Source organism: Frankia sp. CeD (genome assembly GCF_000732115.1).
In the GTDB taxonomy this organism is placed as follows: domain Bacteria; phylum Actinomycetota; class Actinomycetes; order Frankiales; family Frankiaceae; genus Frankia; species Frankia casuarinae.
Genome location: NZ_JPGU01000030.1, coordinates 1 through 57,671, shown reverse-complemented (window position 1 = coordinate 57,671; position 57,671 = coordinate 1). Strand labels below are relative to the sequence as shown.

Annotated in this window: 38 protein-coding genes, 3 pseudogenes and 1 riboswitch; of the genes and pseudogenes, 25 read left to right on the top strand and 16 right to left on the bottom strand. The window is 69.0% G+C overall.

The annotated features are described in order from the left end of the window. Nucleotides 1-4,527: 4,527 nt before the first annotated feature. Entirely contained in the window at nt 4,528-4,944 is a 417-nt protein-coding gene (locus CED_RS15435; protein WP_011438625.1) for a hypothetical protein, read from the bottom strand. 199 nt (nt 4,945-5,143) lie between these two features. Between CED_RS15435 and CED_RS22820 the strand changes: the two genes are divergently transcribed. Beyond that, nucleotides 5,144-5,917 (top strand): GntR family transcriptional regulator, encoded by a 774-nt coding sequence (locus CED_RS22820; RefSeq protein ID WP_160172400.1) that lies wholly within the window; start codon nt 5,144-5,146, stop codon nt 5,915-5,917. A gap of 651 nt (nt 5,918-6,568) precedes the next feature. On the opposite strand, the gene CED_RS15430 is transcribed toward CED_RS22820, so the two are convergent. Continuing rightward, nucleotides 6,569-7,885 carry an ABC transporter substrate-binding protein gene (locus CED_RS15430; protein ID WP_011438623.1) on the bottom strand — a complete coding sequence of 439 codons (1,317 nt, stop codon included), beginning with the start codon at nt 7,883-7,885 and terminating at the stop codon, nt 6,569-6,571. A gap of 425 nt (nt 7,886-8,310) precedes the next feature. Here CED_RS15430 and pyrH point away from each other — a divergent pair, with 425 nt between their 5' ends. After that, complete coding sequence (gene pyrH, locus CED_RS15425; protein WP_035911742.1) at nt 8,311-9,114, top strand: UMP kinase; 804 nt, start codon at nt 8,311-8,313, stop codon at nt 9,112-9,114. A gap of 321 nt (nt 9,115-9,435) precedes the next feature. Here pyrH and proS read toward each other — a convergent pair. Both proS and CED_RS15415 read right to left on the bottom strand, forming a co-directional pair. Then, nucleotides 9,436-10,839 (bottom strand): annotated as a pseudogene (proS, locus tag CED_RS15420) (proline--tRNA ligase); the annotation flags it as partial. A 165-nt stretch (nt 10,840-11,004) separates the two neighbouring features. Further along, a complete protein-coding gene (locus CED_RS15415; RefSeq protein WP_023840709.1) occupies nt 11,005-11,313 on the bottom strand; it encodes a hypothetical protein in 309 nt (102 codons plus the stop codon). Between the two features lie 1,032 nt (nt 11,314-12,345). Here CED_RS15415 and pstS point away from each other — a divergent pair. The 5 genes from pstS (at nt 12,346) to CED_RS15385 (ending at nt 17,614) form a co-directional block, all read left to right on the top strand. Next, nucleotides 12,346-13,455, top strand: coding sequence for a phosphate ABC transporter substrate-binding protein PstS (gene pstS, locus CED_RS15405; protein ID WP_011438619.1), 1,110 nt, complete (start codon nt 12,346-12,348; stop codon nt 13,453-13,455). A gap of 218 nt (nt 13,456-13,673) precedes the next feature. Next, nucleotides 13,674-14,717, top strand: a complete 1,044-nt coding sequence (pstC, locus tag CED_RS15400) for a phosphate ABC transporter permease subunit PstC (RefSeq protein ID WP_035911735.1) — start codon at nt 13,674-13,676, stop codon at nt 14,715-14,717. Beyond that, nucleotides 14,714-15,778: a phosphate ABC transporter permease PstA gene (gene pstA / locus CED_RS15395; RefSeq protein ID WP_035911733.1), complete on the top strand. Its 1,065-nt coding sequence runs from the start codon at nt 14,714-14,716 to the stop codon at nt 15,776-15,778. The genes pstC and pstA overlap by 4 nt, the downstream gene beginning before the upstream one ends. Nucleotides 15,779-15,917: 139 nt before the next feature. Next, nucleotides 15,918-16,694 carry a phosphate ABC transporter ATP-binding protein PstB gene (gene pstB / locus CED_RS15390; protein WP_011438616.1) on the top strand — a complete coding sequence of 259 codons (777 nt, stop codon included), beginning with the start codon at nt 15,918-15,920 and terminating at the stop codon, nt 16,692-16,694. 227 nt (nt 16,695-16,921) lie between these two features. Then, entirely contained in the window at nt 16,922-17,614 is a 693-nt protein-coding gene (locus tag CED_RS15385; protein ID WP_308726834.1) for a response regulator transcription factor, read from the top strand. A 17-nt stretch (nt 17,615-17,631) separates the two neighbouring features. On the opposite strand, the gene CED_RS15380 is transcribed toward CED_RS15385, so the two are convergent. From CED_RS15380 to CED_RS15365, 4 genes are all read right to left on the bottom strand, one after another. After that, the gene (locus CED_RS15380; RefSeq protein ID WP_035911730.1) at nt 17,632-18,576 is read right to left on the bottom strand and encodes an A/G-specific adenine glycosylase; all 945 of its coding nucleotides are present in this window, start codon (nt 18,574-18,576) and stop codon (nt 17,632-17,634) included. 88 nt (nt 18,577-18,664) lie between these two features. After that, the gene (gene disA / locus CED_RS15375; protein ID WP_035911728.1) at nt 18,665-19,744 is read right to left on the bottom strand and encodes a DNA integrity scanning diadenylate cyclase DisA; all 1,080 of its coding nucleotides are present in this window, start codon (nt 19,742-19,744) and stop codon (nt 18,665-18,667) included. Nucleotides 19,745-19,875: 131 nt separating this feature from the next. After that, the gene (gene radA, locus CED_RS15370; RefSeq protein ID WP_011438612.1) at nt 19,876-21,333 is read right to left on the bottom strand and encodes a DNA repair protein RadA; all 1,458 of its coding nucleotides are present in this window, start codon (nt 21,331-21,333) and stop codon (nt 19,876-19,878) included. 101 nt (nt 21,334-21,434) lie between these two features. Continuing rightward, nucleotides 21,435-22,184 carry a hypothetical protein gene (locus CED_RS15365; protein ID WP_011438611.1) on the bottom strand — a complete coding sequence of 250 codons (750 nt, stop codon included), beginning with the start codon at nt 22,182-22,184 and terminating at the stop codon, nt 21,435-21,437. Nucleotides 22,185-23,006: 822 nt separating this feature from the next. On the opposite strand from CED_RS15365, the gene CED_RS15360 reads away from it, so the two are divergent. The 5 genes from CED_RS15360 to CED_RS15340 all read left to right on the top strand — a co-directional run bounded on the left by CED_RS15360 (nt 23,007) and on the right by CED_RS15340 (nt 27,256). Beyond that, nucleotides 23,007-23,489: a CarD family transcriptional regulator gene (locus CED_RS15360; RefSeq protein ID WP_006545253.1), complete on the top strand. Its 483-nt coding sequence runs from the start codon at nt 23,007-23,009 to the stop codon at nt 23,487-23,489. 243 nt (nt 23,490-23,732) lie between these two features. Beyond that, the gene (ispD, locus tag CED_RS15355; protein WP_051868849.1) at nt 23,733-24,578 is read left to right on the top strand and encodes a 2-C-methyl-D-erythritol 4-phosphate cytidylyltransferase; all 846 of its coding nucleotides are present in this window, start codon (nt 23,733-23,735) and stop codon (nt 24,576-24,578) included. After that, complete coding sequence (ispF, locus tag CED_RS15350) at nt 24,575-25,135, top strand: 2-C-methyl-D-erythritol 2,4-cyclodiphosphate synthase (RefSeq protein ID WP_011438608.1); 561 nt, start codon at nt 24,575-24,577, stop codon at nt 25,133-25,135. The genes ispD and ispF overlap by 4 nt, the downstream gene beginning before the upstream one ends. A 105-nt stretch (nt 25,136-25,240) precedes the next feature. Further along, nucleotides 25,241-25,633, top strand: a complete 393-nt coding sequence (locus CED_RS15345) for a PPOX class F420-dependent oxidoreductase (protein WP_035911723.1) — start codon at nt 25,241-25,243, stop codon at nt 25,631-25,633. 48 nt (nt 25,634-25,681) lie between these two features. Further along, entirely contained in the window at nt 25,682-27,256 is a 1,575-nt protein-coding gene (locus CED_RS15340) for a cysteine--tRNA ligase (protein WP_035911721.1), read from the top strand. 52 nt (nt 27,257-27,308) lie between these two features. Here CED_RS15340 and CED_RS15335 read toward each other — a convergent pair whose 3' ends face one another. The 3 genes and pseudogenes from CED_RS15335 to CED_RS15325 all read right to left on the bottom strand — a co-directional run bounded on the left by CED_RS15335 (nt 27,309) and on the right by CED_RS15325 (nt 30,638). Then, nucleotides 27,309-28,874: an FHA domain-containing protein gene (locus tag CED_RS15335; protein ID WP_235187100.1), complete on the bottom strand. Its 1,566-nt coding sequence runs from the start codon at nt 28,872-28,874 to the stop codon at nt 27,309-27,311. Between the two features lie 75 nt (nt 28,875-28,949). Continuing rightward, nucleotides 28,950-29,429, bottom strand: a pseudogene (locus tag CED_RS15330) (hypothetical protein); the annotation flags it as partial. A gap of 45 nt (nt 29,430-29,474) precedes the next feature. After that, a pseudogene (locus CED_RS15325) lies at nt 29,475-30,638 on the bottom strand (PP2C family serine/threonine-protein phosphatase). 942 nt (nt 30,639-31,580) lie between these two features. On the opposite strand from CED_RS15325, the gene rlmB reads away from it, so the two are divergent. After that, complete coding sequence (gene rlmB / locus CED_RS15315) at nt 31,581-32,672, top strand: 23S rRNA (guanosine(2251)-2'-O)-methyltransferase RlmB (protein ID WP_035911753.1); 1,092 nt, start codon at nt 31,581-31,583, stop codon at nt 32,670-32,672. A 205-nt stretch (nt 32,673-32,877) separates the two neighbouring features. Here the strand turns inward: rlmB and CED_RS15310 are convergent, their stop codons facing one another. The 3 genes from CED_RS15310 to CED_RS15300 form a co-directional block, all read right to left on the bottom strand. Then, on the bottom strand, nt 32,878-33,258 hold the full coding sequence (locus CED_RS15310) for a transglycosylase family protein (RefSeq protein WP_011438600.1): 381 nt from the start codon (nt 33,256-33,258) through the stop codon (nt 32,878-32,880). A 2-nt stretch (nt 33,259-33,260) separates the two neighbouring features. Next, a riboswitch (cyclic di-AMP (ydaO/yuaA leader) is annotated at nt 33,261-33,436 on the bottom strand. Between the two features lie 497 nt (nt 33,437-33,933). Next, a complete protein-coding gene (locus CED_RS15305; protein ID WP_035911710.1) occupies nt 33,934-35,583 on the bottom strand; it encodes a peptide deformylase in 1,650 nt (549 codons plus the stop codon). A gap of 887 nt (nt 35,584-36,470) precedes the next feature. Then, nucleotides 36,471-37,901: a lipase gene (locus CED_RS15300; protein ID WP_235187099.1), complete on the bottom strand. Its 1,431-nt coding sequence runs from the start codon at nt 37,899-37,901 to the stop codon at nt 36,471-36,473. Between the two features lie 200 nt (nt 37,902-38,101). Here CED_RS15300 and CED_RS15295 point away from each other — a divergent pair, with 200 nt between their 5' ends. The 11 genes from CED_RS15295 to CED_RS15250 all read left to right on the top strand — a co-directional run bounded on the left by CED_RS15295 (nt 38,102) and on the right by CED_RS15250 (nt 51,102). Continuing rightward, a complete protein-coding gene (locus tag CED_RS15295) occupies nt 38,102-40,036 on the top strand; it encodes an ABC transporter ATP-binding protein (RefSeq protein ID WP_035911751.1) in 1,935 nt (644 codons plus the stop codon). Nucleotides 40,037-40,234: 198 nt separating this feature from the next. Continuing rightward, nucleotides 40,235-41,380 carry an iron ABC transporter permease gene (locus tag CED_RS15290; protein ID WP_084588327.1) on the top strand — a complete coding sequence of 382 codons (1,146 nt, stop codon included), beginning with the start codon at nt 40,235-40,237 and terminating at the stop codon, nt 41,378-41,380. Continuing rightward, complete coding sequence (locus tag CED_RS15285; protein ID WP_035911705.1) at nt 41,377-42,234, top strand: ABC transporter ATP-binding protein; 858 nt, start codon at nt 41,377-41,379, stop codon at nt 42,232-42,234. The genes CED_RS15290 and CED_RS15285 overlap by 4 nt, the downstream gene beginning before the upstream one ends. Nucleotides 42,235-42,266: 32 nt before the next feature. Further along, nucleotides 42,267-43,268: an ABC transporter substrate-binding protein gene (locus tag CED_RS15280; RefSeq protein ID WP_035911702.1), complete on the top strand. Its 1,002-nt coding sequence runs from the start codon at nt 42,267-42,269 to the stop codon at nt 43,266-43,268. A 56-nt stretch (nt 43,269-43,324) separates the two neighbouring features. Continuing rightward, nucleotides 43,325-44,653, top strand: a complete 1,329-nt coding sequence (locus CED_RS15275; protein WP_083282201.1) for an MFS transporter — start codon at nt 43,325-43,327, stop codon at nt 44,651-44,653. 111 nt (nt 44,654-44,764) lie between these two features. Further along, nucleotides 44,765-44,878 carry a streptamidine-related RiPP repeat protein gene (locus tag CED_RS25790; protein ID WP_023840694.1) on the top strand — a complete coding sequence of 38 codons (114 nt, stop codon included), beginning with the start codon at nt 44,765-44,767 and terminating at the stop codon, nt 44,876-44,878. Between the two features lie 53 nt (nt 44,879-44,931). Then, nucleotides 44,932-45,951: a TOMM precursor leader peptide-binding protein gene (locus CED_RS15270; RefSeq protein ID WP_235187098.1), complete on the top strand. Its 1,020-nt coding sequence runs from the start codon at nt 44,932-44,934 to the stop codon at nt 45,949-45,951. Nucleotides 45,952-45,961: 10 nt separating this feature from the next. Next, the gene (locus tag CED_RS15265; protein ID WP_035911700.1) at nt 45,962-47,575 is read left to right on the top strand and encodes a CocE/NonD family hydrolase; all 1,614 of its coding nucleotides are present in this window, start codon (nt 45,962-45,964) and stop codon (nt 47,573-47,575) included. Continuing rightward, a complete protein-coding gene (locus CED_RS15260) occupies nt 47,572-48,972 on the top strand; it encodes a YcaO-like family protein (RefSeq protein WP_011438589.1) in 1,401 nt (466 codons plus the stop codon). Before CED_RS15265 ends, CED_RS15260 begins: the two co-directional genes overlap by 4 nt. Before the next feature lie 9 nt (nt 48,973-48,981). Continuing rightward, the gene (locus CED_RS15255) at nt 48,982-50,319 is read left to right on the top strand and encodes a YcaO-like family protein (RefSeq protein ID WP_035911697.1); all 1,338 of its coding nucleotides are present in this window, start codon (nt 48,982-48,984) and stop codon (nt 50,317-50,319) included. Between the two features lie 30 nt (nt 50,320-50,349). Then, nucleotides 50,350-51,102, top strand: a complete 753-nt coding sequence (locus CED_RS15250; RefSeq protein ID WP_035911695.1) for a SagB family peptide dehydrogenase — start codon at nt 50,350-50,352, stop codon at nt 51,100-51,102. On the opposite strand, the gene CED_RS15245 is transcribed toward CED_RS15250, so the two are convergent. Together CED_RS15245 and CED_RS15240 are read right to left on the bottom strand one after the other, a co-directional pair. Continuing rightward, nucleotides 51,103-53,367 (bottom strand): family 2 encapsulin nanocompartment cargo protein terpene cyclase, encoded by a 2,265-nt coding sequence (locus CED_RS15245; protein WP_035911693.1) that lies wholly within the window; start codon nt 53,365-53,367, stop codon nt 51,103-51,105. A gap of 319 nt (nt 53,368-53,686) precedes the next feature. Beyond that, on the bottom strand, nt 53,687-55,090 hold the full coding sequence (locus tag CED_RS15240; RefSeq protein WP_035911690.1) for a family 2B encapsulin nanocompartment shell protein: 1,404 nt from the start codon (nt 55,088-55,090) through the stop codon (nt 53,687-53,689). A gap of 1,726 nt (nt 55,091-56,816) precedes the next feature. Here CED_RS15240 and CED_RS15235 point away from each other — a divergent pair. Continuing rightward, the gene (locus CED_RS15235; RefSeq protein ID WP_011438583.1) at nt 56,817-57,407 is read left to right on the top strand and encodes a hemerythrin domain-containing protein; all 591 of its coding nucleotides are present in this window, start codon (nt 56,817-56,819) and stop codon (nt 57,405-57,407) included. Nucleotides 57,408-57,671 lie beyond the last annotated feature (264 nt).

The following is a 57,671-nucleotide window of genomic DNA, read 5'->3' as shown; positions in this document are numbered from 1 at the left end:
AGATAGAGCGTCAGCCGCCGCGCATGAGGGGCGCCGCACCAGGTACGGACGTGAGGAGTTGCCGAGCCTCACCCACCGCAACGGGCAGGGCACCCCGAGCGTTCCAGGATGCACACAACAGGCGAACAACCGTTCGGCGTGGTCCCCGGGGTGGCGCGGTCAGGTCGGAGGGGGAGCCCCGCCCGACCGCATACCCACACGGAGCGTCGCGCGCCGCTCAGTCGCCGTAAAAAACGATCTCTGGCATGTCCGTGGCGTACCGTCCGCCGTCCGCCGTGTGTTCCAGTGGCAACGACGTCGAGTCCACCCCGGGATCGTGTCATCTCTCGCCCAGCGCCACGGCCAGCGCGCAATGGAGGGGGTTGGAGGCCACCGGCGTATCGCTTTGAGCGCGGCCGAGGGTCCTCTCATCGGGTCCGGTGGCGCCGGACAGCCAGGGTGGTGCCGAGACCATGGCAGGACGAGCAGTTCCGTGGACGCTCACCCATGCAGGCACGGCACTGCCGGTAGGTGTTCCCGGAGTTGATGTTACGGCGAGGCATGGTGGTTCCCTTCCTAATCGAGCCCCATTGGGATACCCGAGGTTCCGTTGGTGGCATGGCGACGCTGATAGTCAGCGGAAAACACCGCCCATTCCGGGGATAGCTCCCCGTCGCCCAGACGGGCGGGGGTGGGAATGTCGGCTGCAATGTCAAGGCCGGATTCGGTGTGTTGACCGAGTAGCGGGACCGGCATGCTAGCCGGAGCCGGGTAGTCACGGGCAAGCCCGTCGATCACATCATCGTCGATGTATTCCGCGCGGACCCGAAACGGNTCTCGAGTGCCTTCCAGTTTGACGTAGCCGACCCCGGGAAGGCTTTCCGGGATCAGGTCACAGTAGGCGCCCCGGGTACGCATCTTGTCCCCGAGGACCATATCGACCTGCTGCGGTTCATCGAGCCGCATCGCGATGCGGCTCGGGAACAGATTCCGGTAAGGAACCACCTCCTTGGATGGATCTTGCAACGCGACCATCAGACCCACACCCGGAGCCCGTCCCTGAGAAGCGAGGATCTGCACCGCGTTATCCGCCCGTCCCTGGAGTTTCTTGTCTGTCACATACGCTGTGATGAACGCGAATTCGTCGACGAGGACCAGCACAAACGGCATGTCCACCGTCGGAGTCAACCGGCGGGTCACGCCTTTCAACCGGGCAGCACGATCCCGGGTGAACTCCGCCGCATCCTCCAGAAGCTGAACCATCGCGCCCAGGTGACTGTCCTCGTAGCGGGTGAACAGCGCACGCCCCGGGAACAGTTCCATCCCGCCCTTCGGGTCGATCGCCCACACCTGCACCAGACCGGCAGCGATAGCCGGACCCAGCCGGAGCAGGGTCGACCAGATGACCGACCCCTTCCCCGCACCGGTCGCACCCGCGACGAACACGTGCGTGCCGAGCAGACGCAGCAGCCACAGCGCGCCGTCCTCCCGCCGGCCAATCGGCAACGCGGTCAGGTCCACCGCGCCAGCCGAGGCAGGAACCGGCAACCTCGACATCGGCCGGGTGAACGGATCCCGGCGGGTCACGTCCAACCACACGTAACCCGGCCTGTGGGTCCGTACCCGCACGGCCTGACTTCCCAGCGCGTGCGCCAGCGACTCGGAGGCATCCGCCAGATGATCCGGTTTCTGGCCAGCGCGCAGCTTGACCAGCAGCGCATCACGGTAGTCGCTTGATCGGACTTTCCGCAGACCAGGCCAGACCAGCACATCCCCATCCACCACGGCCAGGTCGTGACGGGTCATGAGCCCCCGCCAGCGCGGAGCGTAGCGAACCCAACGCGCCCACCACGAGCGCAGCGGACGCCCCAACCATCGGGCGTAGCTAGACGGGCAGGCCAGCCGCCAGACCAGCGCGGCCACGGTCAGCACCGCCAGCGCCAGCGCGGGCAGCACCCAGCCCACCCGATCGACCAGCAGCAGCGCGGCAAACAGACTGAACGACGTACGAGGGAAACGGGCGATCACCCGGGCGACCGTGACCCCCACCCGGCCCACCAGACGCAGACCAACCCGCCCGGCCGTATCNCCCGGACGCACCAGCGGATGCCTACGCGTGTCCCGGTTCACCGGAACGGACCGCGANAAGTCCCCGAGCCGTACCCTCATGATCCACCTCCCTCCCAGCACACCTTGTGAACAGCGACACCATCCGGAGAACGGCACAGAGCCGGACGCCGGCACAGCACACACGGCTCCGGATCCCCCACATCACCGCGAGGGAAATACCTACCCGTTCCCCAATCCAAAAGCGGCATCAGCCCCGACGTCGACGCCGACGCGGCTCAAGCGGGATAGGGTCAGCCGCTTCCCGGGCACGCACCAGCGGAATCGAGAACGGCCCAGGAACCGGCGGAACCGGCGGAACCTCCCCACCGAACGGTAACGGCATCTGATCAGACGACTGCCGACGAGACCGCCGGGCCATCAGCTACCACCCCGCTCACGGCGCGCGGCACGCACGCTTCCATTCCGGGTGACATGGCCATGCGCCACCCGATCATGCGTTTCCTTCTGCCCGCGCATGTCCGCCCGAGAACGAGTCGGCCGCGAGCTCAGCCCGCACACCTCACACGTGTAGGAATACAACTCGGTCATCACCGGGAACCCTTCCGATAGACAGGACGCTGCACCCGACGAGCCGGCACCGCGCACGACGGGCAACGAGAATGCCGACACGCCATCATCGGCCCACACGGGCAGATGAACATACGGTGGCAAGAAGAACAGGTACGAGAAGCCATCGGACATGCACCCTTCCGAAAGCAACCAGCGCACCGGCCGGTTGCAACAGCCGGATAGTCGGCTAGGAATCAGCGTTAAGAGCGGACCGGCAGGCATCGTAAGCCGCCTCATAGTCCGCGTACCGGGCGTGCGCGGCAGCAGCCAGACGCTGATACTCATCGAACGCCTCAGCCGCACGATCACGGGCAGCCGCGTACACGAGCCACGCCCGATCCTCCGCCCGGCANAAGTCGTCCACGGACAGGGTTCCACGAAGCGATCGTGTGGTAGACATGAGAGTGTCCCATTCCTGTCGCAGGGAGATGGACAACAGACATACCCGGGGTGCGGGAGGAGCGGGCAAACTCAGACCCGCACCCCGGGTACGTCGACCCGTACCAGCTAGGAAAGACGCCGGTACTCAGACCACGCCGCATGCTCCACATCCCGAGCGACACGGNCCCCCGCCTCAGCGCAGCCCTTCCGACGACGCGCGTCCGCGTCCGCGCGAGCCCGATTCGACCGGGCCAACGCCGCCGCCCGCTGAATATCCCTATTCGAATGCATGCGAAATACACCTTCCTATCGCAGGAGTTACAGAAAACCCGGCCTAAAGTAGGCCATCGAAATGAAGAATAAAACGAGCCTGCCGACGCCACTCCAGTTCCGCCGGGACGCCGGAAATACGAATGATCAGTTGGATCTACCTACGAGAGTTCAGATAAGGAGCGACGCATTCCGCGTGCAGCCACACGCCGTCGGCGTGTGCGGTGGTGTGCTCNCCGCAGTGGGCGCAGTTCCCGCCGTTGGAGACGACAGGGATATTCCCGGATCCGACCCGGTTGTTGCCACCGGACTTCTTCTTAGCCATGGGGCTACTCCTTTCGTTGCAGGTCACCGCCGAGGCATGCGGCGCCGTTGCATTAACGGGCCGCCCACAGGCCCGTTAACAGGCTCACCGCAAGCCGCATCCCAGGTGAACTCCGCCGCAATCCAGCGAAGAAGCCAGCCCATCAGTCGCATCCGCCGATGCACACGGCTTTGCCGCGTTTGACCGTGAGAGGCCGTTCCCGTCCGCACCTTTCGCATTTCGGCATCGATGCGCGGGCAGTGGTGCCACCCGGGGTGAGAGTCCGTGCCGCACGATCCTCAGCACGGCGAGCAGCACGGCGATCGCGGTTCTGCCGNTTTCTCTCACGTNCCTTCTGCTGATCTCTCAGCGCGACCGCCATATCATGGGGAGAGGTTTGCACGAGCCGGGCCAAGAGACCGACACAACTACGGCACCACCGGCCGTCCGGCTGAGTCCGAGTTCCGTTGCACTGCCCGCATGTGGCCATGTCAGCCTCTCACCGGACAGCCACCGGAAGGGAAACTCTTATTCGGACGCATGCGAAATACACCTTTCTGTCGCGAGAAATGCAGAACAGCTCAGGCGCGCGTAGGAACGGGCAGATCAGAGCACGCGCCCAGAACGAGAACGTCAGAGACCGCGACGCCGCCGCTCAGCCCTGACATCAGTGGCAATATCGTCGTACCACTCCTCAAGAGCGTAATCCCCACAATCCCCCGCACGGTCGCCACGCCGCCGCGCTACCCGCTCAACCGCANCCAGATCATCGGCGCTCATGTCCCGCAGAACAGCCGGAGCATCATCCGAGCTCCAATCAGCGATCGCGTCACGGCGCATCTCCGACCGGGATGTATTCTGTCCACCCGGATTCATAACCTCGGAATTAACCCTCCAAGAATTGAACGGCATGGCTACGCCGCCGCCTTCCCGGACCGCGCGCTCGCCACCATCGGGGCGCGCATCCCCCGAGCACGCAGGCTGTAACCCACCCGGGGCGTCTTCCGCGACTGGTCTACATACGCGGTGACCGTCAGCCCGTCGAACTCCACCGGACGAAACGGCGTACCCGCGAGCGTGTCCGGTGGGACCGGCTGCACCTCAGCCGCAAGCTTCACCTTCACCTCAGCCTGACCGGCCCGCAGATCCGGCGCCGCGTCCAGCACCCGCACCAGCCACACCTTCAGTCCTGTCTCCTTGTCCCGCACCTGTGGATCGGACAGACCCGCCTTCACCGCATCGAAGTCACGGTCAGCCTCCACGCCCAGCACAAACGCCCCGTGCGGGAACACATCCCCGAAGCTCACGGGAATCCTCATCGGCACAGCCATGATCGAGAACCCTCCTGTCGATTGGAGGCTCATCCCTCCTGACAGAGATAACTGTACTAGAACAGCTAGGACAGTGCAAGCCCCCCGAGTCTAGGCGCCCGAAAGTGCTGGTGAGGACCCCTATAGCTGAGCTGGGTATGCCACTAGACTGGAGATGTCATCTACTCGGCGTCTACCAGTGAGGAGGTGGACACTTACCGTGAGTATCAATCCTGGGAGTCCAATCCCCGTCTACCAGCAAATTGCCGCAGATTTGAGGGATGCGATCAACGGAGGAGTGTTGGCTGACGGTGACCGTCTGCCCTCCCTGCGGGAGCTCCGAGAGCGCTATTCCAGCGCGGCGGGAACGATCAAAAGCGCGCTTGACGAGCTTGAGAATGAAGGACTTGTCATCGTCCTTCAGGGGCGCGGAACATTCGTTCGATCGCCGAAGCGCCTACGTCGCTATGGATCCCGCAGGCACATCCTCGCTGACCGCCCAGGAGAAAAAGGACCACTCGAAGTAGAGGCAGAGCGCCAGGGTTCCACGCGAGAGCAGAACGTCACAGACGTTTCCACTAGCGCCGCTAGCGCCGAAATCGCTAAGCGCCTCCACCTTGACCCCGGACATAGTATCGTTACCCGCGAGACGCTGATCAGTGTTGATAGATTCCCAAGTCAAATCGCAACGAGCTTTTTCCCTTTGGAGATTGCGTCCGGCTCGATACTCGAGCGAAACGAGAAGGTGCCGGGAGGTGTACACCGATTTCTCGTGGAAGAGCTGGGAATTCAACTCAACCCCTTCGCGGTCGAAGAGCTTCTAGCGCGCATGCCGACACCGACTGAAAGGCNCACGCTGGCCCTGTCTGCGGGTGCCCCGATCATAGAGCTATGGCGGACCTTCTTTGATCGGAACGAAAGGCCAGTCGAGGTCACACAGTTTCTGCTTGCTGCCGATCGGAACATTCTCGTCTATGAAGTGCCCCTGGAGTAGCTCCGTGCCAACTTTCTTTACTTCTTCAAGGCGGGGGGCTTCGCCCCCCGCAGAGCCTCGCGCCGCGCACGCCACGCCGAACAGGGCCCCCGGCGATCCCGCCGCGCGGCATGGGGCCCCGCCTCCCTCCGGTCGGCACCCCATGGCGCGTCGGCCGCCGCCCCATTCGGCGTGTCGGAGCGTCGCAGGCCGCCCAGGAACGAGACCACCGGAGTACAGCACGGAAGTACAGCAACCCGACCGACCGCGATCACCTCAGGCTGGCCACGACCAGCGAGGCGATGCCCTATTCACCCGCTTATGACCCGTATGCGGGTAGTTCGGGACGAAGAGGTCGTGGGTTCGAATCCCGCCACCCCGACCAGATGACGCGTTGCAGCCCCGTCTCCCCAGCAGGGAGGCGGGGTTTTTGCCGCCCAGGGGGTCGGCCGTTCCTGAACGTCCTACCCGGTTGCCCGTCCACCCCACGGCCGCTCTCCCTTACCCGCGTATCCTCCTCGGCCGCGGGCACCGAGCCGGCAGCCGGGCGCTGGCAGGGCACCGATCGGCCTGCCGTCTTCGGTCGATCGCCGCCCTGCCGCGTTGCGCGGCTAGGATTCGGCGGTCTGATCGAGGCGAAGGCCGAAAGGCTCCCCACGGAAGGCGCATTGTTCAGTTGATCAAATTACCGCAACGGGCCGTGGACTGCAGCGGTACGAAATGACTGCCGTCGCCGCTGATGCGCATGAAATAATAGCAGTTGCCGAGTTGGCCGCGGTTTTTCGCGAGATCAACCGGCTTGGGGAGCAGGCCAGTGCCGTCGTAGTCGTGCACGGAGTGCAGACCCTGTAGGAACGACTGGTGGGTCGGGCAGGCGCCGGCGGCTTGCAGGCCGTGCAGGAACAGATCGGCGGACAACCAACCGAAGACCGCGCTTTCCTGCTCCGGCGGCTGGGTCTGCGGAGAGTAGCGGGTCATCGCGGCGAGCAGCCGCTGATGCGCGGGGGTGTTCAGCTCGAACGGGACGAAGCTGATGTAGATGTTGGTGCCGGCCAGGGCCGGGCCGAGATCGGTCAGCAGGGCCCGATCGTAGCCGAGNGAGAGGAGCACCGTCTTGAGGTTCACGCCGGCGGCACGGGCCGCGGGGAGGATCTGAGTGAGGACGTCCGGGGTGATGACGCCGGTAAGGGTGTCGATGTTAGCCGCCTTCATTTGCCTGGCCAACGCCTCGAAGCTGGTCGTCTCCGCGGTCACCTCGAAGTTTATGTCCACGCTGACACCGGCCGCTTGCAGGCTGTCAACGAGCTGCCGATGATAGTCGTGCACGGCAGCGTTCAACGCTACGTCGACCATGGCGCTCCGGGTTCCCCCCTCACCGCGAATGAAATCCCCCCAGACGGTGGACGACCCGGCCGGGACTGTATAGTGATGCCACGAGACCATGTTCTCGTGCGCGGCCCAGACGGGTTCGGCTCCCAGTCCGACGATCGGCACGTTCAGATCCGCGAGGTACTGGGCTGAGCCGGAGACCGCACCCAGTCCTTCTATGATGCCGAAGACCTCTTCCTTCTGGACGAGCTCGCGGGCCGCGGCGAGGTTCAACTGGGGGTCGGAGACATCATCCCGCCAGCTGTAGACAATCTTCCGCCCGTTGACGCCGCCTGCGGCGTTGGCTTCGCCGAAACGTGCATCGATTCCGGCCCGGAACGCGCGCATACTGTGCGCGAACGGCCCGGTGTCAGGGAAAAGAACGCCGGCCTTGATCTCGGTCTCAGTTATGCCCGGTGTGGCGCAGGCAGCTGTTCCGGTGCGTCCGGTNGAATCCTCCGAAGCGGTGCACGCAACCAGTCCGATCAGGCTAATCAGGATAGAGATCAGTGCAGTCGACCGTAATAACGACGGCCTTCCGGGTAAGAACATCGCAACAGTGCTCCTCTGCGGTATCGGATCCGTCGCGCCACTCACCGTCGACGGCCTCGGCTCGAGCATATCCAGTATTCTCCTGCCGGGCTCCGGCAAAGTTGTCTGTCGGTAATCCAGATTCGTGATCGCGTGGAGCGGTCGTTCGGGTCGGCGGGAGTGGCGGCGTAGTCCTTGGGCGATGTTGATGGTGCCGGCCGGGCGCGGGATGCTGATCCATCGCCGCCGCCTCGTCCCCGCCGCCTGGTCCCCGCCGCCGGCGTCCACGCACCGCCGGGCCCGACCTCCGGCTGCCCGGAGTCGGATAACGGTGGATCGCGACGGCGGTCGTCGGTGCCCGGCCGGCGAAAGGTGCTGCGGGTACGGTCCGCCGTCGGCGGAATCTCTCGGGCGCNCCCGTCGTGCGACGTGCCCGGGAGCCGGGTGCTCTACCGTGTACCCGAGGGGTCATGGGCTCATGATCGATCATTGCCCGCCTACGTTAAGATCGCACCATGGAAAAGGGGAAGCGGGAGACAGTGACGAGATACCGCCGAGTGGTCGTCAAACTGAGCGGTCGCGCGATCGCCGGTGCCGCCGAATTCGGCTTCGATTCCAACGCGCTGGAGCACCTCGCCCGAGAAATCATCGCGGTCCGCCAGTCCGGCGTGGAGGTGGCGATCGTCGTCGGCGGCGGGAACCTCTTCCGTGGTAACCAGTCGGACCGGTGGGGTATTGACCGGGTCGAAGCCGACAATATCGGCATGCTGAGTACGGTCATCAACAGTCTGCTGCTCCGGGGGAAGCTCACCGCGCTGGGTGAGGACAATCTGCGGGTGATGACGGCGGTGCCCGTTCCAGCGGTGGCCGAGCCCTACATCCGGCTGCGGGCGGTGCACCTGCTGGAGAAGGGGGCGACGGTCATCCTCGCCTGCGGCAATGGCCAGCCCTTCCTCACCACCGACTACCCGGCGGTGCAGCGGGCGCTGGAGCTCAATGCCGACGCGGTGCTGGCCGCCAAGGACGGCGTGGACGGCGTCTACGACAGCGATCCGAAGATCAATCCAGGGGCCAGGCTCTTCTCGCACCTCAGTTATGACGAGGTGATCAGCCGCGGGCTCCGGGTGATGGATCAGTCGGCCTTCATCCTGGCCCGTGACTTCGGTATGCCGCTGCATATCTTCGATATCGAACAGCGGGGCGCGATGACGGCGATCTGCCGTGGTGAGCACCGGGGGACGGTTATCTCCTCCTCGCCGGAGAAGTCCGAAGAGTTCGGGAACGAGGTGCTGGCCAGCCCCGCCGAATCGACGGCCTGATCCCGAGGCGCCGGCCATACAATCGATCTCGACGTCGGTCCCGATCTGCCTCTGAGGGGCACGTCGAGGGAGATCGAACCCGCTTCTCGAAGGACGGGCGCGGTTTGTCCGCGCGGCGGCGGACTCACCGCGGTACGCATTACGCCACGTTTCGTGGACGAAGACGACGACCCCTAACCCGGTCCCATCATTCAAGCTTCGTGAAGATACGTTCGTGAAGATACGACCGACCTGGGTTTCCACGGTCGCCGCCGACCGGTCCCCGTCTGCGCGGCTGATCGTCTCTGCCCCGGACGGCTACCACGCCAGGGATCTTGGACGTCAGTAGGAGCGGGCGATCAGGCAGACGAGGTCGTCGGCGTCGCTGCCGGCCTCGGGGATCCCGCCGTCCGGTGTCTGGATGCACCGCACGGTGAGCGCCTCCTCGGCGAGCTCGGCCTCGCCCTCCTCGCCGACAAGGCGCCAGGGGATCCGGGCGAAGCCGGCCTGGGCGGCCCGGGCGGCCTCGGCAACGGTGGCGACGTCCGTCGTCCGGCTCTCGCGTAGGGCCAGCGCCTCGGCGTACAGGTCGGCCTGCACCTCGCCCAGCAGCACCGGCACCCGCGTGGCGACCTCGGCCAGCGGCACCGGCACCTTCTCGGAGGTGTCCCGGCGCACCAGGGTGACGTTGCCCGCGGCCAGGTCCCGCGGACCCACCTCAACCCGTACCGGGATGCCCTTGATCTCCGCGTCGGTGACCCGCCGGCCGAAGGACAACCCGGGACGGGCGTCGACCTGCACCCGAAGACCGGCGTCGGTCAGGGCGGCGGCGATCTGGCGGGCCTTCGCGACGACGGTCTCCTCGTCGCGCACCGGCAGGACCACGACCTGCGTCGGCGCCAACCGGGGCGGGACACGCAGGCCGTTGTCGTCGCCATGTGCCATGATCAGCCCGCCGACCATCCGGGTCGAGCAGCCCCACGACGTCGTCCACGCCAGATGCCGGGCTCCGTCGGCGCCGAGGAAGTCGATGTCGAAGGCACGGGCGAAGTTCTGGCCGAGCTCGTGACTGGTCGCCATCTGCAGAGCCTTGCCGTCGCCCATCATGCCCTCGCAGGTCATGGTGTTGGTCGCGCCGGCGAACCGTTCCCGGCGCGTCTTCACTCCGACGAACACCGGGACCGCCAGCACCTGCGTCATAAAGTCGCGGTAGACCTCGAGCGCGATCCGACGGGCGTAGGCCGCGGCATCGGCCTCGTCGGCGTGCGCGGTGTGGCCCTCCTGCCAGAGGAACTCGCTGCTGCGCAGGAACAGCCGGGGACGCAGCTCCCACCGGACCACGTTCGCCCACTGGTTGAGCAGCAGGGGCAGGTCACGGTAGCTCTGGGTCCACTTCGCCAGGTATTCGCCGATCACGGTCTCGCTGGTGGGCCGGACGACTACGGGCTCCTCCAGCTCCTTGCCGCCACCGATGGTGACCACCGCCAGCTCCGGGCTGAAGCCCTCGACGTGCTCGGCCTCCCGGCGCAGGTAGCTTTCGGGGATGAACAGGGGGAAGTAGGCATTGACGGCCCCGGCGGCCTTGATTCGGGAGTCCACCTCGGCCTGCATGCGTTCCCAGATCGCGTAGCCGTACGGTCGGATGACCATCGTCCCGCGGACGGGGCCGTTGTCGGCCAGCTCGGCCTTGGCGAGCACGTCCTGATACCAGCGCGGAAAGTCGGTCGAGCGGGAGGTGAGTACAGCCNCCCCGCCACGATATTGCCTCGACCACGGCTCGTGGCCCCGGGGACCGGCACCTGTTGGGTCCGCCGCCCCGGCGGGCGCCTCGCGCCGGTCGCGGTCGTCTCGGCTGACGGCCCGTCGCCAGAGTGGACGGTCGCTGAGGGGACGGTCGCCAGAGTGGACGGTTCAGGTCCGGCCCGGATCGCCGCCGCGTCCGACTGGCTGCCCGTCGACCCCGCGCCGAGCATCCCGCGAAACCTCCTGGAATACCAGTGAGACGTCCACGTCGCCGTGATGGCTGACCAGCGCGGCCGTGGGGGGGACGAGGATCATCGCGGTGGTCAGGTCGGCAGCGGTGGCTCCCGGGGCGAGGAGCAGCTCGTGTTGGACGAGTAAGCCATCGTTGACGGTGACCACCTCGGCCAGTGACCGTGGCCGTCCCCCGATGACCGGACGGGGTTCTGGTAGAAGATCGTCGTTATCGACGGTGTTCATGTTCTGGTCGTCCTCCGTTGTCGTGTCGCATGTCGTGCCGCGTCTGGTTGGTGCCGCCGGCACGGGGTGCGCAGCGCCGGCCCCGGGTCGTCCGGCCAACCGGACGCGGCGGTACCCGCGGGCCCCGCGCCATGCGGTCTGCGGCTTGCCGGNCCCCGCCGATCCGCCGCGTGACGGGACATCGTCGTCCCGCCACGCGGCGGTGGCTGGCCGTGGCGCGCTTCATCGCCGGGCGGGACGGCTCCCGGTGGGCGGGCGCAGGCGGATGCGCTGGTCGGGTGGACTGGTCGGGTGGAACGGACGGGTCGTGGTGCTCTTCGGCTACGCCGTTGCTTCGGCTACGCCGTTGATGCTGTCAGCCACATCGATGTTGCTTTACAGCAAAGCACGAGAACGCGGGGTTGGCTACCGGCGATCTGTGCTCAGAGTGGACGTCTGGTAACAGAGGACGAAGGTCCTGATCAGCTGCGTAGCGCGGCGCGCGGGTTGGCCGCTTCGCCGGCTCCGTCCCACTGCGTCGCAGGGCGCGGCCCCCCGGGCCGGACATGACGCGCGTCGGTGAACTTTCGATGCTTGCTGCGTCGGAAGGTTGACAGCGACGATGCCGCTCGATNACCGTGAATGATCAAGTTCCGGGCGGCTCGGCGTTCTTCCTGTCGGACTCTCGCCTGTTCCTGTCCGTTCTCATTAGGCTCCCGTCCGTTCTTGTCCGCTTCCATCCGTTCTCGTAACGCTCCCGTCCGTGACCGAGGGTCACTTGTCCACGGTGTTCCGGGCGTGGCGTGATGTTCGGGACGATGGGCGAGAGTGACTATCTGCCGATCATTTGATGCGCACAGTCATGATCGGATTGGCCATTGGCTGGCTAACCAACCGCGAAGCCGGTGATATGGATGTGTTCCGGTTGGTGATGGGTCCGCGTTCGCGGACGTTCACCTTGCGTTCATTCGAGGTGGCTTCGATTCTCGTCGGCGCCCCAGTCCAGGGGGCGGACGATTCGGCGCCGTAGCGCGCGAGAACGAAGGGCTGCTCGTGAACCGAGGCAAGCGTCAGGCCGCCATCGGGGCTGCAATGGTGGCACTGCTCACTGTGGCGGCGTGTGGCACCGACGACAACAGTGACTCCGGCGGCACCGCGGCGAAGCCGTCGAACGGGGCGAGCGCGATCGCCTGCGAGAAGGGCTCCATTACCGGATCGGGTTCCTCCGCGCAGAAGAACGCGATGGACGAATGGGTCAAGGCGTACCAGAACGCCTGCGACGGAGCAAAGATCAACTATCAGTCGACGGGGTCCTCGACCGGTCGGCAGCAGTTCGTCGCCAAGCAGGTTTCCTTCGCCGGTTCCGACTCGGCGCTGAAGGACCAGCAGAAGACCGACGCGGACAAGCGCTGTACCCCCGGTACGGCTGTCGACCTGCCGATGGTGGTCGGCCCGGTGGCGCTTATATACCACCTCTCGGGTGTCGACAAGCTCCAGCTGTCTGCCCCGACGATAGCGAAGATCTTCTCCGGCGCCATCACCAAGTGGAACGACCCGGCGATCACCGCGGAGAACAGCGGGGTTACTCTGCCTGACGCGCCGATTGCCTCGGTGCACCGGTCCGACGGTTCCGGCACCACCGACAACTTCACCAAGTTCCTGAAGGGCGCGGCCGGCGCCGCTTGGACCTTCGACTCCGGCTCGGACTGGAAGGCCCCGGGCGGCCAGGGTGCCAAGGGCAGCGACGGGGTGACTGCGACCGTGAAGTCCACCGAGAACTCGATCGGTTATACGGAGCTCTCCTACGCGGAGAACGCCGGGCTGTCCACGGTCGCGGTCAAGAACGGTGCCGGAGAGTACGTCAAGGCGAGCACGGATGGTGCCTCCCTCGGCCTGAGCACCGCGAAGGTTGCCAGCGGTGACGATCTGAAGCTCACCTTCGACTACACCGCGGCGACCAAGGGGGCCTACCCGATCTACTTGGTCACCTACGAGATCGCCTGCACCACGGGTCTCCCGGCCGACCAGGCCAAGCTGGTCAAGTCCTTCCTGACTTACACCGCGTCGGACGCGGGCCAGTCCTCGATCGCCGACCTTGGTTACGCGCCGCTGCCGGACTCGGTAGCGACTCGGGTCCGCGCGGTGGTTGACAAGCTGTCCTGACGTCGATCTGNCGCAGCTCCGATCGGACTAGCCGGTGCCCGCGGTGGGGTGAACAGCCCCATCGCGGGCCCGTCGTTCGTTGACGACGACGGTGAGAGCAGCCGGGAACGGCCAGCGCATTCAGACCAGACCAGCAGCACCAGACCAGCCAAGACGGTGACGGCCAGGGCATTTCACGAGCGGGAAGTCGAGTTCGGAGCACCAGGGGAAGAGGACCCATGACGACGGAGCCGGACAGCTCGGCGGACGCCGAGTCTCGGGGTGCCGCTTCGGCGACGGCCCCATCGGGAGGTGATCGGCCGGCCGGCGGGCTGGCGGACACCTCGACAGGCAAGGCCAAGGTCGGCGTCGCTGACCTGATCTTCAAGAATGCCACCCGCACGGCCGGGGTCGGGCTGCTGGTACTGATCGCCGCGATCGCGGCCTTCCTGGTATTGCGCGCCACCGATGCCCTCGGCGCCAATACCGGGAACTTCTTCACCACGGAGGAGTGGTTCCCCAACGCCACGCCGCCGGTTTTCGGCATCGCCGCACTGCTGTTCGGCACGATGATCACCGCTGCCATCGCAATGATTATCGCTGTTCCGGTCGCGGTGGGTATCGCTCTGTTCATCACGGTGTACGCGCCGCGCCGGATGGCCTCCGCCCTCGGCTACATCGTCGATCTGCTGGCGGCCGTGCCGAGCGTCGTCTACGGCCTGTGGGGACTGCTCGTGCTCGCGCCGCACATGNAGGGCATCCAGAGCTGGCTGACCGACTACTTCGGGTGGATTCCGCTGTTCGAGACCGATCGCGGGGTCGGTCGGTCGATCTTCGTTGCCAGTGTCGTCCTCGCGATCATGATTCTGCCGATCGTCGCCGCGCTGTCCCGCGAGGTGTTCCTGCAGGTGCCCAGTGCGCATCGGGAGGCGGCGATGGCGCTGGGCGCGACCCGCTGGGAGATGATCAGAACCGCCGTCCTGCCCTACGGCAAGCCGGGCGTCATCAGCGCCTCGATGCTGGGCCTCGGGCGGGCGATGGGCGAGACCATCGCGGTTGCCCTGGTCCTGCCGGCGTCGTTCAACATCTCCTGGCAGATCCTCGCGCCGGCCGGTAACACCATCGCCGCGAACGTGGCGAACGGATGGGGCGAGGCCAACGACATCGGCCGCGGTGCGCTTATCGCGTCCGGTCTCGTGCTCTTCATCGTCACCATGCTGGTCAACATCATCGCTCGCGCCATCATCGCGCGGCGGCGTGAGTTCTTGGGGAGTGCCGCATGAAAACCGCGACCGTTCCCGGCAGCGCCGTCGCGGGCGGTGAGGACCGGCTGCAGCTGCGGGGCCGGGTCCTGCCCCGCTGGGTACCGCTCGCCGCCGCTGCCGGTGCCGTCGTCCTGACGGTCCTGATCTATCTGGTGACCTCGATCTCCAGCAGGATCCAGTTCCTCCTGCTGGTCGCCGTCTTCTTCATCCTCGCGATGACCNTGGCCNCGACGCTGGTCGAGGGCGCCCGCCGGGCCCGGGACCGGTTCGCGACGAACCTGGTCTACGCCGCCTTCCTGCTAGCGGTCATCCCCCTGCTCGCGGTGCTCGTGAATGTGATCGAGAAGGGTGCGAGGCGGCTGCGCCCCGGATTCTTCACTCACTCGATGAACGGCATCGGTGCCCGTGACGTCGGCGGTGGCATCTACCACGCGATCATCGGCACAGTGGAGCAGGTCGCGTTGGCGAGCCTGCTGGCCGTGCCGTTCGGTCTGCTGGTGGCCATCTACCTGGTGGAATATGGCCGCGGCCGGGTCAGCCGGGTGATCAGTTTCTTTGTCGACGTGCTCACCGGTCTTCCCTCGATCATCGCGGGTCTGTTCATCCTGGCGTTCTGGATCCTCGCCCTTCACCAGGGCTTCTCCGGATTCGCGGGTGCCCTGGCCCTCACGGTGCTCATGATTCCGATCGTGGTGCGCTCCGCCGAGGAAATGCTGAAGCTCGTTCCGGACGAGCTGCGGGAGGCCAGCTACGCCCTCGGGGTGGCGCGTTGGCGGACCATCCTCAAGGTGGTCGTCCCCACCGCGTTGCCCGGGATCGTGACCGGCGTCATGCTCGCGGTCGCCCGCGTTGCCGGCGAGACCGCGCCGCTGCTGCTGACCGTCTTCGGCACGAACCTCATCAACGCCAACCCGTTCTCCGGGGAGCAGTCCGCACTGCCGCTGTACATCTACTCGCAGGCCGGCCAGCCGCAGCAGGCGGCGGTGGACCGGGCCTGGGCCGCCGCCCTGGTACTCATCGTCATCATCATGCTGCTCAACTTCATCGCTCGTCTGATCGCCGGACGCTCGCGGCTGTGATGACCCTGGCTCGGGACGGCGGCATGGCACAGATCACGCCCTATTCCATTCTCACGTCCTATCCCATCCCATCCCATCCCATCCCATCTGATCCGATCATCTGAAACAGCATCCAGGAAGATCGTGAGTCGAGGTAGCCATGGCCACCCGCATCGACGTTTCCGGGCTGACGGCGTACTATGGGAAGTTCAAAGCCGTAGCCGACGTGAACCTGACCATCGAGCCGAAGAACGTCACCGCATTCATCGGGCCGTCCGGATGCGGAAAGTCGACGGTGCTGCGCACGCTCAACCGGATGCACGAGGTGCTTCCGGGGGCCCGGGTCGAGGGGCAGGTACTCCTCGACGGTGAGGATCTGTACGGGCCCGGGATGGACCCGGTGGCCGTCCGCCGCACCGTCGGGATGGTCTTCCAGCGACCGAACCCGTTCCCGACCATGTCCATCTACGAGAACGTCATCGCCGGGCTCAAGCTGAACGGGGTCCGCAAGAAGGCGCTCCTCGACGAGCGGGTCGAGGAGTCACTGCGGGGCGCGAACCTCTGGGAGGAGGTCAAGGACCGGCTGGGCCGGCCGGGCGCGGGCCTGTCCGGCGGGCAGCAGCAGCGGCTCTGCATTGCCCGGGCGATCGCGGTGGAGCCGCAGGTCCTGCTGATGGACGAGCCGTGCTCCGCGCTCGACCCGATCTCCACTCTTGCGATCGAGGATCTGATCGCGAAGTTGAAGTCGAGCTTCACCATCGTCATCGTCACCCACAACATGCAGCAGGCGTCGCGGGTCAGCGACTCGACCGCCTTCTTCTCGTTGGAGAAGACCGGCGACCCCGGCCGCCTCGTCGAGTACGACAAGACCTCGCAGATCTTCAGCAACCCCAAGGAAAAGCGGACCGAGGACTACATCTCCGGACGGTTCGGCTGACGGCCGGCGGGATTGGCGGACAGGACGCGCGGATGCTCCCGGTACCGCGTGGGGCCGGTCAACCGGGGGGGCAAGACCGTGGCTCGGCAGACGAGGACCCGGCGGTTTCGGTAGGCCCGGCGGTCGCGGCGGTAGACCCGTCAGCCGACGGACGTCGGTACCGCGGCCCGTCCGGTGGGCCGCGGAGACGGACGACGGGCACCGGGCCGGGGAGCTGCCCGGCGCTGTTGATCGCGGACGAGGACGTCGACGACGGCATGCTCGACGCCTTCGTCGAGAACGGTGTCGAGGTCAGCGTGGTGGCCGACGGGGCGCTGGCCCTGTTGGAGATCGGTCTGCGACATCCGGCCGCGCTGCTGATCAGTGCCCGGCTGCCCGTGGTGGACGGGGTGACCGTCGTGCGGACGGTGCGTAGCGTGCCCGGTCACGACGACGTGCCGATTCTCCTCGCGGTCGGCCCCGATGACCGGCCGCGAGCCGCCGCCGGACTCGACGCGGGGGCCAGCGCCTGCGTCGGCAAGCCGTACCGGGTTCCCGAGGTCCTCGCGATGGTGGGGTTCATCGGAATCGGACGGGCCGGAACGTATCCGCCTCGGATGCGCGAGCCGGAGGTGCTGCGCGGCGGACGGGTGCAGCTGGACCGCGCGGCACACGAGGTCCGCCTCGACGGGGCCGTGGTCCCGGTCCCGCCGCGGGAGTTCCGGCTGCTCGCGCTGCTCCTGGAACAGGCGGGCCGGGTCGTCCCGCGCGAGACGCTGCTGCGGGAGGTCTGGGGTTCGGCGCAGACGGAGACGAACACGCTCGCCGTGCACGTGCGGCGGCTGCGGCGGCGGCTGGGCGAGACGGCCGGCCAGCCGACGGTCATCGAGAGCATCCGCGGGGTCGGCTACCGCTTCCGCGCCGTTCCCGATCCGGGTTGAGCCCTTCCGCAGGGACGTCAGCTGGGCAGCGCGTAGACGCCCGGCGCCACCCGTACCACGAGACCGTCGTCGATCAGCCCGGCGAGGGCGCGGGTCCGCTGCACCGGATCGTCCCAGACCTGGTCAAGGATCTCCTGACCCACCGCCGGACTGGCGTCACGCAGGACGGCGAGCAGCCGGCCGCGGACCTGGCGGTCGGTGCCGGCGTACCCCTGGGGCCGGCGTGCGGGTCCCGCGCTCGGCGGGCTGCCCGCGGACACCCACGCACACCGTCCCAGCAGGGGGCAGGNGGCGCAGCGAGGCGCCCGGGCAACGCAGACCAGCGCGCCGAGCTCCATGAACGCGGCGCTGGCCCGGGCGGCCGTCTCGGTGTCCGGCGGCAGCAGCTCCGCGATCTCGACCAGGTCGCGGCGGCTGACCGTGGCCGGCGGGTCGGCTCTTCCCTCGACGGCCCGGGCGAACAGCCGGCGCACGTTGACGTCAACGACCGGATGACGCTGGCGGAAGGCGAAGGCGGCAACCGCCCGCGCGGTGTACGTCCCGATGCCGGGCAGCGCGAGGAGATCGTCGAGGTGTTGGGGGATCTCGCCGTCGTGCCGTTCGACGACGACGGTCGCCGCCTGGTGCAGCCGCAGGGCGCGCCGGGGGTAGCCCAACCGGCCCCACGCCCGGACGGCCTCCCCGGCCGGCTCGGCGGCGAGCGCGGCGGGCGTCGGCCACCGGTCCAGCCACGCCTCCCAGACCGGCAGCACCCGGCTGACCGGGGNCTGCTGCAGCATCACCTCGCTGACCATGATTGCCCAGGGGCTCGTCAGGGGACGGCGCCACGGTAGGTCTCGGCCACAGACGGCGAACCAGCCCAGGACGAGATCGGCCAGTGGTCCGGACGCGCTGCTGATTCCGGCTGGGCTGGCTGGGCCGGCTGTGCTGGCTGTGCTGGCTGGGCTGGTCATTCCCGCCATCGTGCCAGGCGACCAGGCCGGCCGGAGGCGGCAGGCGGCCTCCCGTCGCCTTCGGCTACCACACGTAGCATTACCGTGTGTAGCGTTACTATACGTAGCGTTCGAGAATGCTTGACTCGGCGAGCCGGGAGAGGCCCTCGCGGACCGCTCGGGCGCGGGTCTCCCCGACGCCGTCAACGGCCTGCAGATCGTCGACCCCGGCGGCGAGCAGTTTCTGCAGGGTGCCGAAATGGTCGACGAGCCGGTCGACCACCATCCGTGGCAGCCGGGGCACCTTCGCCAGCATGCGGTAGCCGCGTGGACTGATCTGCCGGTCCAGGATGTCCGCCCCGCCGGAGAATCCGATCACCCGGGCGAGGACGGTGAGATCGAGCAGGTCGGTCGGAGACATCGCGGACAGCTCACCCAGGACCTGCGCGGGCGTCCCCGCCTTCGACCCGATCGGCAGATAGTCGCGGACGGTGAGTTCACGCTCGGTCTCGACCCCGGCCATCAGCTCCTCGAGCTGCAGGGACAGCAGCCGGCCNTCGGTGCCGAGTTCGACGACGTAGCCTTCGATCTCGTCGGCTATGCGGCGCACCATCTCCAGCCGCTGGCTCACCGAGATCGCGTCGCGGACCGTGACGAGGTCCTCGATCTCCAGCGCGGACAGGGTGCCCGCGACCTCGTCTAGCCGCAGCTTGTAACGCTCGAGGGTAGCCAGGGCCTGGTTCGCCCGGGACAGGATGGCGGCCGAGCCGTCCAGCACGTACCGCCGCCCGGCGACGTACAGCGCGATGATGTGCATCGACTGGCTGACCGAGATGACGGGGAACTCGGCCTGCTTGGCGACCCGCTCGGCGGTTCGGTGCCGCGTGCCGGACTCCTCTGTCGGCACCGTCGGATCCGGCACCAGATGCACCGCCGCGCGGACGATGCGCTGCAGGTCGGACGACAGCACGATCGCGCCGTCCATCTTGGCCAGCTCGCGTAGCCGGGTCGCCGAGAACTCCACGTCGAGCTCGAAGCCGCCGGTGCACAGACCCTCGACGACCTTGTCGTGGCCGAGGACGATCAGTGCGCCGGTGTGCCCGCGCAGGATGCGTTCCAGGCCGTCGCGAAAGGGGGTTCCGGGCGCGACCGCGGCCAGTGTCGCCCGGAAGATGTCGTCTCCGGGTGGTCCTGCCATCAGGCTCCCTCAGCTCCTTGGCTTCCCCCACCGTCTCCCATTACCACTGTCGTGATGCTATCGGGGCGACGGGAGCCGGTGGGGTCCACCTCATCGTGAAGTACCGATATGGTTAGAAAAATACACACTTTCTATGTTTCATGCATTTTGCTGATCGCGCCGATCAGGTCGGGTACCTCGGTGACTTTCATGCCGTCCGGAGCCGGGCCGGGGTCCGCCGGAACGAGCGCCCGGCGAAAGCCGAGCCGGGCCGCGGCGGCGAGCCGTTGGCGTACCGAGCCCACCGCGCGGACCTCCCCGGCCAGGCCGACCTCGCCGATGGCGACGAGATCGGCCGGCAACGGACGGTCCCTGGCCGCGCTGACGATCGCCAAGGCCGTCGCGAGGTCCGCCGCGGGCTCGGCCAACCGAACCCCGCCGACGGTCGCGGCGTACACGTCGGCCCGGCCGAAGCGCACCTTCGCCCGGCGCTCGACCACGGCGAGAATCATCGCCACCCGGGCCGGATCGAGCCCGGACACGGCGCGCCGGGGGATCTGCGCCGAGGTTTCCGCCACCAGGGCCTGAACCTCGGCGACGAGTGGCCGTCGGCCCTCAACCGTTACGGTGACACAGGTTCCCGGCACCGCCTCCAGCCCCGCGCCGCTGGACCGGGACAGGAACAGCCCGCTCGGGTCGGCGATGCCATGGATACCGGAATCGTCCATCTCGAAACAGCCGACCTCGTCGGCTGGTCCGTACCGATTCTTGCCCGCGCGGACCAGGCGCAGTGCGGAGTGCCGCTCGCCCTCGAAGTGCAGCACCACGTCGACCAGATGTTCCAGGAGGCGTGGTCCGGCGACCAGGCCATCCTTCGTGACATGGCCGACAAGCACCGTCACGAGTCCCAGCGCCTTGGCCGTCCGGATCAGGGCCGCGGTGACCTCACGGACCTGGGTGACCCCGCCCGCGGCTCCGTCCACCCCGGCCGCGGAGATGGTCTGCACCGAATCGACCACCAGCAGGGCCGGTGAGACCTCCTCGACGTGACGCAGGACGGCGCCGAGGTCCGTCTCGGCGGCGATCCACAGGTCCTCGTGCAGCGCACCCGTCCGACCCGCCCGCAGCCTGACCTGCGCCGCGGATTCCTCCCCGGTGACGACCAGGGCGCGGGCACCGGCGGCGGCGCTGCGGGCCGCGACCTCCAGTAATAGGGTGGACTTGCCGACCCCCGGTTCCCCGGCGAGCAGGATCACGGCGCCGGGAACGAGGCCGCCGCCCAGCACGCGGTCGAGTTCGTCGATCCCGGTCGGACGACGCCGCGTCGCGGTCACGTCAACGGACATGACCGGCAGAGCCGGTGCCGTCACTGCGGCGGACGAGGCGGAACGACCCCCCGCGACCAGGCCGGCCCCCCGGCGTGGGGCGGGGGCCTGGGCCTCCAGCGTGCCCCACTCCTGGCAGCGCGAGCATCGTCCCGCCCACCGCACGGACTCCGAGCCGCAGCTGTTACACCGGAACCCGCCTGAGGCCGCACGACTCGACGGGCGACCGCCGGCCGACGGGCGAGTGGATGCCATGGACGCAACGTTAGTCCGCTGGTCCGACATGTCGGCGACAGCGGCGCGCGGAATGGGTTCCCGGGCGTCGGGTACCCGCGAATGGGGATACCCCGGCCGGATCCCGCTGGGCGGGTCAGCCCAGCGGCGGGTCAGCCCGCGGTGGTGGCGCCGGCCGCAGGGCTCGCGGCGGGGGCCGACGTGACCCGGGAAGCGGCAGTCGACGAGGTCGTGCCGACCGTCGAGGCCGGCGTGGCGCCGGCCGACGGCGAGGCGGACTGCCCTGCCCGCGGCGTCCCGGTGACCGCGCCCGGAGCCGCCGAGGCGCCGGGCGCGGGCTGCTCTACCGGGACGTCCAGGGTGATGCTGCCGGCCTTGGCGAAGGTGATGGTGACGGGCACCTGGGACCCGATCAACAGGTTCTGCTGGACGTTCTGCAGGGTCGGCGCGGAGCCGTCGGCAATGAAGATCTTTCCGGAACCGGGTGGCAGCTCGGCGGGGCTCGGGACCCTGCCGCCCGCCGCCAGGGGGGAGGACACACCGATGATGGTGTCAGGCTCGGTGCCCGCGTTGAAGAACGCCGAGACGATCTGTGCGGAGTCTCCCCGGGACAGCGGGCCTGCCACATAGACATTGCGTAGCGTGATGCTGCCGACGGCGCTCGAGACGCTGTTGGTCGTGGTCCGGGCGAGGTTTGTCACCGCGTCGTTGCCGGAAGCGCAGCTTGCCAGGCCAGCGGACCCGACCACCGAGGCCAGGAGCGCGACACCGATCCGGTGGGAGGCGATGCGCCGCCTGAAGGTGGACTGTCGGCCGGCGTCGTGGCCCGACTCCGGGGCGGCGGACGCCCCGCCGACGGCGGGNGTGGCTGACGTGAAACGGGCACCCAGACGGCGGCTCACAGCTCGGTGGCTCCTCCTGCGCGAGACCGGTGCCTCGGGTGCGCACCGGTGCTGGTTGACGGTCGCCCCGGGGAGCGACCACCGGTGGCGCCGCCTCCACCGCCGGCCGTCGTAACCGGTGCGGAGGGGTCACCCCCGGTGCCCGGATGATTCGGTCTAAGACGGTCCGTCTCCCGACTCACCCGTGCGGGGCTAACACTAGCCATCCCCCGGCATCACGTGCGGCGGCTGTGGGCGGTACGAGACCCGCGGATCCGGCCCAGGAGCACGCTCGGGCCGGATTTCGGCGCCCTATCCGGGCCGGCTGGCCTGGGCGATCGGTCCGAGCGACCCCGGACGTGGGCAGCATCACGGCGTGGGGGGAGTCACGACCTGTCGGGCGACCCGGCGAGCGCCGTCCGTTCCGTGGCGATAGCCCATTTTCATGACGAGATGACCGTTACATAGCGATGTGTCGCGATGTGTCCGGTGTGCCGCGGCGGGACCGGTCGGGNGGATCGGGTGGGCCGGGGCCCGGGCGGGACCCCGTGCCGGCCCGCGCCGGGGGNTCGCCATGCGGCCCGCGCTCAACGTACAGCCAACATCCGCCGGATCGTCACCCATTTTACCTGGTAGGACATCTTCGATGTCGGTGCGCGGCGATCTGACGGGTGGCTGGGCGGATCTGTAGTCCCTGGGTGTCCGTCCTCCGGAGCGGGTGGCCGGAAGGCGGCGCCGGGTCCCTCACCCTGGCGTTGCTGGTCTTGAGTACCTGCAGCGTGCGTCTGACCTGCGGCGATGCGTGCGTGTTACGCTGGTAGAGGCGGAAGGGGCACGTGACACATGGCGTTCCAAGTCGGCGAGACCGTTGTTTACCCGCATCATGGTGCTGCTCTGATTGACGCGATTGAAACTCGCGTCATCAAGGGCGAGGAAAAACTCTATCTCGTGCTGAAGGTCGCTCAGGGCGATCTGACTGTCCGAGTTCCGGCCGACAACGTCGGCATGGTCGGGGTGCGTGACGTCGTCGGGCAGGACGGGCTGGAACGGGTGTTCGAGGTGCTCCGCGCCCCGCACACCGAGGAGCCCACCAACTGGTCACGACGGTACAAGGCAAATCTTGAGAAGCTCGCCTCCGGCGATGTGAACAAGGTGGCTGAAGTCGTCCGTGACCTGTGGCGACGCGATCGCGAACGCGGTCTTTCCGCGGGCGAGAAGCGAATGTTGAGCAAGGCCCGGCAAATCCTCGTCAGCGAGCTTGCGCTCGCCGAGGGCACCAACGAGGACAAGGCGGAGGCCATGCTCGACGAGGTTCTCGCCGGATGATCGTAGGCTCGTTGGCGCAGGCGTAATTCGTCCGGCCGACAGGCGATCTATTCGGCACGGCATGATAATCCGGAAAGGCATTCTCTTTCCGGGAGACCGCCGTCCCGAGCGCGTTGCCGACTCAGGTTCCGGCTGAGTGGGCGTCGAGACGGTGGTGGGCGGTGTTGCGCCCACCGGCGGCTCGCGCCGAGCCGGCTGGATCGGCCAGGCCCTCGTGGCGGATGGCACACGGGAGGTCCTGTGGTGGGCGAAGGTCACCGGTTGCCGGTGGCGAGCCCCCGGGTGGCGGCGATCGTGCCGGCTGCCGGCCGGGGTGAGCGGCTGGGGGGAGGTACTCCCAAGGCGCTGCGAGCCCTCGGGGGCAGGCCCATGCTGGTGCGCACGGTGGAATCGTTGCGTCGCTCCAGGCTGGTGACGCAGATTGTCGTCGCGGCGCCACCGACGCTGGTCGATGCCGTGGCCCAGTTGCTTGGCGGGGACGTGTATGTGNTCGCCGGAGGCGCCGAGCGGGTGGATTCGGTCCGCCGCGCCCTGCGAGCCGTGGACGACGACGTCTCCGTGGTACTGGTCCACGACGCCGCCCGGCCGCTGACGCCCCCCGAGCTGGTCGACGCGGTGGCGGCTGCGGTGCTCGACGGACATCCCGCGGTGATTCCCGTCGTGCCGCTGGCCGACACGGTCAAGGAGGTGGACGCCGACGGGCGGGTGGTGCGTACCCCGCCGCGGGACGGTTTGCGAGCCGTGCAGACCCCGCAGGGATTCCGCCGCGACGTGCTGAGCGCCGCGTATGCGCTCGAGGACATCGCTGTGACCGACGATGCGGGCCTGGTGGAGGCTCTGGGAGTGCCGGTGACGACCATTCCCGGCGCGCAGGAGGCATTCAAGGTGACTCGACCGGCGGATCTCGTGCTCGCCGAGGCGCTACTCGCCCGCTGCGACCCCGCGGACGACGCCCGGTCCGCGGAGGCCCGGTCCGCGGAGGCCCGGTCCGAGGAGCCTCAGTTCGCGGGTGCCCGGTCCGCGGACGCCCGGTCCGAGGAGCCTCAGTTCGCGGGTGCCCGGTCCACGGACGCCCGGAGTGGCGGATGACCGGCGGCCCGCGGTGGGACGAGCCCGTCGTGGACGCCGCGCCCATCAGCCGGCAGGCCCCCGCGTCCAGCTTGGTGAACACGGTGATCCTGCCCCGGGTCGGCGTCGGGGTCGATGTNCATCCGTTCGCCGCCGGCCGGCCGTGCTGGGTGGCCTGCCTGGAATGGCCGGGGGAGACCGGGCTCGCCGGACACTCCGACGGGGACGTCGCCGCACACGCGGCCTGTGACGCACTTCTCACCGCCTCGTGCCTCGGTGATCTGGGTCGGGTGTTCGGCACGGACCGACCGGAGTACGCGGGTGCGTCGGGCGCGGTCCTGCTNGCTGAGACGGCTCGGCTTCTCGGTGCCGCCGGTTGGGCGATCGGCAACGTCTCGGTCCAGGTCATCGGGAACCGGCCCAGGATGGCCGGGCGTCGCGAGGATGCGCAGAAGGCGATGTCCGTGGCCTTGGGCGCATCGGTGAGCCTGTCGGCCACCACCACCGACGGACTCGGCCTCACCGGGCGGGGCGAAGGCTTGGCCGCCATCGCGACCGCGCTCGTCATCCGCGCCTGACGGCGGGCCCGTCAGGCGGTGATATGCCGTTTTGTCATCGACTGACTGCGTGCCGGCGCGGAGATGAGAGGGTGGGCCGACCCTGGCCCCTCCCCGAGGAGTCTGATGGCTGACCGCCTTCCCGAGCCGGTGAGGGCCCTTGCCGACGCCCGGACCTACGTCGNTCTGGCGACGATCCAGCCCGACGGCTCGCCGCGGATGACCGTGCTGTGGGTGGACCGCGACGAGGACGAACTGCTGCTGTCCACGGTGCGGGGACGTGCGAAGGAACGCGACATCGCAAGGGATCCGCGGGTCGGACTGATGTTCCTCGACCAGGGCGATCCCTACGGTTACGTCGAGGTCCGCGGGACCGCGACCCTGACCGAGGAGGGCGGCCGGGAACTGATCGACCGGCTGTCGGTGAAGTACACCGGAGACGTGTACCGGTGGGATGATCCGGATGAGGTCAGGGTGGTCGTCCGGGTCGTGGCGGACCGGGTACTGACGGTCGGCTGACCCTCCCCTTGGGTCCCGTCGATCGAGCGGGGGCCGTACCCTTGACAGATGGGTCTCCACCTCTACGACACGCGCAGGCGGCGTGTGCGGCCATTCGAGCCGCTACGCCCCGGTCACGTGGGCGTCTACGTGTGTGGGCCCACCGTGCAGGCGGCCCCGCACGTGGGCCACATCCGCACGGCGCTGCCCTTCGACCTGCTGCGCCGGTGGCTGGTGCAGTCCGGCCGTTCGGTGACCTTCGTGCAGAANGTCACCGACATCGACGACAAAATCATCATCAACGCGGATCGGGACGGCACCTCGGTCTGGGAGCTCGCCACCCGGCAGACCCGCGCGTTCGACGACGCCTACCGCACTCTCGGGATCCTGCCCCCGACGATCCAGCCGCGCGCCACCGGTCACATCCCCGAGATGATCGCGCTGGTGTCGGCCCTCGTGGAGGGGGGCTACGCGTACGCCAGCGGCGGTTCGGTCTGGTTCCGGGNGGGNGCGTTCGCCGACTACGGAGCACTGTCCCACCAGCGACCCGACGCGATGCAACCGTCCGTGGAAGCCGAGCCCGGCAAGGCCGACCCCCGCGACTTCGCGTTGTGGAAGGCAGCCAGGCCCGGTGAACCGTTCTGGTCGTCCCCCTGGGGTGACGGCCGGCCGGGCTGGCATCTGGAATGCTCTGCGATGGCCGGAAAATACCTCGGCCCGGTCTTCGACATCCACGGCGGCGGACTCGACCTGGTTTTCCCGCACCACGAGAACGAACGGGCCCAGACGGTCTGCGCCGCCACGGCCCGCCCGGCGTCGAACGCGGCTTCGGCCGATTCGCCCGGCCCCGGTGGTGGCGAGCCCGGTGGTGGCGAGCCCAGTAGCGGCGAGATGGCGCGCTACTGGATGCACGTCGGCCTGCTGACGACCGGCGGGACGAAGATGTCGAAGTCGTTGGGAAATTCCGTCCTGGTGGCCGACGCCCTCGACGCGGTCCGTCCGCAGGTTCTGCGTTATCACCTGCTTTCCGCGCACTACCGGTCCACGCTCGAGTACAGCGCCGAGGCACTGGCGGAATCCACCGCGGCCCACGACCGGGTGGAGACCTTTGTCCGCAACGCGTTGGACATCCTCGGCGGGCCCGGGGAGGCGGCGGCACTGGCGGCCGACGAGGTCGTCTCGTCGGTGGCAGGGGCGCAGCCGACGGTGGCCGGAGCCCGGCCGGTGCCGGTTCCCGGGCCGGGTGGTGAGTCGAGGCTCACTCCGCGGCGGGCCTGGTCCGATTTCACCATCGCCATGGACGATGATCTCGCCGTCGGGCGTGCGCTGGCGGCCCTGTTCGGCGCGGTGAGTCAGGGAAACCAGGTGCTGTCGAAGGCCCACAGCCGGGAGCTGGCCGGGTGGGTGGACGTGACCCGCCGGATGCTGAACATCTTCGGTCTCGACCCGCATGAGCAGTGGCCCACCGCAGGTGCCGAGTTCAGGCCGGCGCTGGACGGCGCGATGCAGGTCGTGCTGGATCTGAGGTCCGCGGCCCGGGCCCGACGGGACTACGCGGAAGCCGACGCCATCCGGTCGAGACTGGCAGCCGCCGGCCTGATCGTGGAGGACACTCCAGAGGGCCAGCGCTGGCATCTGGCCTGATCCGATCGGCGGGTCGCCTGCCGCCCCGGACAGCGGCAGGCGACCTGGTAGATCAGCGGGCGCGCAATGTGATGCGCGTCCAGGCGCCCAGGTAGACCCGGTCCCCGTCACGAAGCGGAACGGGCTGGCCGGGCTCGATGGGGTCCGGTTCGTCGTTCAGTCGGGTGCCGTTGGTGGAGCCCGGGTCGCGGACCGCGTAACCGCCGTCGGGCAGCAGTTCGAACAGGGCGTGGCTGCGGGAGATCCCTGGGTCCTCCGGCGCTCCGGACAGGTCGATGTCGGGATGGATGCCACGGGACTCGCTGCGCCGTCCCACNAGCATCTGAGAGCCGGCCAGGGCGAAGACCCGACGAGGGTAGAAGGTCGGGAACGGGACCCGGTGGTCGTCGCCGCTGTCGTAGTACTCGCGCTCCGCCTCGACGATGGCCTCCCAGACGGTGCTGCCCGCCGACGCGCGGTCCCGGTCCCATCCGGCACCACGCCCGGCGCCGGCCCGCGGGTCGTCGAGGACCGCGTCACGGGGGTCGACGTGGCCGCCGCGGGTGCCGCCGAGTTCCGGATCGCCCAGTCGCGGATCGCCCAGTCGCGGATCGCCCAGTCGCGGATCGCCCAGCCGCGGATCACTCAGTCGCGGATCACTCAGCCGCGGGTCGGCGCCGGGCCGAGCGTGCCGCGGGTCGGTCGTGTGCCGCGGGTCGGTTGTGTGCCGCGGGTTGCCGCCCCGGCTCTGGGTGACCCGGTCGCCGGCTGGCGCGGGCGGGGCGGAGGCGTCCATGCCCAGCGGGTCCGCACCGTAGCCGTACTCGGCGTCGCGCCGGCTCCGGCGGTGCGTGTCCGACTCGCGATCAAGGTCGCCCCGCGGATCCGGATATCCACCCGGCGTCCGGCTGTCGCGGCCGGTGGGGTAGCCGCCGCGGTCGGCCCGGTCGTCATGGCCGCGGCTGTAGGGGTCGCGGTCGTAGGGATCGCGGGGATCGCGGGGATCGAGGTCGGGGTAGCCGCCCGGGACGCGCTCCTCGCGGCTGTCGCGGCCGGTGGGGTAGCCGCCGCGGTCGGCCCGGTCGTCATGGCCGCGGCTGTAGGGGTCGCGGTCGTAGGGATCGCGGGGATCGCGGGGATCGAGGTCGGGGTAGCCGCCCGGGACGCGCTCCTCGCGGCTGTCGCGGCCGACGGGGTAACCGCCACGGTTCTCCGGCGTGCCCCAGTCCCGGCCGTAGGGATCGCGCCCGTGGTCGATCCGGTCGTCGGGGGCCGGCCGCTCGTCACGCCCGCGTGGGTAGGGGGCACGATCATAGCCACCGGGCGGGCCGTAGGGGTCCTCCTGATAACCGCGGCCCCCCCGGGACTGGTCGGGGTAGCCGNCGCGGCCATNCCCGCCATACGCGTCGCCGCCGCGCGGGTCGCCGCCGCGCGGCGGGTCCGTCACCCCGGGCAGGTCGGCTGGCGAACGGCGGATGCCCAACGGGTCGTAGCCATCTGGACCGTCCGCATCCGGGCCGGTCTGCTCGGCTGGCCCACGCCGGCGGTTCCCGTCAGCCGAGCGGCCGGGGGCATCTGCTCCGTAGGGAGCTCGCCCGCCGTCCTCCGGACGGNATTCGTACCTCTCCTGACCACTCATGATCCCAATTCCGCACCGATCGCAGTAGTCGGGTCGTGAGACAGGTGCCCCGTAGGGCATCGTGCCCTCACCTGATCACCGGTTCACCCGGAGGGTCCTCGTCGACCGTGTGTCAAGGACCATCTCATCGATCTCATCGATCTTCTTGACGTTCTTCTTCAACCGAACCGTACCTGTTGTGGCATTGTCGACGTGAACCACCTTCTGTAGGAGGCGGTAGGTGTCTCCGTTGCCGGAGGCGAGCGCCAGCTGAGCGCCGCGTCCGAGCAACAGTGTCGCAGTCGCCTCGTCGTCGGCCCGACGCGCCTCCAGACCCCGTAGCACCGCGGCCGCGAGTTCCGCCTGGTCGGTGTAGTGGGCGACCGGGTCGTTGATCCGGCTCCACTGGGTCTCATCGTCCGTCCAAACCGCTCGGACCAGCGCCTTTGACGTCACCCGGCCGTCGACGACGAGGCTGACCCGCGCCGCCAGCGCCTCGGTTCCCAGCGCGCGGGCGGGCACCTGGACATTCAAATGGTAGTCGCGCGACTCGATTCCCCACGCGCCGGTACGGTACCGGAAGGTACTCGTTCTGGTAGACCTCCGCGGCGAAGGCGCTCATCAGTCCTCCACCCGGGCGGCCACCACCGTGATGTTGTCGTGTCCCCCGGAGTTGATGGCGAAGTCGACGAGGTGGCGGGCGACGTCGATGGCCTCGCAGTGGGGTGGGAGCTGGTTGACGAGCGCGGCCATCACGTCTGGCCGGGACGCGTAGTTCCACAGCCCGTCGCTGCAAACCAGTACCGTGGCCGGCGCCTCGATCGGGAACATCTCGGTGTGCGGCGCGACGTCCTCGACGTCGCCGCCCAGCCNGNGGGNGNGGGTGTGCGCCCGCCGGTGCGTCTCGGCCTCGTTGGCCGGGATGAGCCCCGCGCGCGCGGCCTCGGCCGCCCAGGTGTCGTCGGCGGTCAGCCGCTCGCACCAGCGCGGACCGAGCAGGTAGACCCGGCTGTCGCCGACCCAGCCGACTGTGACCATGCCCGGCCCGTCCGGGGTCGGCGGGGTGACGATGGCCGCGGCGAACGTGCACGACGGCGCCATCCGCCCCTCGGCCGCGCTGAGTTGGGCGATGGTCGCCTGGGCCGCGTCGACGGCGGCGTGCAGCGCGGCCTCGGCGTCCTCCGGGGAGAACCCGCCGACAACCGCGCGGGGCGATGTTCGCGGCTTCTTGTAGTCGGCATACGACGGTTCGAGGATGTCGAGCATCTCCTCGGCCCGGCTGACGCCGCGCGACGGGCGGGTGCCGTGGTGGACGGGGCGCCCCGGGCCGTGGGCACGCACCGCATCCGCGAGGACGGCCATGGCCGCGGCCGCCGCGGCGGCCGAGGCCTGCCCGGAGCCCGGAGTGGTCGATACGCCGTCACACACCACCGCGATCAGCGTGCCGTACACGACGGCCAGGCCCATGGCGTCCTCGTTGGTGGTGTGCCGGACGCCGCGGTCGCACACGCCGGCGAGCTGGCCGAGGTCGACCTCGCTGTGGTCGGCGTCGCCGTGGCCGGGGTGCGGACCCTCCAGCCCGTGACCACAGACCTCGCAGTACCGGTCGTCGGCATACACCGGTGCCGCGCACACCGGGCAGCGACCCAGGTCGTCGTCGAGTTCGAACGGCCCGCTCCCGGTGATCTGGTAGGCGACCGTGGGGGCGTCGTCATGCGGGTTGAGGTCCACCGTCATGCCGCCGGGAGAAATCGGACGCGGCCGGAAACAGCCGGGAGAACGCATGCGGGCGGTGTGCGCAGAGCCATGTGCTGGGTGCCTCCTGCCCCTGACGATCGGGTCGTCGATGCTCGCCGTGGCCGTCTCGGGACACCGACGGCGCGCGCCCGATGATCGACCGAAGTGGTCGCACTCGTCGAGCTGGTCATCACACATTCATGGAGATGTATTCTCCCAGCTTCCCCCACGGCACGTCGAGGGTGTAAATCGCCGTGCCGGCGACCTGATCCGACGCGCCCGCCATCGTCGGCGGGCGACCCTAAAAGAGCGTAAAGGCCGGGGGTGGATGGTGGCAGGGCCCCCGCATCCCGGGGAACCCCGGGCCTGCCGATCGGCGTGGTCACGCGGCCGCCGCTCATGACCCGCACCTCCGCTCGCGTCGTCACGTCGTCTCCCCGGGTCCGCCTGGGCCGCCGGGCCGGGAGGTGGCGCTCAACGTTCTATGCCGGGCATTCTCCAGNAATGTCNCCGCCGCGGCGGTGACACCGCCAGGTCGGGGAGCACACCCGCCGAACGCCCGCGACGGCGTGCCGCGCGGCCCGGCAGCCGTGACGAGCGCGGTACCGTAGGCCTCCACTCCGCCGAGCATGGTGAGACTGGCATCGAGATCGTCGATGTTGATCAGGTGGCTCCCCGCCTTCGCCATGGGGCACCAGCGGTCTTCGGCCCGCGACCACCCGGCGGCGGGTGGAAGAACGATGCGCACCTGACCCTCCTGACGCCGGTGAGGAGCGGCCGGACCACATCAGGTCGGGCCGTGGGCCTGCCGGCCCTCAGGATAGGGCGCCGGGTCCCCGGAAACGGCCATGTCGAGGTATGCCCATGGCAGAGCTCCTCCGCCGAGTTCCCGCCGAGCTCTCGCCGAGCGCGCCCCGACACGCCGGTGTCGTCCGCCGTATACCGTGGTCACATGGTCATTCCCCGGGCGTGTACTGGTCGGTGGTCCTGATGGCCGGCGCCGCTCGCCGGGACAGCGGGATCGCCCGCGGCGGTCAGGGCGGTCGGGCCGCCAAGGCCGGTTCCCACCGCAAGGGGGCCTCCACGGGCAGCGGCGGTCACGGCCGCAAGGCGCTGGAGGGCCGTGGGGCCACTCCGCCCGCGCAGCTGCGCCCCGGCCATCCCGCCCAGCGTCGTGCGGCGGCGGCTGCGGCGGCCCGTTCCGCCTCGGCCGGAGCCGAGCGGGGTCGAGCGGCCGCCGGCCGGCGCGGGGATGGTGGCCGCGCCGTCGCAGCTGCGGCCACCACCGGGCCGAGCGCCGTGGGGGGTTCCGCGGGGGCCGGGCGCCCACGGCGGACCGAGGGCGACGAGCTGGTGGTCGGGCGCAACGCGGTGGTCGAGGCGCTGCGGGCCGGGGTACCGTCGTCGACCCTTTTCATCGCCGGCGGGCTGGACTTCGACGAGCGGCTCGCCGACGCCCGCCGGCTCGCCGGGCGGGCCGGGATCGCCGTGGCCGACGTCGGCCGCACGGATCTCGACCGGATGTGTGGCACCGCTCCGCATCAGGGTCTCGCCCTCGTGGTACCGCCGTTCCGGTATGCCCATCCGGATGATCTCCTCGCCCGCGCGCGCTCGTCCCCTCCGGGTCTGCTGGTGGCGTTGGACGGGGTCACCGATCCTCGCAACCTCGGGGCCGTGGTGCGCTCGGCCGCCGCCTTCGGTGCCCACGGCGTCGTCGTTCCGGAGCGTAGGGCCGCCGGCGTGACCGCCGCGGCCTGGAAGACCTCGGCGGGGGNTGCCGCCCNGCTGCCGGNGGCGCGCGCCACCAACCTCGCCCGCACGCTCGTCTCCTACGCGGCGGGCGGCCAGTTCGTTGTCGGTCTGGCCGCGGACAGTGAAGTGAGCATCGACGAGCTCACGATGGCGACCGACCCCCTCGTCCTGGTGATCGGTTCCGAGGGACGCGGGTTGTCCAGGCTGGTCGAGCAGCGCTGCGACGTGAGGGTCCGGATCCCCATGGCGGGNGNGGNGGNGTCCCTCAACGCGGGGGNGGCCGCCGGGNTCACGCTGGCCGAGATCGCCCGCCGCCGTCGGATCGGCTGAGCCGGCCGATCGGTGGGTCCGCCGGGTCTCCGCCGGGCGGGGCCGCGGAAGTTGAGCTGGCCGACGTCGCCGTGACCGGGAAACCGTGACCGGGAAACGTAGCGCGCAGCCCCGTGTCCCGGACGGGACACGGGGCTGCTGACCGCGCGCCGATCAGTACCGGCCGGGCGCGGACGGTGAAGGCTGGCGCGGGAAGTCGGGCAGCTCAGATCTTGTGACCCCAGCACGGCTTCGAGGCGTACCAGGGGCTCGTCCCCTGCTGGGCGTACAGGATGCGGGCGCGCTGCCACTGCTCGGCGACGCTGGCGTGCTGCGGCAGACCCTTGCCGCCGACCCCGTGCCAGGTGCTGGGCAGAAACTGGAACAACCCGCCGGCGCCGATGGAGTTGACCGCGCGGGGGTTCCCCCCGGACTCACAAGGGATCACCTTGGAGAGGAAGTGGTCGGCGTTCGTCGACGCGCTGGCCGGTTGGGACAGCGCGAGGCCACCGCCGATCGAGGCCGCGAGAGTGGTGGCGGCGATCAAGGCCCGGGAACCGAGCCTGATGCGGTTGAGACCACGAGCGAGCGAACGAGCGTTGGACATTGAGTTGCCCTTCCCCACGCCTGCGAGGTGAGCTGTCGGGTTCGGGCTGGGAATGCCCGGCCGCGCATCGCGGCTTCACCCCGAGGACGTCTTTTATCGGCGCCCGGAATTGGTTCCCCCGCTCCTGCCAAAGGTTTGATTCTCGTCGAGCGGGGGCAGGATTCGGCGTGCCGCCCGACGCATGCCATCAGGTGACGGCACGGCAACGAACATAGCTGAGAGTGACCCGGGAAAAACAAGAGTACGTGAGGATGCACACAGTGCACCCCACTTACTTGTCCCGATCTTTTTAATGGTGTTTCGCGCCCGCGTGCGCGCCCGATCCTAGAGGTTGTTCAGTGGGCTGAAAATCCCCAGTTCGTGGCTGGGTCGTCACGCTGACGGTAAACAATACGCGATGCGTGGGGAATCTGTTCCGCCGCGTGGCGATCGAGCCTCCACTACCCGCTGCCGGCAGTCTCTAACCAGGTTCCGAAAAAATCTGTGTCGACGTTCCGGCGGACCCGCACCTATCGCCTGCTTTCCGGACTATACGGCACGAGGGAACCATGTCATATGTCGGATCTAACAGTCCGTGTCGGACACCCGGTCCCGGCGCTGCGCCGTCGGCACGTCGGCACGTGGGCACGTCGGCATGCCGACGTGCCGNCCGCGGGGCGGGTGCGTTCGGGTTGGTCAGCGGTTGTAGGACCAGGCCGAGCCGGTACCCCGGTACTGCTCCACCGGGATCGGTGTGGTTCCGGCCCGCATCCGATCCGTGTAGAGCTGACCGTGCAGGTGATCGATCTCGTGAGCGANGAGCCGCGCCAGCCCCTGCCGATAGACGGTGATGTGCCGGTTGCCATCGATATCGGTGTGTTCGACGTGCAGCTCCAGCGGCCGGGGGACGAGGCCACGGACGTCGAAGAAGCTCAGGCAGCCCTCGTACTGCTCGTCGGTCTCTCGGGAGGTCTCGATGACGCTGGGGTTGAGCAGCGTGAGCGTGTCGCCGCCCGCGGTACGCACGATCGCCGCGGCGCGGTTGATGCCGACCTGCGGCGCGGCGATGCCCAGGCCCTTGCCGAAGGTGTGCAGGGCGGACACCCGTTCGAGGGCGGAGGACAGTTCGGCGACGACCCGGCGCGCGTCTTCGGCCTCGTTGGGCAGAGCGAACGGGCGGGCCGGCTGCCGCAGGATCGCCTCACCCTCCTGCACGATGCCGACGGCCGCCATCTGATCGCTGGGACGTGTTCCGGTCTCCGTGGCCGGATCACGTTCCGGCACGGTGGCCCGGAAGTTCCATTCCAGCCGGTAGCGGGCGTGCAGCGGCGGCTCGGTGGTCGACCAGGTGAAGATCCGCCGGTCGCCGGAGTCGGTGCGGGCGACTGCGGTCCGCAACGGGAAGGCATCGGCGGTCATCGACGTCTCCATGCCCCAGACCACGGGATCCAGCTCGGCCGGAAAGTCCAGCCGCACCGAGAGGAAACTCGTCGGTACCCGCACGGCACGCTGGAACCACGGCCCCCACTTCTCCCTGCTTACCTGGTAGCTGTAGTTGATCCACGCCGATTCGCCGGGATAGAGCGGAAATCGTCCTCGGCTGTTCTCGAAGAGCAGCCAGACCTCCTTGAGCGCGTCCCAGTCGGTCTTGACCTGCCAGGCCATCTGCTCGCCGCCACAGTGCGCGCTGAGCTGGAGGTCCTCCCAGCGCAGCGGATCGGATCGGTACAACCGCGCGGAGCGTTCCGGATCTCCCGGGAACCGGTCGACCGATATCCGCATCAGATACCGGGTTACCGGTTCGCTGCCGGCGTTGAGAAGACGTCTTCGCTGGTGGGCGACGTACATGCTGTCGTCGTAGCGGAGTTCGGCCCGGTCCTCCTCGACGACCAGGCCCCCCGGTCCGGGGGGGAGCCGGCCCGGGCTCTCGGCGACGACGGGGCCGGGGGCCGGGGCCGGGTCGACGGAGGGGGTCGCGACGTGGGCTACCGGCGTCGGGCCGGATCCGGCCGGAACCGTTGGCGGCCCGGGCGGCTCGCGCACGTCCCGTGCCGCCTCCCACGGCCGTGCGGCCAGGTGGAAATAACTGCCCGGGATGCGCAGCGCGTCGGTGATGCGTTCGATCAGGGAGAGCCGGGCGATGTGGTCCTCGCCCTGCATGATCCGGCTGACCCTGCTCTGGCTGAGCCCTTCCACCGGAGATGCGATGCGATTCTGGCTGGCACCGTCGTACTTCTTCATCAGCCGGAACACCGTGCGGAAGTCCCGCGTCGCGCACGCCGCCCGGAAGTCCTCCCGGGCCAGCAGCCTGGGCGATACCCGGTAAGGTCCAGATTCGTACGACATCGAAACGGCCTTCCATGTCGGTACGGTCGGTGAAGGCCGGAGTGAAATCGGGCGATCAGTCCTCCGTCAGTCGACACATCAGGATAACGACGCCATGTCAAACGGGCACAGATGTCCGGCTGAATGCTCGACTGTCGGGTATCCGACAGCGCGGGATCGGCGGTTTNCCCNATCTTTNCGGGNTTTTNTGGTAAGGCGGATGTCGTGTCTGACTCCTTGCGGACAGCGACGGCTGCTGGTGGCGTGCTGTCGCCGCCGGCCGGGGTGACAGGAGGCGCACCCGCCGCCTGGAAAGAGCTCGTTCCACCCAAGGAACTAGGTCTTCGTCCCGTGGCGATCCGGGCTGCCCTAGCGGCGCGATCCGGGCCTGATGCCCACCGATGCCGCCTCGCTCCTCGATGTCCGACGGCCCGTCGCGGCGGACAACTGTGGAGGGTTAGGCACGGTTTGGCGGCCGTAAACCGGTTCGCCTCCCAATATCTTCGCTTTCGGCCATCTATTCGCGATCTTCGGCGTTTCGCGCCGGGACATCCTCGGCCAAGGCCGTGCGGATGCGACCGCCGAGACGGCCGGGTAGTTCGGTCAACGGGGTCCAGCGGTAGTCAGGGAGCGACCCAACCACAACTGATCAACCAGATGTGGGGGGTCAAGTTTCCGAGACTCGTGGCCCATACGAGAAAGGCATGCCTGACTGACGTTTCCGGATCCCGGTCGCCTGCGTCAGTCTTGGTGGCAGGCCGGTCCCGCCCCGCGTCGAGCCGCGACCTCCGCCGGGCGGGGCCGGCGTGATGCCGAGCCGCGGCCGGGCGCGACGCCCAAGACCTCCGTCGGGGGGCTATGGACAGGTGGCCCTGCCCTGCCCAAGCAGGGCCACCCTCGGCCTCCGTTCAGCCCTCGCCGGTGAAGTGCAGAGTGACGCGATGCCGGTCCGACGGCCAGGCGGGCACCTGGAGAACGCTCCGGTGGGCTGTCTTTCCCCGCGGCGTCATCGCGACTTCGACCGAGCGCTCACCCGCCGGGATGAACACATCTACGCCGGTGATGAAGCCGATCCCGAAATACGCCGGAATCGGCATTGTGAGGTGGGTGACGCCGTCGGAATTCCGGTCGAACAGGTAGACGCCCAGGGCCAGTTTGGACCGGGGCGCGTCGGCGGCGTTCAGCACGTTCTTCCCGTCGATGCTGAGGACGTCGTCGGCGTTCCCCTGGTCCCCCCACCATTCGAGCGGGCGTTCGACGACCAGATCGGTGTGCCCGGGACCGGTCTCCATCCCGCCGCCGATCTCCTGGCCCGGCTGGCTCGTCAGCAGACGTACGAGGTGATCGTCGCGGCGGAACGGCTGGTAGTAGAAGTGGTGGTCGGGTTCCCCGCCGCGTACGATCACGAACTCGTAGGTGGAGGCGCCGTCACCTCGGAACGGACCCCAGGATCCGTCGCCGGAGAGGTGGAAATAACCTTTGAGGCTGTTCGCCCCCCGCCGACCCGTCCGTGGGTCGACCCGGTGAACCTCCAGCCTGGCGTCCNGCACACCGACATTCATCGGATAGCGCAGGGCCCGGCCGGAGATCTCGATCGGGCCCTGCTTCGGCACCACGTCGGTCGTGTGCGGAGTGGTTCCGGTGAGAAACCGGTACATCTCCCTGAAGGTGGCCGTCGAGGTCAGGAGCTGGGCGCGGTCCTGGTCGACGAACCGCACGTTGACGGCCCCCTCGACGCGCCGGGTCGGATCGTTCTCGCCCCAGACCGCCAGGGTGGGCACTCCGGCCGGGGGTCTACCCGCGAGCGAGCCTCCGACGGTGACGTAGTGCGCGACCCGGTTCGCCCGGTCGGATGAGCTGGTCAGGTACCGCTCGCTTAGCGCGGCGCCCTCGAGATGTGCCACCAGATCGAGCTTCTTCGCCCCGGTTGCCTTGAGGATACTAGCGATCTTCGCATCGAGGTCCGGAAGGACCTCCTCGACGGAGTTGGCCGAGGACGACGCATCGTAGTCGAAGGCCTCGACGTAGTCGACGGGATAGCCGTTTGCGGTGAATCGTTGCGCCGGTGTCTCGAAGAGGCTGCCCGACCCAAGGCTGCCGTGCACGAACAGGATCGGGAGGCGAGAGGCGTCCGGGGCGGCGACCGCGGCCTCCGCCAGCTCCCGCGCGAGCGCCGGGGAGCGTCCCGCGCCGGACTCCGTGCCACCAGCGCCGGAACAGGCGACCGCCAGTCCGGCGATGGCAAGCGCGCTCAGCAGGTGGAAGTAACGGCGGCGAGCCACTCGACGTCCCTTTCCCTCGGGATATCCGATGGCCACGCACCGGGCCACCGTCAGCATTTCTCCTGTCGGTTACACCTCGGTAGCGGCGCACCACTGGATCGGACGTTCTGCGCGTCCGACACGTCTCGTGCCAGAGCACAGTACATCGGGCCGGCGCATGTGACGGCCAGGCCCTCGTGAGCTTCGGTGCGGACGCGGCCGTTCCCCTGGTCAAAAACAAGGTGCGGGCCCGGCCGGTCGCCTGTCATCATCTCGGCATGGACAGCGTGGCCGGCGGGGTTCCGCATCAGGAGATACGGTCGCCTGGCATCGGTTCCCGTGGCGCCGGTCAAAACGGCACCGGCCTGGACGATGTCGGCACCGCCGTGGACAACCTCGTTTCCCGCCGGGTGGAGCGGCATGCCGCCCTGCGTTCCTATCTGCGTTTCGTCGCGACCTTCAAGGGGCCGGCTCTCCTGGTCGTCGGTGTCTTCGTCCTGTCCAACAGCCTGCTCGCCGTGATACCGGTCCTCATCGGCCTTCTCGTGCAGGCTCTCGCCAGCGCCCCGGTACAGACCCACGACGCGTACCTGTACGCCGGCGTCCTTCTCGCGTGCAACATCGGCCATGACCTGACCTGGCGTGGTGCCGAGGTGCTGTATCTCCGGCTACTCAACCACCGGGGCTACGAATACGAGAACATTCTCTTTGGAAATGTCATAAACGAGCGATATCCATACTTCGTCGGCAAGTTCACCGGAAAGATCAGCAGCTATGTGAGCACGCTCGGCCGCGAGTTCCGAGAGATCCTCGAGACGGCGTGCTTCACGTACGTCGAACAGCTGGTCAAGGTTCCGGCGATCCTAATGATCATGTTTTCGGTTAACCTTTACTCGGGCCTGACCTTCCTGGGTTCCGTCGCGATCATGCTTCTTGTTGGCAGGCACACCGTCCGTCGTTCGGCCCGCGCGGAGAAGCGGCTCGCGGACGAGGTCTCGGAGATGGACGGTTACGTGATCGACGTCATCTCGAACTTCGTGAGCGTGAAGTCGTTCCTCCAGGAGGAGGCCGAGTACGAGCGGGTCCGCCGGCGTCGTCGCCGGGTCATCGCCGCCGCGTATCGCTCGTCCTTCTGGAGCATTGTGTTCTGGACCTCGATGAGCCTCGTGGTCCGGTACCTCGTCTGGCCGGTGTCGATCGTCCTCAACCTGTATCTATTCCTCCACGGTGAGATGAGCCTGGCCCAGTTCACGACCTTTCTCTCCGCGCTGGTCCTCTTCTCCGACTTTATCTGGGGGACGGTGTGGGAGATTGCGCAGCTCAATCTCCGACTCGCCCGCATCGAGGAGGCCTACCACTACCTCTTCGCCGGTCGGAACATCCTGTCAGCCGGTCCGGATAATTCGGCCAGTCCGGATAATTCAGCCGGTTCAGCTGGTTCAGGCCGTCCTGCGGTTCTTCCCGCGGTTTCCGGTCGGCTGCAGTTCCAGGGCCTGTCGTTCGCCTATCCCGAGAACGACCGGAACCTCGTGCTCGCGGGCATCGACCTGGCCATCGAGCGGGGCGAAAAGATCGGCATCGTGGGTCGCAGCGGAAGCGGCAAGACGACGTTCATCAAGCTGTTGCTAGGCTACTACCCGCTCCCACCGGGCATGGTCGCCGTGGACGGTGTTCCGGTGTCCAACCGCCAGCTCGCTCGGGGTATCTCCTACGTTCCGCAGGACACCACCCTCTTCCACCGGTCCATCCGGGACAACATCGTCTACGGGACCGCGGGCCCGGTGACCCAGGCGCAGGTGGAGGCGGCGGCGCTGCGGGCCCACGCGCACAGCTTCATCTCGCGGGCGCCCGACGGTTACGACACCGTCGTCGGGGAACGTGGCATCAAACTCTCGACCGGGCAACGGCAGCGGATCGCCATTGCCCGCGCCTTCCTGGACGACAAACCCATCCTCATTCTGGACGAGGCGACGAGCGCGCTGGACAGCGAGAGCGAGGTACTCGTCCAGAACGCACTCGAGAACCTGTGGCGAGACAAGACGGTGATCGCCGTCGCGCACCGGCTGTCGACCCTGCTGCACATGGACCGCATCGTCGTCCTCGACGACGGCCGCGTCGTGGAGCAGGGGTCCCATCGCGAGCTGCTCGAGCGGCGGGGGNGCTACCACCNGCTGTGGCAGCGGCAGAGCGGAGGAATGATCCCGGTCGAGTAGTCGCCGGATGATGGTGACCACCCGACCACGACGAGCGGGTATCCTCTCCTGCCCCCTACAGAACCGTTGACGGAGCCCGCGCAGGGCTGTTAGCTTGCCCAAACGAAACGAAAATCGTTTTCGTTTCGTTTGAGTCAACGGGGGCATCCGCTGTCCATCGATCAACCTACGTCGGTACGTGCCACGCCGACGCCATCCGTGGGTGCCGCGGACGCGGTACGGCTGCGGGCGGTGGCGGCGCTTCGACCCGCCCGCGGGATGCCCGCGGTCACTGCCTGCGCCGTGCTGCCGCGCACGGCGCGCGGCGCGCGCGGCAGATTCTTGATCACTCTGCTCGCCCTGGTGCTGGCGACACCGATCGTTGTTGGGGCAGCGATCGGCGTGGGTTCGGTATCGGTGCCTCCCGGTGAGGTGTGGTCCAGCGTCGTGGCTCATCTGACCGGCAACGGTGCTCAGTCCTCGATGATCAACGATCAGATTATCTGGCAGGTGCGGACGCCGCGGGTGTTGCTGGCGTTCGTGGTGGGTGCGGGCCTGGCCGTGGCCGGAGCCGTGCTGCAGGCGGTGGNGCGTAACCCCCTCGCCGATCCGTATGTGCTGGGCGTGTCCTCGGGNGCCTCCGTCGCCGCGGTCGCTGTCCTCACCCTGGGAGGGGTCTCGTCGTCGGGGCTTGCCGCGGCGGTGGGGGTGTCGGGGGCGGCGTTCATCGGTGCCGTTCTCACCCTGGCTCTCGTGATCGCGTTAGGGCGTAGGCGCGGTTACCTGGACCCGCAACGGCTGCTGCTCGCGGGGGTGGCGCTGACCTATCTGTTCCAGGCTGGCACCAGCTACCTGCAGTTGCGGGTCGGCTCGAACCAACTCGCCGCGGTGCTGTTCTGGCTGCTGGGAACGGTGTCGGGGGCCGAGTGGGACACACTGGGGCTGCCCGCGTGCATCGTCGTGGCCGCGACGCTGTGGCTGCTGGCGCAGGCCCGGTCGTTGAATGCCTTGCTGCTCGGTGATGAGGCCGCCGCCTCGCTGGGGATCCCGGTCAGCCGGCTGCGGACCCAGCTGCTGATCGTCACCGCCGCTCTGACAGCGTCCGTCATCTCCGTCGCCGGCGGTGTCGCGTTCGTCGGCCTCATTGCGCCGCACTGCGTGCGGATGCTTATCGGGTCGGACCACCGGCGGCTGCTCCCGGTAACGGCGCTGCTGGGCGGAACGTTCCTCGTGCTGGCCGATCTCCTCGGCCGGGTCGTGGCCCGGCCGTTGGAGCTGCCGTTGAGCATTATCACCGCGGTCGCCGGGGTGCCCTTCTTCCTCGTGCTGCTGCGCCGGTCGGGACGGGCGAGTGGTGCCTCGTGACGGGCCTTCGCCTGGAAGGTCTGGGTGTCGTCGCCGACGGGGTACAGATCGTGCGCGACCTGACGGTCGGCTGTCCCCCCGGCGCCTTCGTCGGCCTGGTCGGTCCGAACGGCAGCGGGAAGTCGACCGTGCTGAAGACGGTCTACCGGGTGGTGCGGCCGACGTCCGGTGCGGTGCTGCTCGACGGAACTGACCTGGTCAGGGACCTCACCCCGCGCCAGTCGGCGCGGCGGGTCGCGGCCCTGGCGCAGGAAANCCCCGATGGCTTTGACTTCACCGTCCTTGAGGTGGTCGCGACCGGGCGGACCCCCCACCAGAGCGCGTGGAGCCCGACCTCGACCGGGGATCATGAGATCATCTCGGCCGCGCTCGACACCGTGGGCATGGCCGCGCACGCCGGGCGGGCGTTCGCGTCGCTGTCCGGCGGCGAGAAGCAGCGGGTCCTGCTGGCGCGCGCCCTCGTGCAGGCACCGTCGGTGCTGATCCTGGACGAGCCGACCAACCATCTGGATATCAGCACCCAGCTGAGCCTGCTGGAGTTGGTGCGCTCACTCGGGATCACCGTGCTCGCCGCGTTACATGACCTCAACCTCGCGACGGCCTTCTGTGACCGGCTCTATGTCCTGCACGACGGCGCGGTGATCTGTTCGGGCAAACCGGAGGACGTCCTGACCGCCGACCTCATCGGCCGCGTGTTCGGGGTGCGCGCCGACCGGAGCGTCCACCCGGTGACCGGCCGCCTCCAGCTCGCTTTCTCCAGTCTTCCCTTCCCCAGCCTGCCTTCTTCCAGCCTGCCCGGAACAGACGAGCCGGCCCCGGTGGTAGCTGGCGCGGAAATCCCGATAAAGCAATGACCCGATGAAGCAATGGAAGGAGACAGAACCCGATGAAGAAACTCGGCGCCGGCGTCGCGGTCGCTGCCCTGCTCGTTGTTACCGCCGGTCTCACCGGCTGCGGGTCCGGTTCGACCACCGGCGCGGGCAGTGCGAGCGCGGCCGATGCCCGGTCGGCCCCGGCCGGTACCCGCTATCCCGTTGAGGTGGCGAACTGCGGCCGGACCCTGCACTTCGACGAGGCCCCGGCGCGGGTCGTCTCCGGGTGGACCACCAGTACCGAGCTCCTCATCGAACTGGGCCTGACGGACCGGATTGTTGGCCAGTACAACACCAGCAGCGGCACACCGGCGGCGAAGTACGCCAGTGCGGAGGCGAAGCTACCCGCCCTCGGTACCGGCGCACCGACCCGGGAGGCGCTGCTCGCCGCCCGGCCCGACCTGATCTGGGCGGATGGCAGCTATCTGTTTGACGGCCGGCAGCTCCCCACGATCGCCGAGCTGGCCGCCCAGGGCACCCAGGTGATGATTCTCAGCGGGTTCTGCACCGACGACGCCACCAAGGCGACGGTCCGTGACGTCGATACCGACCTGACCGCGCTCGGCATGATCTTCGGCATTCCGGGCCGGGCCAGGCAGGTCCAGGCCGACATCAACGAACGGCTCCGCCAGGTCGCGACGAAGATCCAGGGCAGGGACCCCGTCCCGGTCGCGGTGGTCGCCACCTACCAGGGAACCGTCTACACCTACGACGGCGTCTACACCGACATCGCGCGGCTCGCCGGGGCGCGGAACATCTACGCGGGCACCCTGCCCAAGGGCAAATACTTCAGTGAGCTGTCGGTGGAGGACCTCATCAGCAAGAATCCCGGCACCCTCGTCTATCTGCTCAGCGGCAGCGAAACCGAGGCCGAGGCCCGCAAGTTCCTCACCTCCCGGCTCCCGACCGTGGCGGCAGTCCGCAACAACCGTGTGTTCTTCCTCCCGCAGTCGGACTCGGCCAACCTCGCCGGCGTGGAAGGCGTGACAAAGCTGGCCGCCGCGCTGCACGCCTGAGCCGCAGACCCAAAAATGTGGAATGTGGGACGACCTGAGATGAGTAACAACCTGAGATGAGTACGGTACCCGCCTTCCGGCTTTTCCTGGCGAGCCGGGCTGTCTCCTGGGCGGGTTCGGCGATGACGCTCGTCGCGCTCCCGGTGCTGCTTTTCCAGCGCACCGGGAGCGGCACGCTCGCGGGCGTGCTGGTCGGTCTCGAAGCGGTGCCCTACCTCGTGCTCGGACTGCCCGCTGGTGCCCTGGTCGACCGCTGGGATCACCGGCGCACGATGGTGGTCACCAGTTGCCTCAGCGGCCTGACGATGGCCAGCATCCCCGTGGCCAACTGGGCGGGTGTCCTCACCACACCCCATCTGCTGATCTCCGCGGTGCTTGTCGCATCGGTCTTCGTGTTCTTCGATGCGGCCAGCTTCGGCGCAGTCCCGGCGATCGTGGGACGGGACGCGGTGGCCGCGGCGACCGGGGCGATGGTGTCGGTGAGCACCGTTGTCAACCTGGTCGGGCCGGCCGTCGGCGGGGTGGCCGCGGCCACGGTGGGCGCAGCCAGTGTGCTCGCCCTCGATGCGCTCAGCTACCTGGTCGGTGCCATCCTGCTCTCCCGGGCGCGCTGGGCCGTGCCGGCCGCAGCCGACCGGAGCAGGGCCGACCGGAGCGGGCCGGCTGGCAGCCGGGTGAGCCGGACCCGTCGCGACATCGCCGAGGGCCTGGGTTACATCCGGGGGCATCGCCTCATCCGGACTCTGACCCTGCTCGGGGCCGGCAGCAGCCTGTCCGGGGGCGCGGTCACCGGCCTGGTCGTCGTCGTCGCGGTACGGCAGTTCGGCCTTCCCGACGACGACCCGCGGATCGGTCTCCTCTACGTCGCCGCCGCGCTCGGAACGCTGATCGTCAGCCAGCTGCTCAGCCGCGTGCACCGACACGTCCCCACCGGAACGATCACACTCGGTGCGCTCGGAGCCAGCACGCTCGCCCTGATCGGCTGGTCTCTGAACACGGCGTGGCTGCCAGGGATGGGCATCCTGCTGCTCTGGCAGGCCAGCACCTCCCTGGTCATCCTAAACGGCATCGTCGTCCGGCAAGCCGTCACCCCCCTACGCCTGCAGGCCCGGGTCAACACCACCGCGAGGATGATCGCCTGGGGCGGAACGCCGCTGGGTGCCGTGCTCGCCGGCATCCTCGCCGATGCCTGGGGCACCCGGGCCGCTCTGCTGACCGCCTCGGCCGGCGTCGGCCTGGCGCTGGTAGCGGGCCTGATGGCAGGCCTCGGCCACACCGGCAGGCTTCAGGACCTGATCAGGGCCGACGAGGCACCGGCCAACCCGCCGCAGGCCGGGCCCGGTGGGCCGGACGCCGCGGTCCGGGCGGTGACAGCCGCCGAATGAGCCCCCGAACGAGCCGCCCGGCGGATGTGTGGATATCAGCCCATCCCCACGTCGCTCGTGCTAGCGTTCCTTTTGAAAACGAAAACCGTTTTATTGCGAAGGAGGTGAAGCATGGCGGAGATCTCGTTCGAGGAGCTGGCCGAGGCGCCGGTCCTCGCTGCCCCGCAGGACCCGACCACGCACGCGCTCGTCCAGAGCCCGTTCGCGTGGGACGACGAGGAGTAGTGCCGCCGGTTCACTGAAGGCGCCGAGCGCACCTTGGTGAGCCAGTGCAAGCCGTGACCGTCGGTGCCGTCAGTTTCTCGGACGTCCTCGACGGTCACGGTCTCTACCGGGTTCATCCCGGCCCGCGCGCGACCCGTGCCGGCCATGACCCCTGCCGGCCGCAACCAGCCCATCACGACCAGCCCATCACGACCAGCCCATCACGACCAGCCCATCACGACCAGCCCATCACGACCGCGACACACCCGATGAGGAAAGCCGACGTGTTCTCTCCTGGCCACCATCTCTACCGGGCCGCCGACGGGAGTTGGCGTTACAGCGCCCCCGGGGACGTCTTCGTCCGAATTGGCGGCGAGGACCGCCTGCTCGCCCTCGTGCGGAACGTCGCGGCCGGGGCCACCCAGCTGCCCCTGCCCGATGCGGACCGACCCGCCGTCGAGCGCATGACCGCCGCGCTCACCGATCGCGGCGTGTTCGTCGGCCCGGGGCGTGCGGGGACCGTTCCGGCTGGCTGGAAGGTGCACCTCGACGGCGACAGTCCGGTCGTCGGGAAGCTCACCGAACTCCTGGGCGACATCATCGATGACGTCGAGTGCACCGTGGGCCCGGCGGACGAGGCCGCGGTAGCCGGCTCGGACGCCGTCGTCAGCTGCGCCCGGTGGCTGCCGGACTCGCACTGGTGCCGGCTCGATCAGTGGTGCGCGGCGCACCACACGCCATGGCACGGCTGCTACGCCGAGGGCGACACGTTCGTCGTGGGACCCCTGTCGATGCCGGGCCGTACGGCGTGCTACCGGGACACCAGAGGACGTCGGCTCGCCGCGGCCGCTCTCCCCGACGAGCTGATCGCCCACTGGGCTTACCTCGATTCCGACGCGGTCAAGCCGCCGGCACCGTTCACCCCGGCAGCCACCGCGGTGCTGGCGGGGCTGCTCGCCGCCGACCTGCGGGCGCTGGCGGCGGGNAGCACCNTGCCCNGCGAGGGGNACCAGCTCGTCGTCGATCCGACCACGGCGTCGATCAGCCGGCATCCGGTGCTTCCTCTTCCCAACCTCGCGGTCAACCCGGTCTAGGCGCCGGGGCATGCACGCCATCGACGCGAACCAGGCCGTACCGGCGGCGGACGGCGTCCTGCTGGCGACCGACGTCTACCGTCCCGACCGGCTACCCGCCCCGGCGGTGGTCACTCGCACCCCGTACGGTCGCGGTTCGCTGCTGGCAAACGGCGTCGGGTGGGCGCGGAACGGACTGGCCTACGTTGCCCAGGACGTGCGGGGGCGCTATGGGTCGGGCGGAACCTGGACCCCGTATCAAGGGGAGCGCGCCGATGGCCGGGCGTTGGTCGAATGGGTCCACCGCCAGCCCTGGTGCGNTGGGAACGTGATCCTCGCCGGAGCCTCCTACGGCTCGTTCACCGCGTGGGCAGCCGCCGTCACCGTTCCCGAGCTCGTGCGCGCAGTGATCAGCGAGGTACCCGCCGCGGGTCTGCGGCCCGCCAACGTGGACCCGTCGGGGATCCTGCGGCTGGCCGAGTACGCCGGCTGGTGGGCCGAGCACGCCGAGAGCCGCACCAGCAGGAACGGGCTGTCCGCGCAGATGCTGGGCTGTGAGCCGGACCTGCTGCGGCACCTGCCGGTAGCTGACCTCGGCCGGCACCTCTGGGCACGGGTGCCACGCTGGTGGAGCGCCATAGCCCCGGCTCTGTCAGCCCCGGCTCTGTCAGCCCCGGCTCCGTTGACGACCGGCGACAGCCCGGCACCGCATGACCGTACTGGCGACGACCTCGGGGAGGGCATCAGCACGCAGGAACTGGCCCGCTGCTCGCTGCCGTCCCTGCACATCGGCGGCTGGTACGATCTCTTCCTGCCACAGACGCTGTGGCAGTGGGAAACCGCGGGCCGCGACCGCGCTCCGAACAGGCCCGCCCGGGGCCTGGTGATCGGGCCGTGGGGGCACGAGCTGTCGACCCCCGCTTCCAGCTCGGCGGGNGGGNGGGNGCACGGGCCCGCCTCGCAACTGCCGCTGGGACGCCTCCAGGTCGCGTGGATCTTTGACGTGCTGGCCGGCCGGGATGCGTCGATCACCAAGGTGTTCCTCGTCGAGGGCGGACGCTGGCTGGATCGGTGGCCGGCGTCCACCGCCACCCTGGGCCTGCAGGCCAGCGCTGACGGGTCACTCCTGCCGAACCCGCCCGAGCGGCCCGCCGAGCACCGGTTCACCTACGACCCGCTCGACCCCTTCCCCAGCCTCCCGCGGGACTGCGACCGTGCCCCCCTGGACGCCCGCGCCGACGCCGTGGCATNCCGGNCCCCGCCACTGACGACGCCGACTGCCATCGTCGGCGCACCCACCGTCACGATGGCCGCAGACACCACGGGCCCCGGCACCGACTGGATAGTCCGGCTGGTGGAGCGGCTCGGTGACGGCCGGGCCTTGGAGGTCACCAGCGGCGCCGCTGCCGTCGGGCCCGGCGCGGCCACGGTGTCGATCCCGCTCGGCGCCACGGCCCTGCTGCTCCACCCCGGCAGCCGGCTGGAGCTGCAGGTCACCAGCAGCGACTTCCCGCGGCTGGCCCGCACCCCCAACACCGGCCAGGACCGGTACACCACCAGCGCCACCCGGACCGCCACCCAGACCATCCACACCGGTCCAACCCGCGGCTGCCGGGTCGACCTGCCCGTGCTGGAGCACCTGTGAGATCAACCACCCCCGCGCCGGCCGAACGGCGTCTCGTCGACCGCCGACTCGGCGTCCTCACCCAGATCGTTCCCTACCAGCCGAGCCCCGCCATGCCGCGTTGCTGGGTCGGCTGGAGCGCCCGTGCCGCCGACACCCGTGCGTTCGCCACCTGGTCGGCCGAGCGGTTTGGCTTCGGTGCCGCCCTGGGCGATCACGACCGGGCGCGCCGTGCCGCGGTCGGGGAGGCCGTGGAACGGTACTGCGGCAACGCCGTTCCCGACGCCCTGGAGATCGCCTGCTACGACGATCTCGCCAGGGCCGGGCGGCCGGCTCTCGACCCGGCGACCCTGGCGCTCTATTCCGACCGGCAGTACCGCGCCCGCGGGTTCCCCTTCCGGCCCTTCACCCGCCAGACACCGGTGGCCTGGGTGCCCGGCCGCGACCTGTACGCCGGGGGTCCGGTGCTGGTGCCCGCGTCGATGGCCTACCTGAACTACTTCCGCGGCGCGCACGCCGACGAGGTGGCCACCCACGCCATGCTGTACGCCGGCATCGCCACTGGCGAGAACCGTGAGCACGCCGAGCGTTTTGCGTTGGAAGAGCTCTTCGAACGCGACGCGAACACCATCTGGTGGGCCAGCGGCGCCGCCGGCTGGGCCGTCGCCGATGCGGCTGAGCTCCTCGACCGGTACGACATCGCCCACGGAGAGGGCACCGGTCGCACCATCCGGTTGTTCCAGGTGCCAAGCCAGTTCCCGGTTCCGGTGCTCGCCGCCTTCCTTGAAGAACCGGGACGGGGGTTGATCGCGTACGGCACGGCATGCCGGGCGGATCCGCGGGAAGCGGCGACGAAGGCGCTCGTCGAAGCCTTCGCCATGCTGGAACTGACCGCCGAGCTCGCGGACGGTGACAGCGCGCACTGGCGAGCCGTCGCCCGCGGCGAGATACCCCCGCACACGTACCTGCCCTACCGCGCCGACCGGCGGTACGCGGATGACATCCGGCCGGATTTCCGCGACCTCGTCGACCTGCCCGCGGTCGCCCAGCTCTATCTGGATCCACGAATGCAGGGCCGGCCCCTCGACCGGCTCCGCGACGACACCCGCACCACCCGGCTCGCCGACATCCCCCGGGCCGACGGGGACGCCAACGGGGGCACAGCCCATCGACGCTACCTCGACATGCTCGCGACGCAGGGCCTGTCCGCCGTGTCAGTGGACGTCACCACTCCGGACGTGCGGGCGGCCGGCCTCACCGTCGTGCGGGTCATCGTCCCCGGGCTCTACGGCAACCCGCCCGCGGCCTTCCCGTTCCTCGGCGGCGAGCGGCTCTACGACGTACCCGCCCAGCTGGGCCTGGCTGCCGGAAAGATCACCGAAGACGCCCTTTATCCGTACCCGATCCCGCACGTCTGAGGAGCACCCATGGACCTCGCCGCGATCCTCGCCCCCCGAACCGGGATCATCCGCCGGATCGAACGCAACGCCATTCCCGCCACCCTGCCGCCCGAATTCACCATGTACACCGCCGTTCTCTCCGACACCACCAGGTTCTCCGCCTGGGCCAGTGACTTCGCCGGAGCCGGCTACGCCCTGCTCGACGCCGACGCCGCCCTCGGGCCCGCCGTCGGCGAGGCCGTCGAACGCTACTGCGGGAACCTCGTCCCCGCCGGACTGCGCCGCGCCACCCACAAAGAGCTCACGGCGGACCGCGCCACCGTGCTTGACCCGCGCTCGGTGGTGCTGTACTCACCCGCCCAGTACGCCGGGCCCTACTTCCCGTTCACCGAGTACCGCGAGGATCTCGAGCTGGAATGGACGTCCGGCACCGACCTGCTTGCTGGCACCCCCGTCTGGGTACCCGCGCAGCTCGTCTGGGTGTCCTACGCCCACCAGGCCCAGGCCCGCGGCTTCCCCTACCTCAGCCCGGTCCTCAGCGCCGGCCTGGCCGCCGGTATGGACCAGCGCTCGGCGCAATGGTCGGCGATCTGCCAGATGATCGAACGTGACACGCTGACCATGGCGTGGCACGGCCGCCGGCCGCTGCGGGCCATCACCCCGCCCCCCTGGATCGCGCAGCTTGCCACGGGCGCGTACGGAAGCATGACGACCCGGTTCGTCGAATTCCCGAACGAGTTCGGCCTCGTCGTCGTCGGCGCACTGGTGCACGACACGGCGACCGGCTACCTGACCATGGGAGCAGCGTGCCGGACCACCACCACGCCGGCGCTGCGCAAGGCCCTTGCCGAAGCCTTCCAGCTGCAGATGTTCGTCGCCGACCTCGACGACTCCGACGGCCCCTACATGCGCGCCGCACGCAACCCGCACAGCCCCCTCAAGCCGTGGCGAGCTGACCGACGGTACCTCGACGACTGCCGAGACGACCTGGCGGACGTCGTCGAGTACTGCACCCACCTCCAGCTCTTCCTCGACTCTCGCCTGCAGGACCGGCTGGAGGCCGAACTCGCCGAGGCCCTCACCGGCACGATCGGCTGGGAGACCCTCGACCGGGACGCCCGGCACGCCGGAGTCGACGACCCGACGGTGCTCGCGCGCACGCTCGCCGACGCCGGCCACCCGGTGACATCGGTCGACGTCACCACCGAAGACGTGCGCCCCACCGGCATGCGGGTCGTGCACACCTTGGCCCCCGGCCTGTACTCGAACACCTCTGTCGGCCTTCCGTTCCTCGGCGGCGCCCGGCTGGCCAGGCAACTCGCCGCGGCGGGCACCACCCGGCGCGACCTCCCGCTGCCGCATTAGCGCATTAGCGACGTAACCGAAGGGACGAGTGTGGCCGAGGACGTCACCGCGCTGGAGCGTATCCGGCGGGTCCAACAGGTCCTCAATGGTCCGCCGACCCGGCAGGTGATGCTCGACGGACTGCGTGCCGCCACCTGCCGGATTCCGCTGCCGGCACCGCGCGCGGACCTGCCGGTCGAGTTCGGCCAGGTGCTCGCGGCACGCAGGTCCTGGTACCGGTTCGATGCCGAGGCGCCGACCGCCGAGAATGTCTCCTCGCTCCTACGCTGGGCGGTGGGTCCGCAGCGGGATGTCCGACTGCCCGACGGCAGTCAGCACCGGATGTGGATGGCGCCGTCGGCAGGTGGCCTGCATTCACTGTCCATCTATCTCGTCATTGCGCGCGGTGCGCAGCTGCCCGGCGGCGTGTTCCGGTACGACGCCGAGGACCACTGCCTGCAGACGTTGCGGTCCGGCGAGCCGACGGCGGCGTTGCGTTCGGTGCTGGTCCAACCCGAGTTCGCCGAACGGGCGCCCATGGCGGTCGTCGTAGTCGCCCGGCTCGACACGNCTCTCGTGAAGTACCCGGCACGCCATTACCGCACCCTGCACCTCGACGCGGGAATCGCCGTGCAGAACATCTACCTGGTCGCGGCCGCACTCGGGCTGGCCGGATGCGCCGTGACGGCCTTCGACGACCAGGCCCTCGCCGAGTTGCTGCGTCTGCCCGACACGATGTTCCCGACCGTCGTGTTCCCCGTCGGCCGCCAGCCGGTCCGACCGCCAACCAGGCATGCGAGCTGACTACATTTCACTATCGCCGGCCGCGCCGGCCGCGCCGGCCGCCGCGGTCGGACGCGGTCGGACGTGGGCGGACGAGGTGCCCAGGCCCGTGGGGCCGCCGAAGGGCCGTACTCCCGCCGCTGGGTGGTACCGCAGTTCGGACTCCTCGTACCGATGCGTGCCCTCATGCCAGCGGAGGATCCCGGCCAGCCAGTTCTGGAGTTCCCGCGCGTAGCCCAGCAGCGCCTGCCGCGCCGACGCGTCCAGGGCGAAGCTGTCGAACAGCGCCGGAAGCTCGTGCGCCACGATGTGCTCGAACTGGCGTATCCGGGAGGTCATCAGATCGTTGACCACCGCGAGGGCACGCTCCCGGTCGCAGTCGAGGAAGTTCTCGACGACGAGGACACAGTTGTGGATCTCACCCTCGAACTGGATCTCCTTCTGATAGGAGAAGACGTCGTTGAGGAGACAGGCGTAGTCCGCGGCCGCGTTCTCCAAGGCCTGGATCGGCCGGGTGCGGTAGATCTCGGGTGGCACGGTCTGTTCCTGGGCCAGCCGGGCCAGCCGGGCCAGGCTCATCGTCAGATCCGAACCGAAGGTCGCCCGGCGCATCTCAATGTAGTCGATCGGGTCGGGAATGCGATTCTGGGCCTGGTTCGCCAGCTCCCACAGCCAGCTGTCGATCATAACCTCGACGGTGCCGCGGAACGTCTCGCGCGCGCCTGGCGCCATGGTCTCGGTGGTGCGCGTCCACAGGTCGGCCAGACCGCGTTCCAACGCGTTGGCCGGCACCGCGGTGACGGGGGAGTCCAGCGGCATGAACTCCGACAGCCGGGCGTTGCACACCTTGGCCCCGAGGATGTCCCGGGTGCGGCCGAAGATTACCGGGTAGTAGTCGTCGGNGTAGGTCCCCCAGGTGAGCCAGTCCGTCGTCAGATTCAGTTCCGGCAGGGTCGCGTCCGGATGGATTCCGGCCGAGCACAGCGCGAAGTCGAACGCCCGCAGTTTGTGTTCGTCCCAGATGCCCGGAATCGGGTCCAGCATCCCTACCGCCCGGGCCCAGATGATGTTTTCCCGGCGGGAGGCGTCCAGATGTGGGCTCTGCCCGGTCGAGAAGGGCATGCAGAAGTCGGGATGGCGCAGCGGCCCGACGATCTGGTGCGGGATGTGCGTGAAGGAGCGGGTCCGGCGCGGTGTGGTGGTGACGAGGGACGGCACAATCCGGGCCGCCGAGGTACCGAGACCGGTGAGTCCGAGGAGTCCGCCGAGCTCGCCGCTCTCAGGCGCCACGGCCCGGTTCATGTACCGGCTCGAGCGCAGGTGCCATTCGTGGCCCCCTGACTGCCAGTCCTGCAGACCCTTCACGTACGCCAGGACCTCCAGCCGGCTCCCCGGGTCGACACCGTGCTCCTCGAGGACCGCCGGCAGTTCGGTGACCGCGGTGTGCTCGAACTGGTGCAGCCGCGAGGTGAGCAGGTCGTTGACCGTGTCGGCGGCCTCCTGGGTTCCACAGCCGAGGAAACGTTCGATGACGAGCACGCCGTTGCTGAGCTCGCCCTCCTCTTCGACCTCGCGCTGGTAGGAGAACAGGTCGTTGCGCAGGTGCACGGCGTCGGCGAAGGTGTCCCGCAGTACCTGCAGCGGCCGGGTCGCCGCGACCTGGGCCGGCACCTCGGCGTCGGCGGCGTGCTCGACGAGGTTCGCCGACCAGGGCGCGCCGCCGACCTTGCGCCGCATCTCGACGTATTCGATCGGGTTGGCGAGCCTGCCGGCGTTGATGTTGGCTAGTTCCCACAGGGACTCGTCCAGCAGGTTCTTGGTGCTGACCGCGAACCGCCGCCGCCAGTCGGCGGAACGCTCCGGGACGGTCCGGGTCCACAGGTCGGCGAGTCCGCGTTCCACCGGGTTGGTCGGCGTCTCGGTGATCTCACCGTCGACGGGCATGAAGGCGGGCAGGCGGTCGAGGTAGGCCCGGGCGCCGGCCATGTCGTGGGACCGCTTGTACAGCTCCAGGAAGTGGTCGTCGAAGTAGAAAACCCAGACATACCAGTCGGTGACCAGATCGAGTTTTCGGCTGACGGAGTCCGGNTGGGTGTATGCACAGAGCAGGGCGTAGTCGTGTGCGTCGAAGTCGGCCTCGGTCCAGATCGCGGTTCCGTGCTGCGGAGAGTCGATCATCTCCATCTCGTCGGCCCAAGCCCTGCTGTGCACGCGGGCCTGTTCCAGGTTCGGATTGAGCCGTGCCGGATAGGGCACGTAGAACTCCGGTAGCGTGAAAGGCTGCATGACCCGCTGGTGAACCCTTCTCGGTCACGGGCTGGACGGCCGGCCCCGAAAGTCGGCCGGATACGGATCCTTATCCGTATCCGGCACCGGTGCACCTTCCCCGGGGAACCGGCCCCGGGGAAGGTGCACCGGGTCTGCCGAGGTGGCAGCGGAGAAGTGAACGTTCGGGGCGGCCGGGAGAGATCGGGCCGGGATGCCGCGGAGCCCCGCGGAACCCTTCCGGAACCCAGCGTGATCTCATGTGATCTCATGTGATCTCGCGTAATTCCGCGTAATTCCGCGGGTTCCGGGTGGTCCCAGCGGCTCGCGCGGCCGGGTGTCACCGACCGATCTCGACGTTCTCCAGGATACCGAGCGCGTCGGGGACGAGCACCGCCGCGGAGTAGTACGTGGTCACCAGGTACGAGATGATGGCCTTGTCGCTGATACCCGCGAATCTCACGGACAGGCCGGGCTCGTATTCGTCCGGCAGGCCGGCGTGGTGCAGGCCGATCACCCCCTGGTTCTCCTCACCGGTGCGCAGCGCGAGGATGGACGTGGTACCGGTCCCGCTGATCGGAATCTTGTTCAACGGGAGCAGGGGAACGCCACGCCAGGCCGGCACNTGCTGGTCGTGGAGGAGGACGGTGGCCGGGTAGATGCCACGGGCGGTGCATTCCCGGCCGAACGCGGCGATGGTCCGCGGGTGGGCGAGCAGGAAATGTGTGCTGCGTCGGCGGCTCAGCAGGTCGTCGAGATCATCCGGGGTAGGCGGACCGCTCCGGGTGTGAATACGCTGACGGAGGTCGGCGTTGTGCAGCAGCCCGAAGTCGGGGTTGTTCACCAGTTCGTGCTCCTGGCGTTCGCGCAGGGCCTCGACGGTGAGCCGGATCTGGTGCTCCAGCTGGTTGTGCGGTTCGTTGTAGAGGTCCGCCACCCGGCTGTGGATGCGTAGCACGGTCTGGGCGACGCTGAGCTCGTACTCGCGGGGGGCCAGTTCGTAGTCGACGAACGTCCCCGGCAGGTCCGGTTCCCCGGTGTGCCCGGCGGCGATCGCGATCTCCGCTTCGCCCAGGCGGTTGCTCGGGGGCTGGAGCCGGGTCCGGTACTCGTCGAGGTGACGCCGCAGCTCGTCGGAGGAGTCGGCGAGTTCGGAGAACTGCTGGCGCGACAGGACGAGGGCCGTCGTACCGGTGAGTGCGCGGGCCGTGAACTCCCAGGTCAGGTCCTCCTCGACCAGCGCCTCGTCACCGAAGTACTCGCCGTCGGCGAGTACGCCGAGTTCCCGCTCGTCGCCGTACTCTCCGAGGCCGAACCTGCCGACCTTACCGTGCGCGATCAGGAACACCTGGTCGGCGGCCTGACCGCTCTCCACCAGCACGTCTCCGGCAGCGAATTCCCGTTGGGCGAAGCGGTCCGCGAGCGCATCGAGCACCTCGCCGTCGAAGCCCCGCAGGGCGGGCAGCTCGCCGAGTTCGCGCGGAACGACCCGGACCTCGGATCCGGTGGTGGTGAACGTGAGGAGTCCGTCCCCGAGTACGTAGGTCAGACGGCGGTTGACCCGGTACACGCCGCCGGACGCCTGGACCCATGGCAGTATCCGCAGCAGCCACCGGGAGGTGATCTCCTGCATCTGCGGAACGGACTTGGTGGTCGTCGCGAGATTGCGCGCGGCCGCCGTGCTCAGACTCAGCCGGGGCTCTTCGCCGCCGGCATCCGTACCGGCCTGCACGGGTTCGGTCATGACAGACTCCACCTATCTCTGGTTTTCGCAGGGGCAGTTTTCCCACTGGGAGTGGGGGTTTACACTGGGGGTATGGGGGTTTTCCCGGAGTGCGGTTTCTATTGACCCGACGCACATGTAGAAGGCGCGGCCTGTGCACGGTCATAGGAATGTGCGGGCGTGACGGATCCCGGCGGCTGGCCGCCGACCGCAGGTACATCGAACCGACACGAAATGCGGGACGTCGAAGTTCCGATGCTGCGCTGGGTGAGTCCCGCCTTCCCTGAGTAGCGATGACATCTATGGGCGCTCCGTTGGTGTAACCCCCCCCCATGGCGTCGAGTCAACAGGAGACCTGCGCTTGTCTCGAACGGAACGCGCGTCGTCTCGCCGCGCATGGGAAGCCTCCCGCATCGATCCCACGGGCGGCAAGCACTTTGCGGAACCAATCAGATCTGGTCCGGGCAGACCGGCCTGCTCTAGTCCTCGGCCCGGCCCGGCGACCACGCACCGTAAAGGGCGGCCAGGCGTTTTCTCGATCGTTTTCCCGGTGTCCCGGACGAACTGTCGGTACGCGGCGGACAGGAGTACCGTCCTCCTTTTCCGCTGGTTGATCCAGTCCGCCGGTGGATCAAGCGCCGATCGGCGCCCGTGTCCCGACCGTGGTGATATCGGGTCGAAATCTGGTCCGGCTGGCGGTCGGAGCGTTCGCGGAGTCCGCGCGCAAANTTCCTTCGGTGATATTCGTTCGCGCCGCGGAACATAGCCAATTTCCGGGGAACCCGGGTGGGAGCGCCGTCGTCTCCCTCGAGTGCGGCGTGCGGGTATTTCTTCACCCCCTGCGGTGGGCCGGAAACGTCACGGCGACGGGGACGGAGACGGCGCGTGGCGTCCCACCCGGTCCAGACCTGCCGCGCCGGCCCGTCCGCGGCAGATCCGGACCGGTTGCGGACTTCTCACGACACGCCGTAGACGCTGACCGCTTCTCCTGGTCAGGGCCTCGGCCCGAGTGCCCGTCCCGGGCCCGCAACCGCGGCCTGGTCCGATCATCCGCCGGATGCGGCGGCCCAGCGGCCCAGCGGCCCAGCGGCCCCGGCGGGGCCAAAGGCCTGGAGATTGCGGGACCTGTGGCCATTGCGGGACCTGTGGCTATGGCCGAAAAGGGGTATCCGTCCGCCCGGCACGGCTGGTCGGATGATCGACCCGAGGCGCATCGTATCGAGCCGGTCCTGCCGACCGAGGGAGCCATTGCCTCCCGGCAACGGCGCCGGCCGAATCCCGCGATGCGAGGGGCATGCCTCGGCCGGTCGCCTTCGGTTCAAGCTTCGACTCAAGCCTGGACGCCAGGAATTATCACTATACGTGTCTTTGGGAGGGTATCGGCGTTATTCCGTCGTACGCGCCGGTCGGCGTGACCGGTGCGGCGTGACCGGACGGCGCAGGTGCTCCCAGGCATCAACTCACCGTCATCGCGCCGACGGGTTACTAGGAATTATGAGCTACTCATGGGGCCGTTTAGGTGGCTACTTCGTACTGGCCCTGATTGGGGACGTCGGTAGGCGGCGAGCTGCCCCGGCCGGATCGGGGCACTCTCGGTACCCCGATCCGGCCGGGGCAGGTTGACGAGCCCAACGTGCCGGTTGGGCCCCGCCGGTCGGGCGTCCTCGATGCCGCGCGATTTCGAGTGCCGTCTCGGGGCACGCCGACATCGAGGTCTCGATGGGCGGACCGTGATGAGGAGGACATCATGCCGATCAATGACGCTGGGTTCGACGGCGGCCGAGCGGCGCAGTTCTCCCACGACGACGTCGTGGGAGTCCTGCTCGAACAGCACGCCCGCATCCGCGAGCTGTTCGCGGACGTGAAGTCGGCGGCGGGCGAGCACAAGCGCCGGGCGTTCGACGAGCTGCGGGCGTTGCTCGCCGCGCACGAGACCGCCGAGGAGATGGTCGTGCGGCCGGTTACGAAGAAGATCGACAGCCGGGTGGCCGAGGCGCGCAACCACGAGGAGGACGAGGCCACCCGCGTGCTGCTGGCGCTGGAGAAGATGGATGTCGGTAGCGCCGAGTTCGATGCGAAGCTGGCGGACTTCGAACGGGCCGTTGTCGACCATGCCGAGCATGAGGAAAACGAGGAGTTCCCCCGGGTGCACGCGGCCCGCGACGCCAGGCAGCTGGAAAGCATGGGCCGTCGGCTTCGGACGGCGGAGAAGTTCGCTCCCACCCATCCGCACCCGTCAGCCGCCGGTTCGACCGCCAAGCAGTGGACGGTAGGTCCGATCGCCTCGGTCATCGACCATGTCCGGGATGCCGTGACGCGGCGGGGNGCCGTGGACTGACGCCGTGCTCCTGCCACCCGCGTCGCGGTGTCGTCGTCGCCACGGACCCCCGGGTCGGGGCCGGCGGCGGACGGTCGCGCGGCGTCCGGGACCATCCGCGGTTCGGTGGCCCCGGGCGTCAGCGCCGGCACGGCAACCCCTCCGGAACAGGATGCCCTCCGGAACAGGACGGAGGGTCGGCTCGCCGGATGGCCGGCTCAGGCGTGGGTTCCGCCGGAGACGAGGGAGAGCGCGGCGGTCAGCGGATGGGCCGCCGCGCTGAAC

Excerpts from the sequence above, each read along its gene's own strand:
- CED_RS15310 (WP_011438600.1), bottom strand. The coding sequence starts at position 33,258 with ATGTCCAACGCTCGTTCGCTCGCTCGTGGTCTCAACCGCATCAGGCTC.
- CED_RS15360 (WP_006545253.1), top strand. The coding sequence starts at position 23,007 with ATGGCGTTCCAAGTCGGCGAGACCGTTGTTTACCCGCATCATGGTGCT.
- CED_RS15415 (WP_023840709.1), bottom strand. The coding sequence starts at position 11,313 with ATGAACACCGTCGATAACGACGATCTTCTACCAGAACCCCGTCCGGTC.
- pstB (WP_011438616.1), top strand. The coding sequence starts at position 15,918 with ATGGCCACCCGCATCGACGTTTCCGGGCTGACGGCGTACTATGGGAAG.
- pyrH (WP_035911742.1), top strand. The coding sequence starts at position 8,311 with ATGGAAAAGGGGAAGCGGGAGACAGTGACGAGATACCGCCGAGTGGTC.
- CED_RS15255 (WP_035911697.1), top strand. The coding sequence starts at position 48,982 with ATGGACCTCGCCGCGATCCTCGCCCCCCGAACCGGGATCATCCGCCGG.
- radA (WP_011438612.1), bottom strand. The coding sequence starts at position 21,333 with ATGTCGGACCAGCGGACTAACGTTGCGTCCATGGCATCCACTCGCCCG.
- CED_RS15275 (WP_083282201.1), top strand. The coding sequence starts at position 43,325 with ATGAGTACGGTACCCGCCTTCCGGCTTTTCCTGGCGAGCCGGGCTGTC.
- CED_RS15280 (WP_035911702.1), top strand. The coding sequence starts at position 42,267 with ATGAAGAAACTCGGCGCCGGCGTCGCGGTCGCTGCCCTGCTCGTTGTT.
- CED_RS15435 (WP_011438625.1), bottom strand. The coding sequence starts at position 4,944 with ATGGCTGTGCCGATGAGGATTCCCGTGAGCTTCGGGGATGTGTTCCCG.
- CED_RS25790 (WP_023840694.1), top strand. The coding sequence starts at position 44,765 with ATGGCGGAGATCTCGTTCGAGGAGCTGGCCGAGGCGCCGGTCCTCGCT.